We start from the raw sequence: 55,482 nt of genomic DNA, 5'->3' as shown, positions 1-55,482 counted from the left end.
TCGTCGCTGGAACCCTAAGATGGCTAAGTACATCTTCACTGAGCGTAACGGAATCCACGTTATCGACTTGCAACAAACTGTAAAATACGCTGACCAAGCATACGACTTCATGCGTGATGCTGCAGCTAACGATGCAGTTGTATTGTTTGTTGGTACTAAGAAACAAGCAGCTGACGCAGTTGCTGAAGAAGCAGTACGTTCAGGTCAATACTTCATCAACCACCGTTGGTTGGGTGGAACTCTTACAAACTGGGGAACAATCCAAAAACGTATCGCTCGTTTGAAAGAAATCAAACGTATGGAAGAAGATGGAACTTTTGAAGTTCTTCCTAAGAAAGAAGTTGCACTTCTTAACAAACAACGTGCACGTCTTGAAAAATTCTTGGGTGGTATAGAAGATATGCCTCGTATTCCAGATGTAATGTACGTAGTTGACCCACATAAAGAGCAAATCGCTGTTAAAGAAGCTAAAAAATTGGGAATCCCAGTTGTAGCGATGGTTGACACAAACACAGATCCAGACGATATCGATGTAATCATCCCAGCTAACGATGACGCTATCCGCGCAGTTAAGTTGATTACAGCTAAATTGGCAGACGCTATCATCGAAGGTCGCCAAGGTGAAGATGCTGTTGCAGCAGTTGAAGCAGAATTTGCAGCTTCAGAAGCTCAAGCAGACTCAATCGAAGAAATCGTTGAAGTTGTAGAAGGCGACAACGCTTAATTCATATAAATAGTAATTACCTAGGAGGGCGGGGCTTAGCCCGGCTCTCCTATTTTTAAAAAATATAGGAGAATCAAAATGGCAGAAATTACAGCTAAACTTGTTAAAGAGTTGCGTGAAAAATCTGGTGCTGGTGTTATGGACGCTAAAAAAGCATTGGTTGAAGTTGAAGGCGATATCGAAAAAGCGATCGAATTGCTTCGCGAAAAAGGTATGGCAAAAGCAGCTAAGAAAGCTGACCGTGTTGCTGCAGAAGGTTTGACTGGTGTTTATGTTGACGGTAACGTTGCAGCAGTTGTTGAAGTAAATGCTGAAACTGACTTCGTTGCAAAAAACGCTCAATTTGTTGAGTTGGTAAACGCAACAGCTAAAGCGATCGCAGAAGGAAAACCAGCTAACAACGAAGAAGCTCTTGCTTTGACAATGCCTTCAGGTGAAACTCTTGAAGCAGCTTATGTGTCTGCAACAGCGACTATCGGAGAAAAAATCTCATTCCGTCGCTTTGCTTTGATTGAAAAAACAGATGCACAACACTTCGGAGCATACCAACACAACGGTGGACGTATCGGTGTTATCTCTGTAATCGAAGGTGGAGACGAAGCACTTGCTAAACAAATTTCAATGCACATCCATCGCTGCTATGAAACCAACAGTTCTTTCATACAAAGAATTGGATGAGCAATTTGTTAAAGATGAGTTGGCACAATTGAACCACGTTATCGACCAAGATAATGAAAGCCGTGCTATGGTTGGTAAACCAGCTCTTCCACACTTGAAATATGGATCAAAAGCTCAATTGACTGATGAAGTGATTGCTCAAGCTGAAGCTGATATTAAAGCTGAGTTGGCTGCAGAAGGCAAACCAGAAAAAATCTGGGATAAAATCATCCCAGGTAAAATGGATCGTTTCTTGCTTGACAACACTAAAGTTGACCAAGCATACACACTTCTTGCACAAGTTTACATCATGGATGACAGCAAGACAGTTGAAGCTTACCTTGAATCAGTTAACGCTTCAGTAGTTGAGTTCGCTCGCTTTGAAGTTGGTGAAGGTATCGAAAAAGCTGCAAATGACTTTGAAGCAGAAGTTGCAGCTACAATGGCAGCAGCCTTGAATAACTAATAAAAAAGTAAGGAAGCAAATCTGCTTCCTTTTCTTTTGTTAGAGGGGACTCATAGGAATCCTTTTTTTATACTCAATGAAAATCAAAGAGCAAACTAGGAAGCTAGCCGCAAGCTGTACTTGAGTACGGTAAGGCGACGCTGACGTGGTTTGAATTTGATTTTTGAAGAGTATTATTTTAAAAGATAAACAAAAAGCCCTATACAAGGGCTTAGTGTATTTAGGAGACTACACTTCGAATTCATAGAGTGCTGTAGATAGGTAACGTTCTCCGTTATCTGGTGCAAGCGCAAGGACTTTTTTACCTGCTCCAAGTTTTTTAGCGACTTCAATTGCTGCATAGATAGCTGCTGCAGAAGAAATACCGACTAAGAATCCTTCTTTTCCACCGATTTCACGGCCAAGTGCAAGAGCATTATCTGATGTTACACGAACGACACCATCGTAAGCTTTTGTATCAAGTGTATCTGGAATGAATCCAGCAGAGATACCTTGAATTTTGTGAGGACCTGGCTTTTCACCAGACAAGATAGCTGACTCGTCTGCCTCAACAGCAAAAACTTGAATGTTTGAGTTAGCAGTTTTAAGAGCATGAGAAACACCAGAAATAGTTCCTCCAGTACCAACACCAGCAACAAAGGCGTCTAAACCATCAGCTCCGAAATCAGCTAGAATTTCAGCTCCTGTTGTTCTTTCGTGAACCTCTGGGTTAGCTTGGTTATTAAACTGTAATGGTAGGAAACCATCACGCTCAGCAGCAATTTCCTGCGCTTTTGCAATTGCACCTTTCATTCCTTCGCTACCAGGAGTGAGGACTAGTTCAGCTCCATAAGCTTGGATAATTTTACGACGTTCCACGCTCATTGTTTCAGGCATAACGATAACAACTTTATAGCCTTTAGCAGCACCAACCCATGAAAGTCCGATACCAGTATTTCCACTTGTTGCTTCCACAATGGTAGAACCTGGTTTCAATTTACCTTCTTGTTCTGCTTTTTCAATCATGCTTAGGGCGATACGGTCCTTAACTGACGATCCTGGGTTAAAAGCTTCAAGTTTTACATAAACATCTGCTGCACCTTCTGGTACAATGTTATTCAATTTAACAATCGGTGTTCTACCGATGAGTTCTGTGATATTGTTATAAATTGCCATATTAGCACCTCTTTATATAAGATGCTACTAGTATAACGCTAACTTTAACTTTTGTAAAATATAGAAATCCTATCGGAGTGATAGGATTTTTTTATATCAGTGATTCAAACCATTCATATTCAAACGATTATGATAAGCTAAGTCAAATAGATAGGTGTAAAGAGGTACAATATCAGTTTTCTTTGGAAATTCAAATTTGTGAGAATTAAAATGCTCATTGTGAGATTTTAAAAAGGCATTTTCTAAATAAGTAATCGTAATCTCACTATCATCAATCCCAAGTCCAGCAGTTTCCATTTCAACATTGACAATGTTCATGAGGAAAATTGATTTGATAGACATCTTCCGTCCGGTTGCCCCTTGTTTATCTGTAAAGATGATTCGGATATTTGTAAAGATAATTGAGTCACGAATGAGTTTATATCCGCTTTGAATTTCTTCATTTTCTAATAAATATTGTCCAAACTCCTTGGTAAGAGCTTCTTTACTTTGCTCACTGAAGTTTCCAGCGAGTCCATGAATTAATCTTCCAAAAGCCATATGATATTTCCTTTCTTTACGATAGGTTTACAGGTACTTCAACTTCACGTAAACCTTTGTCAGTTAGAGTAACTTTTCCATTGAAAAATTCAATTAGATCAGCCTTGATATCGTCTTTCCTTTCTTTGTCAACGAAAATCATTGTGTCAACTTGGTCTGTAAAGTTTGTCTCTAATTCTATAAGATTATGCTCTTTAAGAAAATTACCGTATTCTTGATATTGGGCATAAGACATTTGAATGGAGATGCCAGCTTGCTCTTTGATTTCGACAATCCCAATTTCCTTAACTGCTAGGGCAACACTACCAGCATAAGCGCGAATCAAACCACCAGCCCCTAGTTTGATACCGCCAAAATAACGAGTAACTACAACACAGACATTAGTAAGGTTGTGATTCTCCAGAACTCCTAGCATAGGAACGCCAGCAGTCCCACTAGGTTCTCCATCATCACTAGTTCGCTTGATTTCACTACGCTCACCGACAATAAAAGCAGAGCAGTTGTGGGTAGCTTTATAGTGTTCTTTTTTAATAGTTGTGATAAAATCACGAGCCTCTTCCTCACTATAGACACGTTTGGCATGACAGATAAAGCGTGATTTTTTGATTTCTTCTTGGACTTGTCCGTCCTCTTTTATAGTTCTGTATTCCATATTTTTATTGTACTAAAAAATAGCGTAAAGTTCTACATTTTACGAATAAAGAAATATGAAAGTAAATCCAAATTACCTCGGTCGCCTTTTTACCGAGCAAGAATTAAGTCATGAGGAGAGACAACAAGCAAAACAAATTCCATCCATGAAAAAAGAAAAGGGGCAACTATCTTGTCAGCGTTGTGGTAGTCAGATAGAAGAAGAATGGCATTTGCCTATTGGTGCTTTTTATTGTCGAGAATGCTTGATTATGAAGCGAATAAGAAGTGATCAAAATCTCTATTACTTTCCGCAAGAATGTTTTCCCAAACAAGATGTACTCAAATGGTCAGGTCAACTGACTCCATTTCAAGAGCGGGTATCACAAGGACTCCTTCAGGCGGTAGATAAGAAGGAGGCTACCTTGGTACATGCAGTGACAGGAGCTGGTAAGACTGAGATGATCTACCAAGTTGTTGCCAAGGTGATTGATCAAGGTGGAACTGTTTGTCTGGCCAGTCCACGAATTGATGTTTGCTTAGAGCTCCATAAACGACTACAAAATGATTTTGCATGTGATATTGCGCTACTACATGGGGAGTCGGATCCCTATTTTCGTACACCTTTAGTTGTAGCAACCACTCACCAACTATTAAAATTTTATCAAGCTTTTGATTTATTGATTGTGGATGAAGTGGACGCCTTTCCTTATGTTGATAACCCAGTACTTTACCATGCTGTCAACAATTGTGTAAAGGAAAATGGATTGAGAATATTTTTAACAGCAACGTCAACTGACGAGTTAGATAGAAAAGTTAAACAAGGGGAGTTAAAGCGTCTCAGTTTACCTCGTCGCTTTCATGGAAATCCTCTCATTGTTCCCAAGCCAATCTGGTTATCGCATTTTAATAGATATTTAGAAAAAAATGGCTTACCTCCAAAATTAAAACTTTACATTGAGAAACAGAGAAAGACGGCCTATCCCTTACTAATCTTTGCCACTGAGATTAAAAAGGGAGAAAAGCTAAAAGAAATTTTGCAGGAGAAGTTTCCGAATGAGAAAATAGGCTTTGTATCTTCAATCACAGAAGACCGATTAGAGCAGGTACAGGCCTTTCGAGATGGAAAGTTAACGATATTAATAAGCACAACTATATTAGAGCGTGGAGTTACCTTCCCTCGTGTAGATGTTTTTGTGGTGGAAGCCAATCATCAACTCTTTACCAAGTCAAGTTTAGTACAAATTGGTGGACGAGTTGGAAGAAGCATGGATCGTCCTACTGGAGAACTGATATTTTTCCATGACGGACCCAATCTGTCCATTAAGAAAGCCATAAAGGAGATCAAACAAATGAATCAGGAGGCAGGAGTATGAAGTGTTTATTGTGTGGTAAAAACTTGCAAAAAGAGATAACCTTTACTAACCTGCTCTGTTTTAAAAAGGAGGAGGAACTAGTCTGTGAATCCTGTATTTCGTCTTTCGAGAGCATTGGTGGTAATCATTGTCCGAGTTGTTTTAAAAAAGGTTTGTCAACTATTTGTCAAGATTGTCAATTTTGGTGTAAAAAAGGTGTAAAGGTTGATCATAGAGCTCTTTATTCCTATAATCAGGCTATGAAAGAGTATTTTAGTCGCTATAAATTTGATGGTGATTATCTTCTTAGAAAGATATTTTCTGAGATATTGCAAAAAGAGTTAAAGAAGTATAAGAACTATCAGATTGTGATTGTTCCTCTGAGTGACCAGCGTTTAAAAAGCAGAGGCTTTAATCAAGTTGAAGGCCTGATGAAGGAGACAGGGTTAACATATCTTGATATTTTGGTTAAAAAAGAAGTGGAGGCTAGTTCTTCAAAAAATCGATCTGATCGTTTACTTACAGAGTTTCCCTTTTTATTGAAAGATGGAGTGAAGCCCCCAAAAAATATCTTACTCTTTGATGATATTTATACAACTGGAACTACCTTGAATCGTCTTAAAAGTATGCTATTAGAGGCTGGTTGTCAGAATATTAAAACTTTTTCCCTCGCAAGATGAGGAAAAAGTTTGCAAAAATTTTATGAAAGCGTTATAATATAATTAGAAAAACAAATATGTTTAGAAAGAAGGTACTTATATGATTAAATATAGTATCCGTGGTGAAAACCTAGAAGTAACAGAAGCAATTCGTGATTATGTAGTTTCTAAACTCGAAAAGATCGAAAAATACTTCCAAGCAGACCAAGAATTGGATGCGCGTGTTAACTTGAAAGTTTATCGTGAAAAGACTGCTAAAGTAGAAGTAACCATTCCGCTTGGATCTATTACTCTTCGTGCAGAAGATATTTCTCAAGATATGTACGGTTCTATTGATTTGGTGACAGATAAGATTGAGCGTCAGATTCGTAAAAACAAAACTAAAATTGAACGTAAGAACAGAAATAAAGTATCTACAAGTCAACTCTTTACAGATGCTTTAGTTGAGGACTTAGATGTAGCACAACCAAAAGTTGTTCGTTCAAAACAAATTGATTTGAAACCAATGGATTTGGAAGAAGCTATCTTACAGATGGATTTATTGGGACATGACTTCTTCATCTATGTAGATGTTGAAGATGAAACAACAAATGTTATTTATCGTCGTGAAGATGGAGACATTGGTCTTCTAGAAGTTAAATAATCAAAAAAATTAGTCTGTAAAAGTGGTTTACACTAGTGTAAACCACTTTTTAGTTTGGATGTTTTACTATTATTTGAAAATAGTGTTTCCTCTTTAAAAGTCGCATTTTGGCTACATTTATGGTATAATAATGCGCAAGAGGTTTGTAATGAAAAAAAATGAAATAAATCCCTTTTTTATGTATCTGATTGCTATGGTAACCTTTACGATTATGACCATTTTGATTGTGTTAGTAAAGGATAATCTAATCACTATAGCAAGTCTATTTTTATTTATCGTATTCTATGTTCTGCTATTTAATTTCCAGAAAAAATATTACAAAAAAACAGATATCGAGCAAATCCAGTATGTCAATCATCAGGCTACGGATAGTTTGAGTGCCCTCCTAGAGCAAATGCCTGTCGGGGTTGTTAAATTAAACATGGACAGCAGTGAGATTGAATGGTTCAATCCCTATGCGGAATTAATTTTGACAACCGAGGATGGAGAAATTGATTTTCCTCAATTTCAAAAGATTTTAAAGAGTTCGATTTCTTCCCCAGGGGCTTATGCCATTGTTGGGGAGAAACGTTATGCAGTGCATTTAGATAGAAATTCAGGTGTCTTATACTTTTTTGATGTTTCTGGTGAGTATGAGGCGACTGCTGAATTGGTAACAAGTCGTCCTGTAATTGGAGTTATCTCAGTTGATAACTATGATGACTTGGAAAATGAAACGTCTGAATCAGACATTAGTCATATTAATAGCTTTATTGCAAATTTTGTTTCAGAATTTGCTGGGAAACATGCCATGTTTTCTCGTAGAGTGAGTATGGATCGGTTTTATCTATTTACTGACTACACTGTACTTGATCACTTGATGCAGGATAAGTTTTCTGTAATTGATACCTTTCGTGAGGAAGCTAAGCAACGGAATTTACCACTAACGATGAGTATAGGAGTTTCCTATGGTGATGGTAATCATGACCAGATTGGGAAGGTTGCTCTCCTCAATCTCAACTTAGCCGAAGTTCGTGGTGGTGACCAAGTAGTTGTAAAAGAGAATGATGAAACCAAAAATCCAATCTACTTTGGAGGCGGTTCAGCAGCATCTGTTAAACGAACTCGGACACGAACTCGTGCTATGATGACAGCTATCTCAGATAAACTTAAAAGTGTCGATCGAGTTTTTGTTGTTGGTCACAAGAATCTTGACATGGATGCTCTTGGTTCAGCAGTTGGAATGCAGTTGTTTTCGAGTAATGTACTAGAAGATAGTTATGTGGTTTATGATCCTACACAGCTGTCTCTAGATATCGCTCGAGCGGTCAATTATTTGGAAGATGAGGGTGTTTCAAAACTTCTTCCTTTAAATCAAGCGATGACAATGGTTACCAAACGCTCCTTACTGGTGATGGTTGACCATTCTAAGACAGCTTTAACCTTATCCAAAGAGTTTTATGACTTGTTTACCCAGACGATTGTCATTGACCATCATCGTCGTGACCAAGATTTTCCAGATAATTCGGTCATTACCTATATCGAGAGTGGAGCTAGTAGTGCTAGTGAACTAGTAACAGAATTGATTCAATTTCAAAACTCTAAGAAGAAACGTTTGAGTCGTATTCAGGCTAGTGTTCTTATGGGAGGGATGATGCTGGATACTAAAAATTTCACCTCTCGGGTAACTAGTCGAACTTTTGATGTTGCAAGTTATCTCAGAACGAGAGGGAGTGATAGCATTGTCATTCAGGAAATTTCAGCCACTGATTTTGAAGAATATCGATTGGTAAATGAACTCATTTTGCAGGGACAAATGGTGCAGCCATCAATCCTGGTTGCTCAAGCTTTGGAAGATAAAGAGTACGATACGGTTGTTATTAGTAAGGCTGCTGATGCTATGCTTGCCATGTCTGGTATAGAGGCCAGCTTTGTAGTTGCTAAGAATAGTCAAGGAGCAATCTCCATTTCTGCGCGAAGCAGAAGTAAGATCAATGTCCAGCGAATTATGGAAGAGTTAGGTGGCGGTGGTCACTTTAACTTAGCTGCGGCACGTTTGACAGATATGAGCCTGCAAGAAGCAGGAGATAAACTGAAAACAGTTATTTTTAATGAAACAAAAGAAAAGGAGTCAGAAGAATGAAAGTAATCTTTTTAGCAGATGTTAAAGGTAAAGGGAAAAAAGGTGAAATTAAAGAAGTACCAACTGGATATGCACAAAACTTTTTAATTAAGAAAAACCTTGCTAAGGAAGCTACAGCTCAAGCCATTGGTGAGTTGCGTGGTAAGCAAAAATCAGAAGAAAAAGCACATGCAGAGATGCTTGCAGAAGCGAAGGAAATTAAAGCAAAACTGGAAGCAGAAGAAACAATCGTTGAGTTTGTCGAAAAAGTTGGTCCAGACGGACGAACATTTGGGTCAATTACTAACAAGAAGATTGCAGAAGAATTGCAAAAACAATTTGGTATTAAAATTGATAAACGCCACATTCAAGTTCAATCACCAATCCGAGCAGTTGGTTTGATTGATGTTCCGGTTAAGATTTATCAAGATGTAACAAGTGTAATCAATCTTCGTGTCAAGGAAGCTTAATTTACGATTGGTTGACAATATTGTAAAAGGAAGGAAAGTCTGATGGCAGAAGTTGAAGAACTGCGTGTTCAGCCTCAAGATATCCTGGCAGAACAATCTGTTTTAGGAGCCATTTTTATTGATGAGACTAAACTCGTTTTTGTCCGAGAATATATCGATTCACAGGACTTCTTTAAGTATGCTCACCGTTTGATTTTTCAGGCTATGGTTGATTTATCTGATCGTGGAGATGCTATTGACGCAACCACAGTTCGGACGATACTAGATAGCCAGGGTGATTTACAAACTATCGGAGGCTTGTCTTATCTGGTTGAGATTGTCAATTCGGTGCCAACCTCTGCCAATGCGGAATACTATGCTAAAATTGTAGCAGAAAAGGCTATGCTTCGACGCCTAATTGCTAAGTTGACAGAGTCTGTAAACCTAGCCTATGAAGCTTCTCAGCCTGCTGACGAAATTATTGCTCGTGCAGAAAAAGGTTTAATTGACGTTAGTGAGAATGCCAATCGAAATGGTTTTAAAAATATTCGGGATATTCTGAATATCAACTTCGGAAATCTAGAAGCTCGTTCGCAACAGACTTCGGATATCACGGGTATTGCGACAGGTTATCGAGATTTAGACCATATGACGACTGGTCTGCATGAGGAAGAATTGATTATTTTGGCAGCTCGTCCTGCGGTTGGTAAGACAGCCTTTGCTTTGAATATTGCGCAAAATATCGGAACCAAACTAGACAAGACAGTTGCTATTTTCTCTCTGGAAATGGGTGCTGAAAGTTTGGTCGATCGTATGTTGGCTGCGGAAGGATTGGTAGAGTCGCATTCTATCCGTACAGGTCAATTGACTGAGGAAGAATGGCGCAAGTATACGATTGCTCAGGGTAATCTGGCTAATGCAAGTATCTACATTGATGATACACCAGGGATTCGGATCACAGAAATTCGCTCCCGTTCCCGTAAACTGGCTCAGGAAACAGGTAATCTAGGCTTGATTTTGATTGACTATCTTCAGCTGATCACAGGGACTGGTCGAGAAAATCGTCAACAAGAAGTATCTGAGATTTCCCGTCAGTTGAAAATCTTAGCAAAAGAACTCAAAGTTCCAGTTATAGCTCTTAGTCAGCTTTCTCGTGGTGTAGAGCAACGTCAAGATAAGAGACCAGTTTTGTCTGATATTCGTGAATCTGGATCTATTGAGCAGGATGCTGATATCGTAGCTTTTCTCTATCGTGATGACTATTATGAGCGCGGTGGTGAAGAGGAGGAAGGCATTCCAAATAATAAAGTAGAAGTGATTATCGAGAAAAACCGTAGCGGTGCTCGCGGAACGGTAGAATTGATTTTTCAAAAAGAATATAATAAATTTTCAAGTATTTCGAAGATGGAGGAACCAAGATGACAGACGCATTTACAGATGTGGCTAAAATGAAAAAAATCAAAGAAGAAATTAAGGCGCATGAGGGACAAGTGGTGGAAATGACCTTAGAAAATGGTCGTAAACGCCAAAAGAATCGTTTGGGAAAACTAATTGAGGTTTATCCATCGCTCTTCATCGTTGAGTTTGGAAATGTTGAAGGAGACAAACAGGCTAATGTCTATGTTGAATCTTTCACCTATTCAGATATTTTAACAGAAAAGAACCTGATTCATTATTTGGATTAAGGCTAATCATGAAAGTGGGAAGTACTCTCACTTTTTTTTTATTTTCTTTCGAATGATATAGATGAGGTCAACCTCAAAAATCTAATTATTTGAAGGAGAATCAATGACATTTACTAAAGCAGGACATAAAAAGGGAACTTTTCTCAGAAAGACAGCTGTAGGATCAGCTTCACTATTACTAGCAGGAGCTTTTTTGTTTGGTGGAGGAACTGTTCATGCCAACCAGGCAAATAATGGATCACTGGCACGAGGAGATGATTATCCCTATTATTATAAAAATGGAAGTCAAAAAATTGATAAGTGGCGCATGTACTCAGGACAGTGTACCTCTTTTGCTGCTTTTCGTTTAAGTAGTGTCAATGGTTTTGAGCTACCAGCTGCTTATGGGAATGCCAATCAATGGGGTTATCGAGCCCAAAAAGAAGGCTATCGTGTGGACCAGCAACCAGCAATTGGTGCGATTGCTTGGAGTACAAGAGGGCAATATGGTCACGTAGCTTGGGTATCTAACGTGATTGGAGACATGATTGAAATTGAGGAGTACAATTACGATTATACAGAAACGTATCATCGTAGAATTGTAAAGGCAAGTTCTATGACTGGTTTTATTCACTTTAAAGATGTTGGGAATGCTAGTGTAGGGCATCATCAGTCTCTACTAGCTTCTAGTGGAACACATTACTTTACGGAAAAAGCAGCTATTATGGATCAGCCGACACTGACAGCTACTATTATTGAATACTATGAACCTGGAATGAGTGTTCATTATGATCAAACTCTTGAAAAGGATGGCTATAGATGGATTAGTTATATGTCACGAAGTGGAAACAGACGTTATATCCCCTTAACTAAAACAAGTAGTTCTAAAAATGGTTGGGAAAAAGAGGGAACAGCTTGGTACTACTATGAAAATGGTCAGAAAGCAGTTGGTTGGAAGAAGATTAATGGGAACTGGTATCATTTGCAAGTTGATGGTAGAATGACGACAGGCTGGTTAAAAGAAGGTTCGAATTGGTATTACTTGAAGTCATCTGGTGAAATGCAGACAGGTTGGCTGAAAGATAAGGGCGTTTGGTATTATCTGGAAAGTTCTGGAGCTATGAAAACCAGTCAGTGGTTCCAGGTTTCAGGAAAACATTATTATGTAAATGCATCTGGAGAATTGGCAGTAAATACGACTATCGATGGATTTCAAGTTGATGCTGATGGAGTTCGAGTAGAAAAACCAGCCTCATAAGTGTTATTCAGCATTTGGGCTCTTCCTAATGGTATTTTTCCATGCTTTCCTTTATAATGGGTGTATGGACAAGAAAAAATTATTACTAATTGACGGCTCTTCAGTTGCTTTCCGAGCATTTTTTGCACTTTACCAGCAACTGGATCGTTTTAAAAATGACAATGGACTACATACCAATGCAATCTATGGTTTTCATTTGATGCTAAATCACCTGTTGGAGCGTGTTCAACCGAGTCATATCTTGGTTGCTTTTGATGCGGGTAAAACGACTTTCCGTACAGAGATGTATGCTGATTATAAGGGTGGTCGTGCTAAGACTCCGGATGAGTTTCGCGAGCAATTCCCTTTTATTCGTGAGTTGCTAGATCATCTTGGGATTCGTCATTATGAGTTAGCCCAGTATGAGGCGGATGATATCATTGGTACCTTGGGTCGTTTGGCTGAAAAGGATTCATTTGATGTAACTATCGTCAGTGGAGACAAGGACTTGATCCAGTTGACAGATGAACATACAGTGGTTGAGATTTCTAAGAAAGGTGTAGCTGAGTTTGAGGCATTTACACCAGAATATCTCATGGAAAAGATGGGCATCACACCTGCTCAGTTCATTGATCTTAAAGCTCTCATGGGAGATAAGTCAGATAATATCCCTGGTGTAACTAAGATTGGTGAAAAGACGGGTATCAAGCTCTTGTTAGAACATGGCTCGCTCGAAGGTATTTATGAAAACATCGATGGGATGAAGGCTTCTAAGATGAAGGAAAATCTCATTAACGACAAGGAACAAGCTTTCCTATCTAAAACACTGGCTACCATTGACACGAAAGCACCGATTGAGATTGGACTGGATGATTTGGTTTATAGCGGTCCAGATGTGGAAAATCTTGGGAATTTCTACGATGAGATGGGCTTCAAACAACTCAAGCAGGCTTTAAATGTATCATCAGCTGATGTGGCTGAGAGTTTGGACTTTACTATGGTTGACCAAGTCAGTCAAGATATGCTGAGCGCCGATTCCATTTTCCACTTTGAACTCTTTGGAGAAAACTACCATACAGATGACTTAATTGGTTTTGCCTGGTCGTGCGGAGACAAACTCTATGCTACAGATAAGCTGGAACTTCTGCAGGATCCGATTCTTAAGGATTTTCTAGAAAAAACACCTCTGAAAGTATACGACTTTAAGAAAGCAAAAGTCCTCTTAAATCGCTTTGGTTTGGACTTGCAGGCTCCTGCTTTTGACAGTCGTTTGGCCAAATACCTTCTCTCTACTGTCGAGAATAATGAAATTTCAACTATTGCTAGTCTCTATGGTCAAACTTACTTAGTTGATGATGAATCCTTCTATGGTAAGGGTGTCAAGAAAGCTATCCCTGAGCGAGAGAAATTCTTGGAACACTTGGCTCGTAAGGTTGCTGTATTGGTTGAGACAGAGCCTGTTTTACTTGAAAAATTAAGCGAAAATGGGCAATTAGATCTCCTTTATGACATGGAGCAACCTCTAGCCTTTGTCCTTGCTAAGATGGAAATCGCTGGGATCAAGGTTAAAAAAGAAACACTTCTTGAGATGCAAGCTGAAAATGAGCTTGTCATTGAAAAGCTGACGCAAGAAATTTATGAGTTGGCTGGTGAGGAGTTTAACATCAACTCACCTAAGCAATTGGGCGTCCTTCTTTTTGAAAAACTAGGTCTCCCTCTCGAATATACCAAGAAAACCAAGACAGGTTATTCGACAGCGGTAGATGTCTTGGAGCGTCTAGCTCCGATTGCGCCGATTGTCAAAAAAATCCTCGACTACCGTCAGATTGCTAAGATTCAATCGACTTATGTAATCGGTCTACAGGATTGGATTTTAGCGGATGGCAAGATTCACACGCGCTATGTGCAGGATTTGACTCAGACTGGGCGTTTGTCTAGTGTCGATCCAAACTTGCAAAATATTCCTGTTCGTTTGGAACAAGGTCGCCTTATCCGTAAGGCTTTTGTACCAGAGTGGGAAGATAGCGTCCTTCTCAGCTCGGACTACTCACAGATTGAGCTACGAGTTTTGGCGCATATCTCTAAGGATGAGCACTTGATTAAAGCCTTCCAAGAAGGAGCTGACATCCATACCTCGACAGCCATGCGTGTCTTTGGAATTGAACGTCCTGAGGATGTGACTCCGAATGACCGTCGTAATGCCAAGGCGGTTAACTTTGGAGTGGTTTACGGGATTTCAGACTTTGGCTTGTCTAATAATCTGGGCATCAGCCGTAAGGAAGCAAAAGCCTATATTGATACTTACTTTGAACGCTTCCCAGGTATTAAAAACTACATGGATGAAGTGGTGCGTGAAGCGCGTGATAAGGGTTATGTAGAGACCCTCTTCAAACGTCGCCGAGAGTTGCCAGATATCAATTCGCGCAACTTTAACATTCGTGGCTTTGCGGAGCGGACTGCCATCAACTCTCCTATCCAGGGATCTGCGGCAGATATTCTCAAGATTGCTATGATTCAGCTGGATAAAGCCTTGGTTGCAGGTGGTTATCAGACTAAGATGCTTCTACAAGTGCACGATGAAATTGTTCTTGAAGTGCCTAAGTCAGAATTAGCTGCTATCAAAAAACTCGTCAAACAAACCATGGAAGAAGCAATTCAACTGAGTGTTCCATTGATTGCTGATGAGAATGAAGGCGTGACTTGGTATGAAGCTAAGTAAAAAATAGACTATTAAACAAAAAGAAATCCCCTTGAACAATATAGTTCAAAGGGGATTTTTGCTGAGAATATTCTTTCAAGCAAAGATAAAATCGATTTTATCTAGCTAGTAGTAGCATTATTTGATTTGTTTCTTTTGTTCTTTTTTGGCAAGTACTGGTAGAATCACACCTAATCCAATCAGAATAATTGGAGTCAAGATGTTTGTAAGAAGAGAGAATTGCCAAGCCGTTGGATTTTCAGCGTAGTTAATTTTTGGAACCATACCAAGGATACAAGCAAAAGCAGTAAAGAGGAAGCACCAAGTACCGATAACAAAGCCAAGTTTAGGATTGTTCACAAACTTGTATTCGGCATTTTTGTATGTTTTCCAAGCGCGATTAAGCATCATATAGGCAAGGAATACCCAGAGGTAACGCATTGGCATTACGATAGAATTGAGGTTTGTCATCCATTTTACAAGTCCGTCAATTTCCTGAATACCAAAAATTGGAAGAATGATGATAAGGCTAACGAGTACGCCTGTAAGGAGGTAGCCGTTAATGAGGACACCTTTTTCAGTACGTTTTCGAAGCCAGCTTGGGATGTAGTTTTCATCAGCGTTATTGAGAAGGATTTGCAATGGTGCGTCAATAGAGAAGGCAAGCGCAGCGATTTGTCCGACCATGTTTGTAAGAGCGTAGATCACGACAAAGAGGTTTCCAACTCCCCAAGAATTTCCTAACATTTGGAAGGCTTGATAAGCACCATTACGCATGAGGTCTTCAGGGATGTTATTGCCATCAAATAGCATTCCCATGGCAACTGATCCGAGGATAGCAGAGAGCCCCACCATGATGGCCATGACAATCATACCTTTTGGAAATTCTTTTGCAGGGTTGCGAGTTTGATTAACATAAGGGGAAATTTTTTCACAACCACCAACTGCAAAGACCAGTAGTGAAATCGTTGTAAAATAAGAAAAATCAAAATTTGGAATGTAGGTGCTCAGTTGATCCATGTGCGGTGTCGCAAATTGGATGTCTGGTTTAATGAAAGGCAGACCGACAGCCAAAAGCACAAAGAGTAAAGACATGATCAACATAGCACTTCCTGCCAAGCTACCAATGACTTTTAGAGTTGCCAATCCCTTTGTAGAAAGGTAGAGGAAAAGTCCAAAGATTAGCAAGCAGAGAATAACGATCCAGTGGATGTCGATTTGTTTAAGAAATTGTCCGTTACCTTGCAAGGCCCAACCAAGCGGAATTAGAATTCCTTGAGGTTTTTGTGCGAGATAAGGGATATGCACAACCCAGTAGGTCCAAGCAGCAAAGTAGGCTAAACGTTTGGTTGATGTTTTTTCAACCCAATCACTAACACCGCTTCCGCTTTCCTTAAAGGTAGAACCTAGTTGTCCAACGATGAGGGAATAAGGGATGAAGTAGAGTGCGAGGATCAAAATCCAAGATACGACGACTGAAATTCCCTGTTGAGAATAGTTGTTGACGACGTTTCCTAGCCCCCAAACCATGTTGAAGGCAATCAGAGAAACCATCAGCCAATTAAGTTGGTGTTGATCTTTTTTCATAATGTCTCCTTTTCTATTAATTTCAGTATATCATGTTTTTTTGAAAGCGCCTAACAAAATCCGAAATTTCCTATAAAAAATGTAGGGGGAATTTATCAGCTGGAGTTTGTACTTGAGTAAAAGTTATACACAATCTGTGGATAACTTTGTGAAATAAACAATTGTTTTCCATATGTTAGTTTAGAAAAAAGAGATAGAATGTATGAGTTGGGTACTAAGCTAGTCGGTTATAAAGACTGATAGAACAGTCTATTGAGGGCGTTTTACTTTAGAATGTCAAAAAAATGGTTGAGAGAAATCGTTTGGAAGTACATGAAATTGATTTGAAAGTTGATTGAAAGTTATACACAGTCTGTGGATAACTTTGTGGAGGATTTGGTATAAATCAGAAAATCCCCTTGTACATGACAAAGGGATTTGAACTATTAGTGATTTGGTAACCAGCTGAGGGTAAAGTCGAGAGATTGGGCGTTTAGCAAATCCTGGTGACCAATACTCTGAACTTCTTTTCCGTCAAGATGACAGTCTTGTACAAAGTGGAAGTGTTCATGATTTTGTTGCGTGCGAATATCCAACCACTGTTTTTTTTCTGCTAGATAGACACGAAGGTGGTCAAAGAGTGGAATCCCAAGGTCATAAATAGCTTTTCCTGGGCAGGTCGGGTAAAGTCCAAGGGCAGACCAGACATACCAAGCCGATAAACTACCGTTATCCTCATCTCCTGGATAAGCATCCCAGCCAGCTCGAAAGGCTTTTTGACGGAGAGTCTTGATTAAGAGACTGGTGTACTGAGGATAATTACTGTAACGGAACAGATAAGGGATGTGGAAACTTGGTTGGTTTGAAATGGCTAGTTGACCAAATGGTGCTGTTGCCATTTCGCTCATCTCGTGAATTTCATATCCATAACCCGTCGTTTCAAAGAGTGGGAGACTTTGACAAGCTTTTAAGAGATAGTTGCTAAAGGCTTCTTTTCCACCCATTAGTTGACCAAGTCCAGAAATATCATGTAAGATGCCTAGGCTTGCTTGAATAGCTGAACACTCAGCATAATCACGGCCCCAACTATAAGGAGAAAAGTCAGGACGGAAGTTGCCATCTACATCACGCGCCCTCATATATCCTGTCTCAGGATCAAATAGATTCTGATAGTTTTTAGAATAGTGGGCATAGGTTTGTGCCAGCTCTTCTTGACCTAATTTTGCTGCGCAGGTAGAGATGCAAAAATCACTGTAAGCATAGTCTAGTGTGTGACTGACACTTTCGTGGTGGTCTGTGGATAAATAGCCCAGTTCTTGGTATTGAGCAAGGCCGTGTCGTCCGTTGATAGCTTTTGGATCTGCCTTGGTTGCAGTTTCAATCATGGCTTTAAGAAATTCTTCTTCAAGATCAGGTGCCATGCCTTTACAAGCACTATCGGCAATAAGACCATCAATCAAGGTGCCAGGCATCATGCCTCTTTCATCAGGGGCAAGCCACTTAGGGAGGTATCCGGTGTCACGGTAGCTATTGAGGAAGCCTTCGAGAAACTGACGATAGTGCTCTGGAATAATCAAGGCAAAGAGTGGGAATGACGTGCGGAAGGTATCCCAAAAACCATTGTTAGTAAAGAGAAGACCTGGTTTAACTGTTCCTGAAGCGAGGTCCATATGGATGATTTCGCCTTGCTCATTTACCTCATAGAAGGTTTGTGGGAAAAGAAAGAGTCTATAAAGACAGTGATCAAAAAATGTTCGGTTTACTGGACCAGTTTCCACGACATCAAAACGGCCTAGAAGGTCTTCCCAACTTTCTTTGGCGACTGCTTTTGTTTCTTCAAAATCCTGTTTAGGAAGATTAAAGAGGGCCTGTTCTTTGGAAATAAAAGAAGTTGCTAGTTGAACTTGAGCATCCGATTCGTCTAAGTCAATTCGCCAGTCCTGTCCCTCTTGCGTAATAGAAAGGATTTCTACAGAAAATGCGAGAGCAGTATACATGACGAGAGGACTTTTATTGGTTTCGGTTTCTCCTGCTTGTCTCAGGGCCAGAGTTCGCTTATCCACTTGTTCGACTGTCAGTTCATCTGTTGCATGAAGATAGAGGGAGAGTTCTTTTCCCTGTGTTTGTCTTAGTTGAATAGAAGCCCCGTAGCAAGTAGGACTTAGCTGCGTTTCAATCTGGTAGCGTTCAGAAAAAATCTTTAGAAAATGAGGATTGAACGTAGCGCGCTCAAGATTATAGGAGGACTGACGGTGGAAGAGAGTATCACCCTTGATTTCTCCTGTAATTGGTGTCAGCAAGAGCCAGGAGTAATCGCCAATCCAAGGGCTAGGTTGGTGGGTTAGTCGAATACCCTGAAAGATAGGAAGATGGGGATCAAAGAACCAAGATCCTTCCTGGTCACTAGTCTGGGGTACAAAGTAATTCATGCCAAAAGGAACCCCTGTGTAAGGTAGGGTGTTTCCTCGTGAAAATGCATGTTTACTGGCTGTTCCAAAACGCGTATCAATGGTTTCAAGTATAGGTTTCATAGTAATTCCTTCAGTAGTTTTCTACATTATATCAGAAAAAGGAGACATTTAGAAAGCGACTTCAAAATATAACAATTTTGTAGAATAATGACTAACATTTGTGTATATATTTTCTGGACTAAAAGCTATATACTGAAAATGAAAATCTGTTTGAAAGAGGCAAAATAGTTTATGGTATATTCAAAAGAAATTGTCAGAGAGTGGCTAGATGAGGTGGCAGAGCGTGCTAAAGATCATCCTGAATGGGTAGATGTCTTTGAACGTTGCTATACAGACACTTTAGACAATACAGTTGAGATATTGGAAGACGGCTCGACCTTTGTACTGACTGGAGATATCCCAGCTATGTGGCTCCGTGATTCAACTGCTCAGCTGAGACCTTACCTCCATGTGGCAAAAAGAGATCCTCGTTTGCGTCAGACCATTGCTGGTTTGGTTAAACGTCAGATGACTTTGATTCTCAAAGATCCCTATGCCAATTCTTTCAATATTGAGGAGAACTGGAAAGGCCACCACGAGACAGACCATACAGACTTGAATGGCTGGATTTGGGAGCGCAAGTATGAAGTTGATTCGCTTTGCTATCCCTTGCAGTTGGCTTACCTCCTTTGGAAGGAAACTGGTGAGACTAGCCAATTTGATGAAACCTTTGTCACTGCGACCAAGGAAATCCTTCATCTTTGGACGGTGGAACAAGATCATAAGAACTCGCCTTATCGCTTCGTTCGTGATACCGATCGTAAGGAAGATACCTTGGTCAATGACGGCTTTGGACCAGATTTCGCTGTGACAGGGATGACCTGGTCAGCCTTTCGTCCAAGCGATGACTGCTGTCAGTATAGCTATTTGATTCCATCCAATATGTTTGCAGTAGTTGTTTTGGGTTATGTCCAGGAAATCTTTGCAGAATTGAATCTAGCTGATAGTGAAAGTATTATTGCTGATGCCAAACGCCTCCAAACTGAGATTCAAGAAGGAATCGAAAACTACGCCTACACCACTAACAGCAAGGGTGAAAAGATTTACTCCTTTGAGGTAGATGGTTTGGGAAATGCTAGTATCATGGACGATCCTAACGTGCCAAGTTTGTTGGCTGCTCCATATCTTGGTTACTGTGATGTCAATGACGAAGTGTATCAAGCTACTCGTCGCACCATTCTTAGTCCTGAAAATCCTTACTTCTACCAAGGAGAGTACGCAAGTGGACTCGGAAGTTCACATACCTTCTACCGCTATATCTGGCCGATTGCCTTATCTATCCAAGGATTGACAACGACGGATAAGGCGGAGAAAAAACATTTGCTAGATCAACTCGTTGCCTGCGATGGTGGAACAGGTGTCATGCACGAAAGCTTCCACGTAGACGATCCGACTCTCTACTCTCGTGAATGGTTCTCATGGGCCAACATGATGTTTTGCGAATTGGTCTTGGATTACCTAGATATTCGCTAATGAGCCTTAGCTCAATAGGTTCTTGCAAAGAATCACAAATATATTTTTAAATTTAAGTTAGAATGAGGTTTTACTCATGGAAAATGTTGTTGTACATATTATCTCTCACAGCCACTGGGATCGTGAGTGGTATTTACCGTTTGAAAGTCACCGTATGCAATTGGTGGAACTTTTTGACAATCTTTTTGATCTTTTTGAAAATGACCCTGAATTCAAGAGCTTCCACTTGGATGGACAAACCATTGTCCTTGATGACTATTTAGAAATTCGTCCTGAAAACCGTGACAAGGTGCAGCGTTATATCGACGAAGGCAAGCTCAAGATTGGTCCTTTTTACATCTTGCAGGATGATTACTTGATCTCCAGTGAAGCCAATGTCCGTAATACCTTGATTGGTCAAGCTGAATGTGCTAAATGGGGCAAATCTACGCAGATTGGTTACTTCCCTGATACATTTGGAAATATGGGGCAAGCTCCTCAAATCCTTCAAAAATCAGGCATCCACGTAGCGGCCTTTGGGCGTGGGGTCAAACCAATCGGATTTGACAACCAGGTCCTCGAAGACGAGCAATTCACCTCTCAATTTTCTGAAATGTACTGGCAGGGAGCTGATGGTAGCCGTGTGCTTGGGATTCTCTTTGCTAACTGGTACAGTAACGGGAATGAAATTCCAGTTGATAAAGATGAAGCCTTGACCTTCTGGAAACAAAAATTGGCAGACGTTCGCGACTATGCTTCGACCAACCAATGGTTGATGATGAATGGCTGTGACCACCAACCAGTTCAACGAAACTTGAGTGAAGCCATTCGTGTAGCCAATGAACTTTTCCCTGACGTGACCTTTGTTCACAGCTCTTTTGATGAATACGTTCAAGCAGTGGAAAGTGCACTTCCTGAACACCTGTCAACTGTTACAGGTGAGTTGACTAGCCAGGAAACGGATGGTTGGTACACCCTTGCCAATACCTCATCTTCACGTATTTATCTCAAACAAGCCTTCCAAGAAAACAGCAACCTGTTAGAGCAGGTCGTGGAACCGTTGACTATTCTCACAGGTGGACATAACCACAAGGATCAATTAACTTATGCTTGGAAAGTACTTTTGCAAAATGCACCACACGATAGCATCTGTGGATGTAGTATTGATGAAGTACACCGTGAAATGGAAACTCGCTTTGCCAAGGTCAATCAAGTCGGAAACTTTGTCAAAACAAACCTTCTCAATGAATGGAAACACAAAATAGCAACTCAGGAAGCGCAAAGTGACCACCTCTTTACGGTTATTAACACTGGATTACATGATAAGGTTGATACAGTTAGTGTTGTAGTGGATGTTGTTACTTGTGATTTCAAAGAATTGCATCCAACAGAAGGCTACAAGAAGATGGCAGCTGTGACCTTGCCAGATTACCATGTTGAAGATTTGGATGGTCATGTCCTTGAAGCCAAGATTGAAGACTTGGGAGCAAGTTTTGGTTATACCTTGCCTAAGGATAAATTCCGCCAACCATATATTGCACGCCAAGTGCGCGTGACAATCCCAGTCCACCTTGCTCCGCTTTCTTGGGCAAGCTTCCAATTGGTCGAAGGTCAAGTAGATCACCGTGATGGTATTTACCAAAATGGAGTCATTGATACACCATTCGTAACTGTGAGTGTAGACCAAGGAATTACAGTCTACGACAAGACTACAAACGAAGCTTATGAAGATTTCATCCAATTCGAGGACTGTGGAGATATTGGTAACGAGTACATTTATTTCCAACCAAAAGGAACAGAGCCAATCTTTGCGCAACTGAAAGGTTATGAAGTTCTAGAAAACAATGCTCGCTATGCTAAGGTCTTGCTCAAACACGACTTGACTATCCCAGTCAGTGCAGATGAAAAATTGGATGCTGAACAAAGAGGAATCATCGAATTCATGAAACGAGACGCAGGTCGTTCAGAAGAGTTGACAACCATTCCTCTTGAAACAGAGATGACTGTCTTTGTGGACAATCCACAGATTCGTTTCAAGACTCGCTTTACCAATACAGCCAAAGACCACCGCATTCGTCTCTTGGTCAAAACTCATAACACACGCCCAAGTAATGATTCTGAAAGCATCTATGAAGTTGTGACAAGACCAAATAAACCGGCAGCTTCTTGGGAAAATCCTGAAAATCCACAACACCAACAAGCCTTTGTCAGTTTGTATGATGATGTAAAAGGAGTGACCGTATCCAATAAAGGATTGCACGAATACGAAATCCTTGGAGACGACACCATGGCTGTAACTCTTCTCCGTGCTTCAGGTGAGCTAGGTGACTGGGGCTACTTCCCAACGCCAGAAGCCCAGTGCTTGCGCGATATCGAAGTTGAGTTTGCAGTAGAATGCCATCAAGCAGGCGAACGTTTCTCAGCCTTCCGTCGCGCCAAAGCCTTCCAGGTGCCATTTACAGCTCTTCAAGTTGCAAAACAAGAAGGTAGCGTCGCAGCAACAGGTAGTCTCTTCAATCATGCGGCACTGAACTTGCCACAAGTCTGCCCAACAGCCTTTAAAGTTGCCGAAAATGAAGAAGGCTACGTCCTTCGTTATTACAATATGAGTCAAGAAAATGTTCGCGTGTCTGACAAACAACAAACCATTCTTGACTTATTGGAACGACCATATCCAGTTCATTCAGGACTATTGGCGCCACAAGAAATTCGTACAGAATTGATTAAAAAAGAAGAAATTTAATTTCAAAAAGAAAACATAAACAGAAAGGAGGAGCGAAAAAGTAAGAACCAACTGCTGATTCGCTCCTTTTTACAGGTGAAAGCCATGACCCTTGCAACCATTGATATTGGAGGAACTGGCATTAAGTTTGCTAGTCTAACTCCTGATGGAAAGATTTTAGATAAGAACAGCACACCAACCCCAGAGACTCTAGAAGAGTTGCTTGCTTGGTTGGACCAACGTTTGTCAGAACAAGACTATCGTGGGATTGCTATGAGTGTGCCAGGTGCAGTTAACCAAAAAACAGGAGTGATTGAGGGAATTAGCGCCATTCCTTACATCCATGGTTTTTCTTGGTATGAGGCCCTTGCTCATCATAAGCTTCCTGTCCACCTAGAAAATGATGCCAACTGTGTTGGGCTCAGTGAATTGCTAGCTCATCCTGAGATTGAAAATGCAGCCTGTGTCGTGATTGGCACAGGAATCGGTGGAGCCATGATTATCAATGGAAAACTTCACCGAGGTCGTCATGGCTTGGGCGGTGAGTTTGGCTACATGACAACCATCGAGCCTGCAGAAAAGCTCAACAACTGGTCGCTACTAGCTTCTACGGGAAACATGGTTCGTTATGTGATTGAGAAATCAGGTCAGTCTGACTGGGATGGCCGTAAGATTTACCAAGAGGCTGCAGCAGGAAATGCCCTCTGCCAAGAAGCCATTGAACGCATGAACCGTAACCTAGCTCAAGGCCTGCTCAATATCCAGTACTTAATCGACCCAGATGTCATTAGCCTAGGTGGTTCTATCAGTCAGAACCCAGATTTTATCAAAGGCGTTCAAAAAGCAGTAGACGCCTTTGTGGAAAGATATGAAGAATATACTATCGCTCCAGTCATTCAAGCTTGCACCTATCATGCAGATGCCAATCTATACGGTGCCCTTGTCAACTGGTTACAGGAGGAAAACCAATGGTAAGTTTTACAGGACTTAGTCCCAAACAAGCCCAAGCTATCGAAGTCTTAAAAAATCACATTTCTCTACCGGATGTAGAAGTGGCAGTTGCTCAGTCTGACCAAGCTTCTATCTCTATCAAGGGTGAGAATGGGCAGTATCAACTGACCTACCGTAAACCTCATCAACTCTACCGTGCCTTGTCTGTGCTAGCAACAGCTTTAACAGAAGGAGACAAAGTAGAGATTGAAGAACAGGCTGCTTACGAAGATTTAGCCTATATGGCTGACTGTTCGCGCAATGCCGTGCTCAATGTCGCATCTGCCAAGCAGATGATTGAAGTCTTAGCTCTGATGGGTTATTCAACCTTTGAGCTCTACATGGAAGACACTTATCAAATCGAGGGGCAACCATACTTTGGCTATTTCCGTGGAGCATACTCAGCTGAAGAGTTACAGGAAATTGAAGCCCACGCTCATCAGTTTGATATGACCTTTGTCCCATGTATCCAGACCTTGGCCCACTTATCAGCCTTTGTAAAATGGGGTGTCAAGGAAGTCCAGCAACTTCGTGATGTAGAGGACATTCTCCTCATCGGCGAAGAAAAAGTTTACGACTTAATTGACGGCATGTTTGCGACTTTGTCTAAACTGCAAACTCGCAAGGTCAATATCGGAATGGACGAAGCCCACTTGGTTGGTTTGGGACGTTATCTTATCCTGAACGGTGTAGTTGATCGTAGCCTCCTCATGTGCCAACACTTGGAGCGCGTACTGGATATTGCAGACAAGTATGGTTTCCACTGCCAGATGTGGAGCGATATGTTCTTTAAACTCATGTCAGCAGATGGCCAGTATGACCGTGATGTGGAAATTCCAGAGGAAACGCGCGTTTATCTTGACCGTCTCAAAGACCGTGTGACCTTGGTTTACTGGGATTATTATCAGGATAGCGAAGAAAAATACAATCGTAACTTCAGTAACCATCACAAGATTAGCCAGGATATCGCCTTTGCAGGTGGTGCTTGGAAGTGGATTGGCTTTACACCTCATAACCATTTCAGCCGTCTCATTGCTCTTGAAGCAAACAAAGCCTGCCGTGCCAATCAGATCAAAGAAGTCATTGTGACTGGTTGGGGAGATAATGGTGGTGAAACAGCCCAGTTCTCGATCCTACCAAGCTTACAAATCTGGGCAGAACTCAGCTACCGCAATGATTTAGAGCGTCTATCTGCCCACTTCAAGACCAATACAGGTCTATCCGTTGAGGACTTCATGCAGCTGGATCTAGCCAACCTCTTGCCAGACCTACCAGGTAATATACATGGTATCAACCCCAACCGCTATGTCTTTTATCAGGATGTCCTCTGTCCAATCCTTGACAAGCACATGACTCCTGAACAGGACAAACCTCACTTTGCCCAGGCAGCTGAAACCCTTTCTGACATTAAAGAGAAAGCTGGGAACTATGCCTACCTCTTTGAGACTCAGGCCCAATTGAATACCATTTTAAGTAGCAAGGTTGATGTGGGACGACGCATCCGTCAAGCCTATCAAGCAGGCGATAAAGAGAGCTTACAACAAATTGCTAGAGAAGAATTACCAAAACTCCGAAGCGAGATTGAAAACTTCCACAAGCTCTTTAGCCACCAATGGTTGAAAGAGAACAAGGTCTTTGGTTTGGATACAGTAGATATCCGCATGGGTGGACTCTTGCAGCGGATCAAGCGCGCAGAAAGCCGCATTGAAAACTACCTAGCAGGCGAAATTTCTCGTATCGACGAACTAGAAGTAGACATCTTGCCATTTAATGATTTCTACGGAGACAAGGACTTCGCAGCAACAACAGCCAACCAATGGCATACCATTGCGACAGCTTCGACCATTTATACAACCTAGAAAAACTCTATTCAGGAAGAAAGTTTCTCGTGAAACACACTTCTTATTATAAAAAAAGTTCTCCACATAAAATAATTTGTGGAGTTTTTTCTATAATTAGTAGTTTAAACTATCCTTAAAATAAGAGTATACTATTTTTGTAAACGTTATCAAGTCTAAAAATTGTGAGATTATCAAGTTTTAGAAAAATAAAAAGGGAGGAAATTATGAACAAGTTTTCAAAAACTTTGAGAGATAATTGGATATTTCTCTTAATGGTTTTACCAGGGACACTTTGGTTGATCTTATTCTTCTATATCCCAGTATTTGGAAATGTGGTTGCCTTCAAAGACTACCATATGACTGGTGAAGGATTCGTCCACAGTATTATAAATAGTAAATGGGTTGGACTAGATAACTTCAGATTCTTATTTAGTTCAAAAGATGCCTTTGTCATCACTCGAAACACTGTCCTTTACAACCTTGGATTTATCTTTATCGGTTTGATCGTATCGGTTGGGATTGCCATTATCCTTAGTGAACTTCGCTCTAAGCAAATGGTTAAAATCTACCAAACTTCTATGTTATTCCCGTACTTCCTATCTTGGGTTATCATCAGTTTCTTTACAGATGCTTTCCTAAATATCGATAAAGGGCTTATCAATCACACCTTAGAAGCTCTCGGGATGAAGGGTATTAACTTCTACGCAGACATCAGTATCTGGCCTTACCTCCTCCTTTTCCTAGGTATCTGGAAAGGCTTCGGATACAGTAGTGTTATGTACTACGCTACAATCATGGGTATTGACCCAACTTACTACGAAGCAGCGACAGTGGACGGTGCTAGCAAATGGCAACGTATCCGCAACGTAACCATCCCTCAGTTGACACCACTTGTGACAGTATTGACCATCCTTGCAGTCGGAAACATCTTCCGTGCAGACTTCGGTCTCTTCTATCAAATCCCTCACAACGCTGGTCAGCTCTATAGCGTAACAAACGTATTGGATGTCTATGTCTTTAATGGTTTGACACAGACAGCAGACATCGGTATGGCTTCAGCAGCCGGTCTCTATCAGTCAGTCGTCGGTTTGATTCTGGTTATCCTATCAAACTTACTTGCAAGACGTGTTGATCCTAACTCAGCACTATTCTAGAAAGGAGGAGCATATGGCAAAAAAAATTCAAAAAGAAAAAATTGATAATGTTGGCATACACTCCTTCAGCAAGAAAGCAGATATCTTCTTTAGTATCATTTCTGGTTTGCTGGCCTTCTCTTGTATCTTGCCTTTCATCTTTGTCATCATTATCTCAATTACAGATGAGAAGAGTATCGTTCAATATGGATATAGCTTCTTCCCATCACAATTTGGATTAGATGGTTTTGAGTTTTTGGCTCAGTTCAAAGATAAGATTTTACAAGCGCTCTTTATCTCAGTATTTGTGACAGTTGTCGGTACATTGACAAACGTCTTTATCACGACAACTTACGCCTATGCCATCTCACGTTCAACATTTAAGTATCGTAAATTCTTTACAATCTTCGCTCTTCTTAGTATGTTGTTCAATGCTGGTTTGGTACCAGGCTATATCGTGGTAACTCAATTGCTTCACCTTGGTGATACTATTTGGGCCTTGATTGTTCCAATGCTTCTATCACCATTCAACATCATGTTGATGCGATCCTTCTTCAAGAAAACCATCCCAGAAGCAATCCTCGAATCAGCTCGTATCGATGGAGCTAGTGAAGCTCGTATCTTCTTCCAAATCTGTTTGCCACTGTCATTACCAGGTATCGCAACGATCACACTATTGACAGCGCTTGGATTCTGGAATGACTGGTTTAACGCCCTTCTTTACATCAAGAGTGATAACTTGTATCCATTGCAATATTTGCTCATGCAAATTCAAAACAACATGGATTACATTGCTAAGTCAGTTGGTATGTCAGGACAACTTGCGGTTGCCCTACCAAAAGAAACAGGTCGTATGGCCATGGTCGTAGTTGCGACTGTTCCGATTGCGATCCTCTACCCATTCTTCCAACGCTACTTTGTAAAAGGTTTGACTATCGGTGGTGTTAAAGAGTAAGGAAGTTTAAGAAACATTGTTTCTTCTCTAACTCTGATTTTTCTGACAAAGGAAAATCAACAATCTAATTTTGTTAATAACTTTAAAAATAAAAAAAGGAGTTTTTATAATGAAAAACTGGAAAAAATATGCTTTTGCATCTGCTAGCCTTGTCGCTTTAGCTGCTAGCCTTGCAGCTTGTGGAAACCTTAAAGGAAATAACCAAAAAGCTGCTGAATCATCATCATCAGGTGATACAACTGTTATCAAAATGTACCAAATCGGTGACAAACCAGATAACTTGGATGAATTGCTAGAAAATGCAAACAAAATCATCGGAGAAAAAGTTGGCGCTAAGTTGGATATCCAATACCTTGGTTGGGGTGACTACAGCAAGAAAATGTCAGTTATCACTTCATCAGGTGAAAACTATGATATCGCCTTTGCAGATAACTATGTCGTAAACGCTCAAAAAGGTGCTTATGCTGACTTGACAGAATTGTACAAGAAAGAAGGAGCTGACCTTTACAAAGCGCTTGACCCAGCTTACATCAAAGGTAACACTGTAAACGGTAAAATCTATGCAGTTCCAGTTGCAGCCAACGTTGCATCTTCACAAAACTTTGCTTTCAACGGCCCACTTCTTGAAAAATATGGAATCGATATCTCAGGTGTAACTTCATACGAAACACTTGAACCAGTATTGAAACAAATCAAAGAAAAAGCTCCAGATGTAATGCCATTTGCTGTTGGTAAAAACTTTATCCCATCAGAAAACTTTGACTACCCAGTTGCAAACGGACTTCCATTCGTCATTGACCTTGAAGGCGACACTACTAAGATCGTAAACCGTTACGAAGTTCCTCGTTTCGTAGAACACTTGAAGACTCTTCACAAATTCTATGAAGCAGGATACATTCCAAAAGACGTAGCAACAAGCGAAACTTCATATGATCTTACTCAAGATACTTGGCTTGTTCGCGAAGAAACAGTAGGACCAGCTGACTACGGTAGCAGCTTGCTTTCTCGTGTTGCTAACAGAGACATCCAAATCAAACCATTTACTAACTTCATCAAGAAAAACCAAACAACTCAAGTTGCAAACTTTGTAATCTCAAACAACTCTAAGAACAAAGAAAAAGCAATGGAAGTGTTGAACCTCTTGAACACTAACCCAGAACTCTTGAACGGACTTGTTTATGGACCAGAAGGCAAGAACTGGGAAAAAGTTGCAGGTAAAGAAAACCGTGTTAAAGTCCTTGATGGATACAAAGGAAACACTCACATGTCAGGATGGAACACTGGTAACAACTGGATCCTTTACATCAACGAAAACGTTACAGATGAACAAATTGCACAATCTAAGAAAGATTTGGAAACTGCAAAAGAATCTCCAGCGCTTGGATTCATCTTCAACACTGACAATGTGAAATCTGAAATTTCAGCTATTACTAACACTATGCAACAATTCGATACAGCTATCAACACTGGTACTGTAGACCCTGAAAAAGCTATTCCAGAATTGATGGAAAAACTTAAATCTGAAGGTGCTTACCAAAAAGTATTGGATGAAATGCAAAAACAATACGACGAATTCTTGAAAAGCAAAAAATAAGATAGATTGATTTCGTGTATTCATTCCTAAAAAGAGCGATCACTGCCTTATCTGGTTTTTCCAGATGGGGTGGTGATTCTTTTTATAATAAATACATATAATTATTTGTATTTTGTTCAGAGTTTTGCTCTTACATTTAACATAGGTTATAGTCATATGAAAAAATATCATCCATTCTTTAAAATAAGCGCAATCTTATCCTACCTATTTTTCGTATATGGACTTTCTCAGTTGACGCTTATGATCCAAAATTACTGGCAATTTTCTTCTCAAATTGGCAATTTTTTCTGGATCCGAAACCTTGTCAGTCTTGTCTTTATTGGCATCATGATAGGAATTTTAATCAATACAGGACATGGATATCTTTTTGTTATTTCAAAGAAAAAATGGCTGTGGTATACAGTGCTGACAATTCTCGTAGCTGTGCTTCATATAACGTTTAATTTCCAAACGGCTAGACATGTTCAGTCTACCTATGAAGGTTGGGCCGTGTTGATCGGTTATAGTGAGACAAATTTTGCCGAGTTGGGACTCTATCTAACCTTATTTTTCCTAGGTCCTCTGATGGAAGAGTTGATATATAGGGGCTTGTTCCAACATGCCTTCTTTAAAGATTCGAAATTTGGGCTTGACCTGATTCTTCCTTCGGTTTTGTTTGCTCTTCCTCACTTTTCAAGCTTTCCCAATTTCCTAGATATTCTTGTTTTTTCGTCATTTGGAGTGTTTTGTGCGGGTTTAACTCGCTATACAAAGAGTATCTATCCTGGTTATATCGTTCATGTTATCAATAATATTGTCGCAACCTTACCATTTTTGGTAACCTTTCTTCATCGAATATTTAGCTGAAACAAGATCTGAAACTGGGTCTTGTTTTCATTTTTCGGTCAAATAAATTGCATTCGCTTTCTTGGGAGAGTATACTGGTATAGTTGAATGAAAAATTCTGATAATTTAATCTTAGAAAAGAGAAGCAAATGTCAAAAGATATTCGAGTTTTACTTTACTATAAATATGTTCCCATCGAAAACGCGGAACAATTTGCTACAGACCACTTGGCTTTCTGTAAGTCTATCGGCCTAAAAGGTCGTATCCTAGTCGCTGACGAAGGGATCAACGGAACCGTTTCTGGAGACTACGAAACAACGCAAAAATACATGGACTACGTTCACAGCCTTCCAGGTATGGAAGACCTCTGGTTCAAGATTGACGAAGAAAGTGAGCAAGCCTTCAAGAAGATGTTTGTTCGCTACAAGAAAGAGATTGTCCACCTTGGTTTAGAGGATGATAACTTTGACAACGACATCGACCCACTTGAAACAACAGGTGCTTACTTGTCTCCAAAAGAATTCAAAGAAGCCCTCCTAGACGAAGATACAGTTGTCCTTGATACTCGGAATGACTACGAGTACGATCTTGGTCACTTCCGTGGGGCTATTCGTCCAGATATCCGCAACTTCCGTGAATTGCCACAATGGGTCCGTGATAACAAGGAAAAGTTTATGGACAAGCGCGTCGTAGTTTACTGTACTGGTGGAGTCCGCTGTGAGAAATTCTCTGGTTGGATGGTTCGTGAAGGCTACAAAGATGTCGGTCAATTGCATGGAGGAATCGCGACTTACGGGAAAGACCCAGAAGTTCAAGGGGAACTTTGGGATGGTAAAATGTACGTTTTTGACGAGCGTATCGCAGTCGATGTCAACCATGTTAACCCAACTATCGTAGGGAAAGATTGGTTTGATGGAACACCATGTGAACGCTATGTCAACTGTGGAAATCCATTCTGTAACCGTCGTATCTTGGCATCAGAAGACAATGAAGATAAATACCTTCGTGGCTGCTCGCACGAGTGTCGTGTTCACCCACGTAATCGCTATGTTTTAGAACATGAATTGACACAAGACCAAGTCATCGAGCGTCTAGCAGCGATTGGTGAGAACCTAGATCATTCTGAAGTCGTATAATAGTATCAACAGTCCTGACGGGCTGTTTTTCTATGCTTTTGACTAAAAAATCTTAAATTTGTTTCTGCATCTTTCAGGAAAATGGTGTATACTATATGTAAACGATTTCAAAGGAGACCATTATGGTGAAGACATTTTTTATTCCAAATAAACAAAGTATTTTAGGACAACAGGAGATTTTAACAGCTAAGTCAGTCTTGGCCCTAGTAGATGGCTTAGAGTCACATAGTTATGATGCCGTCTATCTTCGTCAACCCCTCAATCGTCTTGAGTATATCGAGTGTGGAATCGTAGGCAAGTCTCAATTTCTCTTTAAAGTTCGTTATGTAGATGCTCAAAAAGGCTATCAAGTGATCATTCCTGACCTGATTACAAGAGCTGACTGGGAGATTGTAGAAGGGCTCTTGCGGGCTTTGTCTAGCAAGGTTGGTGAAGCGGTTGAAGGCTTGGCAGACTTTGATTTGGAAAACTATTTCCAAGAAACGGTTAAGAACTATCTAGCTGATAAGGCTGCTCATTTGGCCTTTTGCCAAGGAATTCTATTAACTATTTTCTTTGATAAGAAGGATTTAGAAAGTTTCCTAGAAGAAGATGGACTGGCACGTTTTGAAGAATTAGTTAAGAGGGTTCAAGGGTCAGATGCTTATCCTGCAAGTGCTAAATTCTACCCAGATGGTGAGGGTAAGGTTCATGGAATCTACCACCTGGCTCAAGGAGTAAAGACTATTTTGCCAAAAGGTCCTGTTGTTCCTGTACCTTATGTTGAGCAGTTGGCTGGTAAGGATCTTGTCTGGGAGATTGACCTGGTGAAAATATCTGGAGATGGTTCTAAGCCTGAAGACTATGAAGCGGTAGCTAGACTGGATTACCAAGCCTTTTTAGAAGTTCTACCAAAGGAACTTTGTCAGGATTTGGATGCCAACCAAGTAGAGGTAGGACCAGTTTCAGGAGAGGATTTTGAAGCCTTAGCAAATAGATAAATAAGGAATCTGTGACAAAAGTTTCTATAAAGTAAAAAAGCGGACAAGATTAGTTTTCTGATTATCAGAATTCGGTCTTGTTCGCTTTTTTGTTTTTAAAATTTTATAGTAATGATCCTCTAAAGCTAATATCTTTCTATCTCGCTATCTTTATCTTACATAAAAGCTAGGATTCGTAGATATTCAAAAACCAGAGTCATTTCTGCTAGGAAGAAGAGAAATAGGATACCACCGTTAACTAGAAATGCTAAGAGAAGGCGATAGAAGGAGTCAGTTTGGCTATCTTTACTTGGTCTTGAGATGGTATAAAGGTTGGCAAGAAGTACCAGACCAATGCTAATGAGGCAAAGAAGAGCCGCAAAACGTAGACTATTAAAGAAGGCAAAGAAACTCGCAATACCCGTGAGCAGGAGAGGAAGGGCGAAGAGTTTGCTATACTCTTGCAAGGCTTTTTCCAGTGTCCAGTCATTGTCCTGATTGACAAAACGTTTAACCACGAATCCACCCATAAGGATAGAAAAGAAGAATAAGCTTGTAGCTACCAAGATGGAGAAGATAGAAAAGAGATTCAGTGAAGGGAACTGCTCGCTGACATGAGAGTTGATAGCCGCCATATGGCCGTAGTAGTTATGCTTGATATGATAAATCGCACAGAAGAAACTAAGAGCAGAAAAGATAGTCAGCAGGGCAAAGGCATTATAACTATGTTTTTTATCTGTATCAATGCTTGCTGTCGGTTCTTTAAGGGCACCTTGTAGCCAAAACCAAAGATCAGCCAGTTCTTCTTTGAATACTGCGAATAGCGCTGTTTTGGTAGATACAGAATCTGGTAAAAACGGGCTTTCCAAAGATTGACTTTTCTGAGAAGCTTCTTTAATAGGTTCTTCTGACTCGTCTATCTTTTCTGATTTTTCAGCGAGTTCTTCAGTCTCTACAGTTTCCTCACTAGTTTCCTTATCTTCTGGATTGGCTTGAGGATTTTCCTCAACTACTGGCGCCTCTTCTCTTGTCTCTGAATCTTCTTCAAGGAGAACTGAGTCGGATGGGCTATCTTTTTTATCATTGTTGGCTGTTTTTTCGAAATCAGCACTTTCAAACCATTCTTGAGTCATAATAGACCTCCCTTTTTTTGATTAATTTTTGAGTAGTAACTACCAGTTATTTTTATTTATACTTTCTATAAGTAGGTATGCGATCTCATTTTGGGAAATAGATACGTTGATTCGCTTTTGCGACGAGGAGATCTTGCGTATCTTTTTTTTCTGTTTTGTATGGGTTAGCTAAAGTTTCACCTTTACTACCTCCCTTAGGGCTGTCATGTCCGTCTCGGTGCCAACGATAGATTTCACCATGTTCAGCAGAAAAATCTACATTGATTCGGTCAAGTTCCTTTTGGGATAACTCGAGCGAGATAGTTGTTTTGGCCTCGAATTCCACCCTACCATGTACTTGGATATCGTCTGCCATGATATGTTCATGCTCTGCTTGGATGCGGCTATCTGTTAGACTGGTTTCAAATACATTGACAATTCCAACTGTGGTTAGTTGGCTATTTTTAATCTCGCTATCAGTGATACGAAGGAGATATCCATTTGACAGAATCTTGGCATTGCTGAGTTTTGCATTAGCAATTGAAAGGATACGATGGTCTACCTGGGCAGTTAGATTTTTTAAGTCTTTTCCTCTTGGTAATGAGAGAACAACTTCATCATTGCGGCTAGAAATTCCGCTTGCGATAAAGAGAATACCTTCGATACTAGAACCTATAGAGCGACGTGTAGTTGACTTGGTGTCAGTTATTTCAAGACTTTTCTCTTTGATAGAGTGTTGAAGATTTTCTTTTTCAGAGATGGTTGGATGATACTGGATGTGAATCTTATCATCGCTTGACTCCGTAATGACGAGCGAATGTTCTGTTAGTGAAATGTTTAGATTTTCAATATCTTGATCAAAAACGAGTTCTTCCATTCGACTTTCAAATACTGGATTTTGAGACATTGCAAGGAGGCTTCTGACACCATCTGTTTGGATGCCGATGATCATCATGGAAAAACCAATGATACTAGTAACAACACCAAAGATAAGAAATCCTTTTGTCCATTTACGCATGTCTTTCACCTCTCTTTCCTCTATTAAGAATCCATTGGATAAGTCGAAGGACTAGTAATCCAAAGAATCTGGTCACGTAAGAAGTTGCTAGCAAGACTAGAGACGAAGCTCCGATCGCTAATAAACCTCCACCAAAAATCAGAATAAAAGCAGATGTCGATTCAGCCAGAACGTAGAAGCTTTCAAATAGGAGAACGCCTCCTAGGATTAGTCCAGCTACTGATACAGCAAAGAAGGCAATAAGTACGCTGACAGCGGCGATAAAAATGCCGATGATAGCCATGAGAAGAGCAATTCCGACTGGAATTCCGATAGGAGCTGCAAGAAGGGCTAGAAGAGCGATGCGTAAAATATAGCGGTCGTTCTTGCTGGAATTTTCTTCGTTGATTTTCTTATCAAGAAGTGTAGTCAGGACATCATGGGCAGCTTCTTTTGGACTTCCTAGGCTAGCGATAAGCTCCTCCTCACCTTCTGGCCCAGCATCATCAAAGAGTTCTTTGAAGTAGTCCATGGCTTCGATACGATCAGATTGAGGCAGCTTCATCAGATAGGCTTCAAGCTGATTCAAATATTCAGTTCTTGTCATGGCGAATGCTCCCTTCTATGATGCCGTTGATCGTGTCAGTGTAGAGTGTCCATTCTTCTCGAAGGACAAAGAGTTGCTCCTCTCCGATTTCTGTCAAAGAGTAGTATTTGCGCATCCGACCTTGGTATTCGCGAGAGTATGTAGTCAGATAGCGGTTGGTATCCAGTTTTTTCAAGATGGGGTAGAGGGTGGATTCCTTGATTTTGGCAATGAGTTTAATGGTTTGGCTAATCTCATAACCATAGGAATCCCCTTGTTCTAGGATGGCCAGGATGAGAAATTCAATCAAGGCCGATGATGTTGGAAAATACATGGGGCACCTCCTTTTTTAGTATGTAAAAATTTTATATATAATTATTCTACACATACATCATACATCTAAATGTAAGCCTTGTCAAGCAATATGTGTAAAATTTTTATATATAAAAATCTCCTAGTAAAAACTAGAAGATTGGAGGCTGTTTTGCATTACTTTGAGGCAATGCTTATCTGCAATCCTCATCATAAATGGGCGGAAGATAAAAATACTTGTCTTCAATCTTGATTTTGGCACAGAGGATGCCGTTTTGATAGACATATCCGTTAAATGGAGGATAGCTATCCAAGTTTTCTAGGATATTCTCAGGCAAAGATCTGAAATTGTAATCCCTCAGAGCCCCAGAACCAATCAATCTTTCAGTCCGATAAGCCTTGATTTCTTTTTCATATTTTTTGAGAAATGTTTCTCGTTTGCTTTCAAAGAGAGCCAAATCTCCGTCATCTAACTCGTAATAGCGTTCGTAACCAGCAACCCAAGAAATATAAACACACAGTAAAGATTTTTCTATCTCAGGAGAGTAGCCAATTGTAAAGTAATTTTCTTTGTCGACCTGCCGATTTTCTACTGTGATAGTCTGTATAAAGTTAGTCATGATAATCTCCGTTTCAGGAATGAACTAGAAAGGCTTCTCATTTAAAAATCCTTTAGCTCATCAAATATTTCTATAAATTTTTCTTTGTCCATCCCTAAATCTTCAGGTAGTAAATCTAAGATCTCAACTAGGGCACTATAGATATCCTCTCTCTCGATTGTTTCAATAAAACAGTTACGCTTGTCCATTTTATTGAAACCTTGAGTATATTCTCTTATGAGAACTTCTACGTTTGTCGTAGTGTTCTCATTGGGGTTTTCTAGAAGCTTTATAAGGCTTGCTCTAGTCTTTCTATATAGAGAGGCTGCTTTTTTTGCGTTTGCGCTTGAAATATTCTCTTGTCCATCCCATGAGCGAAATGGATTGTCTAGGTTTTGGGCTAGCCATTCAGCTTTCCTCGGTTTTGTTATCCAAAGATTCAGTCCCTTGTCTTGCTGTTTTTTATAATATTTTTTGGCTACTTTAGCGGCATCTTCTGGTAAGCTGCTCATCCAAAACATGCTTAATTGAGGTAAATCTTCTGGTTTTGGGATATCCTCTGCAGTAAAGCCAAACAAATCAACGGTTGAAAAATTGATTAACTCTTTTAACTCTGATAATTTATGGAAATTAAGAATATTACCAGGTTTCCCCCACAATCTCAATTCTCTAATCTTTGGATAGTTATTCAAGACTTGTGCAAAGTCTATTTCGAGGATGTTTGAACAATGGATAGCTCCTAAATCTTTTAATCCCAGCACCTTGGGTAGAGAGTTATCAAGGTGTAATCGTAAGCTGGCTCCATGGTCTTTTACAAGTATCTGACAATTGTCTCTCATGTCTCCTAATAAGAATAGTTCCTCTAAATCATCGTTCAATCTAAGTTCCTCTACACCTGTCAAATCAATGGAAAGTCGATGTATGGATGTCTTAGAAAAATCCAGTTTTGTTTGTCCATAATTTTCAAGAACTAGTTCTGTAATAAAAGGAGTCGATTGCAAATACTCATATATATTTTTGTGCCATTTAGTTAATGCCAACTTAGATAAACAAGGAAAGACTTTTAATTCTAATGCGTCTTCAAAAGGCGTCCACTCGTCATTGATATTGTGTTTAGAAATACGATACTCATTTCCTGCAAATGAAACCTTTTCCTTGCTTTTATCTGCTTTCTTAAACAAATCTCTTTTTTCTTTTGGTATTTCTTGCCATTTCAGTTGCCTATAAATATCGTAACCATTCCCCCAAAACATAGCATATGTGTTTGTGCTTTCGGTTGTTAATGGTGTTGTATTCCCAATAAAAATATAATTTGACGGCACATGAATATCAACATTACTCAGATGCAAGCCTCTATCCCAGTACATAAAATCAATGTACAGTGGCTTTAAGAAAGATATTTCTTCTTCTGTAAGAGGTTCCTCTCCTGACCAGTCTAATGACAGTAGGACAGCCTGAGTTTTTTTCTCCCCCTCTTCGATCTTGGTTATCTGGCAAGCTATGTATTTTTTTAGATGGGTATTGTAAACACAATAGACGTCCCCTGCTTTTGCTAGCATATAAATTTCTCCTTAAATGTTACTACATTTTCAATAGTCTTTTTAGACTTTTAAACAAATACTTGTTTGTAATTGAGTTAAAACAAGTAAAGTTCTTTAAGGTTTTATTTTAGATAGATTTCTGGTTTCTCAATGACTGAGCCGTCCTTCAATTTTGGGAATTGAAGGATTTTATGATGCAAAAGGTTAACCTCCTTGGAAGGTTTGATTGTTAGATATTCTAGCTTTATCAGATTAATGATTGAAGTTGCATCCTTACTTTTTAGGATACCAGTAAAAAAGTTGAAATAGCGTAACTATGGTATATCATTTAAAAAGTTAGAGGAATCTACATGGATGTTTTTAGGGGAAAAACAATCCCCTTCAATTGAGAGAGTTTCGACTTCTTTGAGAGATAAATTGTATAGTTGTTTCCATCATGGTCTTCTTTATCAAATTTAAACGATAAATCTTCCTAGGTATATTATAGCATGTTTTAGCTTAACGAAAGTCTTGTGAGGAGGCCTTTCAAACCTTTTTAAAAGAAAAAAGCCAGACAGATGTCTAGCTTGAAAAGTGAGTTTATTGTAGTAAATTCTAAAATTTTTTAGAGGATTTTATCAGCTCGATCCACCATAAAGAGGGCGATTGTCATGATGATATCAATTACTAGAAGAATCAGTACTGCTGGAACCCAAGACTGGAACATGTTAAAACTGTAACCAAAGAGAGTTGGTCCAAAGGCCGCTAGAATGTAACCACCGGTCTGGGCAAGTCCAGATAATTGGGCCGTCTTTTCAGGCGAGCTTGTTTTAATAGAGAAACAAACCATGAGGTAAGGGAAGAGAGCACTACAAGCAGTGCCAATCAAGAGGTGAGCCATCAGCCAATAAAAGAAATTACTACTTGGGTATAAAAGCATGGCAATTCCTAACATACCAGCCAGAGAGATGACTGTTAACATGATTTGACGGTGACGATTAGACAGACGCGTCGTTAAACTTGGAATGGTCATGGAGAAGGGAATGCTAATTAGAGAAAAGATAGAAGCCAGAAGTCCGGCATCTGTATGAGATAGTCCGGCACTGATGGCCATGGTTGGTAGCCAGGTCATGCAAGTATAGAAGAGCAGGGACTGAAGTCCACCGAAAATAATGATAGCCCAAACCTGCTTGTTTTTTAGAATGTTCTCTTTCTTTTGTTTTTTCTCTTGTCCTTCTAGGAAATGATTGTGGCCATGGTTGGGGAACCAGACCAATAAGGTTAGCAGGCAGACCATGGACAGGCAGAGAATCAGCCCCTTCCAAGATGTTGCCTGAGTAATGGGTACAGAGAGGTAGGAAGCTAGTGCTGTCGCGATTCCCATAGTCGTAACATAAACCGTTGTCAGGAAGCTAATCTTTTGTGGGTAGTTTGCCTGAATCATACTAGGAAGAAGTACGTTAAAAATAGCGACACTTGCTCCGATGAGTAAGGTTCCCAGATAGAGAAGGGGAAGATTGAAGATACGAATCGCTGAACCCACAGTCAAGACGAGGAGGCTGTAGGTGAAAAGATGCTCAAGTCCAATTTTTTGAGCCAAACGTGTCGCAAAAGAGGAGAAAAGGGCAAACATCAAGAGAGGAAGGCTGGTCAAAACCCCAAGCGAGCTGACCTCAACTCCTAAACCTTGAGCAATATCTCCCAAAACAGTTGGTAAGGCCGTAAAAGGAGCTCTTAAGACCGCTCCGATTAAGATAATTCCTAGAATAAAAAAGAGTGATCGTTTTTTCATGTGAACCTCAACAAACTGATTTTGATAACAGCTTATTTTAAGGCTTTTTCCAATAGATGTCAAGATGGTGTGAGAAAATCCGCTCCTTAGTTGAGCGAAATCATGGGGAAAAAAGAAGGATAGATTTACTAGTTTTTTTCTGGGATTCAAATAAAAATAGGAAAGTCTGGGAATTTGTGATAAAATAGTGAAAGAAAATATATACATTGGAGAAAAACTGTGTCTGAAAATAGGAAATTTAGCGTCTTGATGTCAGTCTATATCAAAGAAAATCCTGTCTTTTTAGAAGAGGCTGTAAAAAGTATCTTACATCAAACGCTCAAACCTAGTGAAGTGGTTATCGTTGAAGATGGTCCACTGACACCTGAACTATATCAAGTTTTGGAAAAATTGGAAGCACAGTCAAGCATTCCAATCAAACGCTGTCCACTGGAGCAAAACCGTGGGTTGGGCTTGGCGCTACAGTATGGTGTTTTACAGTGTCAGTATGATGTCATTGCCCGTATGGATACGGATGATATTGCTGTTGAAGATCGTTTCGAGCAACAGTTTGACTTGATGGAAACAGAAAATTTGGATCTACTTGGCGGTCATATTGCAGAATTCATCGATCAACCTGATGAAATTGTTTCTTACCGTCGTGTGCCGATTAGGCACGAAGAGATTATCGCCTACCAACGTATGAGAAGTGCCTTTAATCATATGACGGTTATGTTTAAAAAAGAGATGGTTCTTAAGGCAGGTAACTATGAAGATGGGCTCTATATGGAAGATGATTTGCTCTGGCTCAATATGATTAGTGCTGGTGCTCGGACTGGAAATGTGGATCAGATTCTTTGTAAGGTACGCGTGGGATCGGGGATGTTTGAACGTCGTGGTGGCCTTCGCTATCTCAAACTCTATCGCCAAGCACGTCAAAGAATGCATGCGCGTGGGCAGATTTCTTATGGCGAATATCTGAAAAGTGTTTTAATCCAAGTTGTCGTTGCCCTATGTCCAGGCTTTGTCCGACAGTTTATCTTTTTAAAACTATTGAGAAAAAGCAAATAACTAATCGGTTTTAGAAAAATATCTTGTAATTACTAGAAAATGTGATTTTGTGTAGGAGGATACCATTCACATGAATAAAAAAATGACAGATTATGTAATTGATCTAGTTGAAGTATTAAATAAACAACAGAAACAAGTCTTTTGGGGGATTTTTGATGCTGCCAGCATGATTTCCTCTATTATTGTTTCTTATATTTTATTTTATGGATTGATCAATCCAGCACCTGTGGACTATGTCATCTATACGAGCTTGACCTTCTTGTTCTATCAGATTATGATTGGATTTTGGGGACTCAATGCCAGCATTAGTCGCTATAGCAAAATCACAGACTTTATGAAGATATTCATCGGAGTAAGTGTCAGCAGTGTCTTGTCCTATCTCCTATGCTATGCCTTCTTGCCACTTTTCTCTGTGCGTTTCATCGTTCTCTTTATCTTGTTGACAACCTTCTTGATTCTCTTCCCTCGTATCACTTGGCAGTTGATCTATTCTAGACGTAAAAAGAGTGATGGAGAAGGGGAACATCGTCGTACCTTCTTGATTGGTGCGGGAGACGGTGGAGCTCTCTTTATGAACAGCTACCAGCATCCTACGAGTGATCTTGAGTTAGTGGGTATTTTGGACAATGATGAAAAGAAAAAAGGCCAAAAACTAGGAGGAATCCCAGTCTTAGGATCTTATGAACAGTTACCAGAACTCTCAAAACGTCATCAGATAGAGAAAGTTATCGTTGCGATTCCTTCTCTTGATCCATCCGAGTATGAGCGTATCTTGAAAATGTGTAACCAACTTGGCTTGAAGTGTTATAAGATGCCCAAGATTGAGTCGGTTGTACAAGGATTGCATCCTCAGGTAGGTGGTTTCCAAAAAATCGATATTACGGACCTTTTGGGACGTAAAGAAATTCAACTAGATGAGTCACGCCTAGGCTCAGAAATTACTGGAAAAACCATCTTAGTAACAGGTGCAGGAGGTTCTATCGGGTCTGAGATTTGCCGTCAGGTTAGTCGCTTTAATCCAGAGCGCGTGGTTCTCTTGGGTCATGGGGAAAACTCCATTTATCTGATCTATCATGAATTGATTCGTAGCTTCCAAGGAATTGACTATGTTCCTGTGATTGCAGACATCCAAGACTACGATCGCTTGCTTCAAGTATTTGAGCAGTACCAACCAGCCATTGTTTACCACGCTGCTGCCCATAAGCACGTGCCAATGATGGAACGTAATCCAAAAGAAGCCTTTAAGAATAATATTCTCGGAACTTACAATGTTGCCAAGGCAGTTGATGCTGCTAAGGTACCGAAGATGGTCATGATTTCGACAGATAAGGCTGTTAATCCACCAAACGTAATGGGAGCTACCAAACGTGTGGCAGAGTTGATTGTTACAGGATTTAACCAACGTAGCCAGTCTACCTATTGTGCGGTTCGTTTTGGGAATGTTCTTGGTAGCCGTGGTAGTGTGATTCCAGTCTTTGAACGTCAGATTGCAGAGGGTGGTCCAGTGACTGTGACAGACTTCCGTATGACTCGTTACTTTATGACCATTCCAGAAGCTAGCCGTTTGGTGATCCATGCAGGAGCTTATGCTAAAGATGGAGAAGTCTTTATTCTTGATATGGGCAAACCAGTTAAGATTTATGATTTGGCCAAGAAAATGGTTCTTCTCAGCGGACGTACTGAAAATGAAATTCCGATTGTAGAAGTGGGGATTCGTCCAGGTGAGAAACTCTATGAGGAGTTGTTGGTATCTACTGAATTAGTTGATAATCAAGTCATGGATAAGATTTTTGTTGGTAAGGTTAATGTCATGCCACTTGAAGTTATCAATCAAAAGATTGAAGAATTCCGTGCCTTGCAAGGTTCAGAGTTGAAGCAAGCTATTATCGGTTTTGCTAACGAAACAACTCACATTCATTAAAAAAGTAAAAAGGTATGATTCCTAGCTTCATGTTAGAGGTGAGTGGAATTATACCTTTTCTTGATAACTGCTACTCCTTTACCAATTTTTTGGACAAACTTGTCATTGTTGAACATTTATGGTAAACTAAATTTATACTATTTGAAAATCAAAGTAAATAAGGTCTGTGTCGTTTTACTATACTTAGATATGGTTTATAACTGACTTTCTGATTTGCTTTTCAATTTTCATGGAGTATGAATTAAAAAATTTGGGAGTAACTTATGATTAACGCATATAAGAATTTCTTTAAAGGTTATGTAGATTTTACAGGTCGTTCAAAACGCTCAGAGTATTGGTGGATTTGGTTAACAAACATGATCCTCCTTGTCCCTTTTTACTCAGCATATTTTAAGGCACTAGCAAATCCAAGAAATGAGACTGCTCTTATGGCTTTGGGTGGAATTGCTATTATCTATATGATTTTCGGGCTAGCCTTAATGTTACCTATGTTAGCTTTGACAGTTCGTCGTCTACGTGATGCTGGTTTCCACTGGGCTCTAATCTTTGTCATTTTTATTCCTATGGTTGGACCTCTTGCCCTTTTAGCTTTGTTAGCTATGCCAACGAAACAAGTAGAAGTAGTAACAATCAATGAAACTGAAGAAATTGTAGAAGTTTCACCATTCGAAGAATCAGACAAAAACTAAGAAGTTCAGGTTTTACAATTGAATCTGTTTTAGAGTTTTCTCTATATTGTTAAGCGAATATCTAACACTCCCATATCTAAAAATAGATTTGGGAGTGTTTTAAAACTATGTACGCTTTATAGCATATTGTTTTTAAAAAGGAGAAATATCTTGTTTAGGGCTTATATAAATTTTTTAAAAGGTTATGTAGATTTTGTAGGACGCTCAACACGTCCTGACTTCTGGTGGGTTTGGTTGATGAATCATATCTTGTTTCTACCTCTGTATATCCTTATCTTCAATAAAGAGATAAACCAGGGTCCTTCTCTGAACTTTACTTTAGTTATCCTGATATGCATGGTTTATGCCATTTTAGCTCTACTCCTTTTGTTGCCCACTTTAGCGTTAAAGATTCGCCGTTTGCGTGATGGAGGTTTCCACTGGGCCTTTATCTTCCTTCACTTTGTTCCAATGGTCGGGCGTCTTGCGCTATTAGTTCTGCTAGCTATGCCAAGTAAGGAAGTAGAGATAGTAACAATCAATAGATCTAAAGAAGTTGAAAGCGAAGAAGCTTCGCCTTTTGAATAATTGGATGAGTACGGGGAATGTCATTCTCCTCATTAAGATCAGACAAAAAGCTCCCAAACCTAACTTTTAGGCTGGGAGTCTTTTGTTTAACGTTTTAATTGTAGATGGTGTAAAATGTCTGTTGGGTGGTGAGCAATCCAGTCAGGATTATAGCCCATGAGGTCTTTCTCCTCCCCGAATCCCCAGGTTACCGCTAGTTTTTTAATGCCAGTTTCTTGGGCACCAATCATATCAAACTTGGTATCTCCGATAATAACAACCGTTTCGGGCGCTAGATGATGAGTTTCCAGAGCTTGACGAATGACGTCAGCCTTGTGTAGGGCCTGAGGGCTTGAACCATAAATGCCATCAAAAAAGTGGTCAATCTCAAAATTGCTAGTCATGTCAACTGCGGTTGGTGTATTCTTCGTAGTAGTGATATAAAGAGGATAATGCTCAGCTAGTTCTACGAGTAAATCTTTGATATGTGGAAAGAGTTGGGCTTCGTACACACCTTTTTCCTTATAATAAGAACGATAGAGCTGGATGGCTTCCTCTATCTGCTCAGCTGGTAAACAACTAGCAAAGCTGGTTTCTAGTGGGGGCCCCATAAAACCTCGAATGGTTTTGGCACCAGGACTAGAAACTCCAAGTTGGTCAAAGGTATAGGTGAAACCATTGTGAATTCCGATAGAACTATCCACAAGTGTTCCATCTAAATCGAAAAAAATAGCGGAAATTGATGACATATACTCTCCTAGTTATTTTGAAATTATTCGCCGAAGATTTCTTTTTGAAGGCGACGACCTGTAGGTGTGGCAGCGAGCCCCCCTTCAGCAGTTTCACGAAAGGCAGTTGGTAGGCTAGATCCTACTTGATACATGGCGTCAATGACCTCATCAACTGGAATTTTGGATTCAATACCAGCTAGAGCCATATCGGCTGCGATGAAGGCGAAGCTTGCTCCCATGGCATTCCGCTTGACACAAGGAACTTCAACCAAACCGGCAACAGGGTCACAGATGAGGCCCAGCATATTTTTAATGACAAAGGCAATGGCCTGACTGGCCTGATAAGGTGTCCCACCAGCAGCTAGAGTCAAGGCGGCGGCACTCATAGCAGAGGCAGAACCGACTTCGGCCTGGCAGCCACCTTCGGCTCCCGAGATAGAAGCGTTGTTAGCAATCACGAGTCCAAAAGCACCTGCAGCGAATAAGAAGTCTAGTTGTTGTTCATGAGTTAGATTGAGTTTTTGAATAGCAGATGTGAGAACTGCGGGAAGACAACCTGCGCTACCTGCGGTCGGTGTCGCACAAACAAGACCCATCTTAGCATTGTGCTCATTAACGGCAATGGCGTTACGGGCGGCAGACAAGACAGTGAAGTCTGATAGGGTCTTTCCTTTTTTGATGTAGTGATCTAGCTTGGCAGCGTCACCACCTGTCAAGCCGCTACGAGATTTTTTTTCACTAAGACCAAGCTCAACTGAAGCTTTCATGACTTCAAGGTTGCGTTCCATGAGAAGGAGAACCTCTTCGCGTTCACGACCGGTTAGCTCAAACTCGGTTGTAATCATGAGTTCCGCAACATTGCCTTTAAAATCAAGTTCGGCTTGTTGGACTAATTCTTTGATAGAGTAAAACATATTTTCTCCTATTGAAAGAAATTGACATTATGCAAATGAGGAATTTTACGAATCTCTTCGATAGATTCATCACAGTTGCGACTATCAACTTCGATAATCATAATGGCTTTCTCCCCAGCTTTTTCTCGGGTTACATTCATCTGGGCGATATTGATGTCAAAGCGAGAGAGGGCCTCTGTTACGTGAGCGATCATACCAGGAACATCCTGATGAACGATGATAATGGTAGGAGTGTTCATGTTGAGGGATACGGCAAAGCCATTGAGCTCTGTCACCTGGATGTTACCACCGCCGATTGAAATTCCTGTCACACTGATGGTCTTGTGCTCATTCTTAACAGTGATTTTCGTAGTATTTGGGTGAGGGGCGTTACTGTCTTTCTGGATAGTCCAGACAATTTTGATGCCACGCTTGTGGGCAATTTCTAAACTATTTGGAATTTCTGGATCATCTGTGTCCATTCCCAAGATTCCAGCGACAAGGGCTAGGTCAGTTCCGTGCCCGCGATAGGTTTTTGCAAAAGAATTAAAAAGCTGGAACTCGACCTCGGTTGGAGTATCGTCAAAGATAGAAGAGACGATTTTACCGATACGAACAGCTCCTGCCGTGTGACTACTAGATGGGCCAATCATGACTGGCCCAATGATATCAAAGACAGATTGAAAACGAAGTGATTGCATCTGTTTCCCCTTAAAAAGATTCTTAACTCTATTATATCAAAGATTAGATGCAAGCGCTCAATTCCATGATAAAATATCTAAAATCCCCATAAAGCCTATAAAATCAGGCCTTTTGTAACAAAAAGAGGCTGTTTAAGCGAAATAAAACATAGTCTTGTAACATTTCTACATAAAACCGTCAAGAAACAGTAATAATAGTAGGGTATGATGGAAATATAAGAAAGAAGGAGAATCTTTTAATATGAAATCAACAACTAACAAAATTAAAACAGGACTTGTAGGAGTAGCAGCAGCGCTTGCTTTCCTTGCACCATCACTTACTTTTGCACAAGAAACAACAACTTACACAGTAAAATCAGGTGACACTCTATCAGGAATCGCTGAAAAATACAATACAACTGTTGAAAAATTGGCAGAAAAAAATAAGATTAAAGATATTCATTTGATCTATGTAGACCAAGTATTGGTTATTGATGGTGAAGCACCAACTACTTCAGCTGCGACAGCAGAAGCTCCAGTAGCAGCACCTGCGGCTACTGAAACAACAACTTATGAAGCACCAGCAGCAAGTGTAACTGTAGCAGAAGAAACTGTTGCTACAACAGAAACTTCAGCATCAGCTTCAACTGTAAGCGGATCTGAAGCAGAAGCTAAAGAATGGATCGCTCAAAAAGAATCAGGCGGTAGCTACACAGCTACAAACGGACGTTACATCGGACGTTACCAATTGACAGATTCATACTTGAACGGTGACTATTCAGCAGAAAACCAAGAACGTGTAGCAGACGCTTACGTTGCAGGACGTTACGGTTCATGGACTGCAGCTAAGAACTTCTGGCTTAACAACGGTTGGTACTAAGAACTAACTAGCAGAATAAGATGCAAAAGTCGAGGGATTTCCTCGACTTTTTTATATTTCCTTTGCTTGATAACAGGTCTCTACTTCCTTTTTGAGGTGAGATAGCATTGAGGTTTCATCAGTTAACTCCAGAAGGGAGAAGCCCTTTTGAATAAGATGATTATTACTAGTGCAAATACCTATTCGAACATAAGTGATTGCCAAAATATCGTATCTTTTCTTTTTCTTGGCATCCTCTAGTAAGGTGTAGCAGATTTGTTGACAGGTATTTTTATCTTGATTGTACAAGTAGATGGTGGACAGATTGAGTAGGATTGTCATTCGTAATTCATATAAATGTCGATAGTTTTTATATTCTTCCAAGCGCTGCAAGATTTGTTCAGTGATGAGGTGGAGGTGTTCGATGGGAAAGCTAAAAAGTATGGTGTTGAGGATTTTTAGGTCGCTTTCATACCATGTATCTTGTTTTTCAATTTTTTCCCAAAGCTTTTTGACCGTTTGTTCCACTTGGATTGAAAGTTGTCCTGTTCCATGTTGACGGATATAAATGACAACTTCCAGCATATCTCTGATTTCCTCTATAGGGAGATCGTGATGGATCTTGAGATAGTCTTGGCATGTTTCAAATAAATTGACTAGACTACTGGTACCAAAGATGGAACTCGTATTGAGATAGGTTTGCATGATTTCTGCGCGTTGGCTCGGCTGATAGAGATGGCAGATGTATTCAAACTCTTCAAAACTCATATTGATTTGACGGAGAAGAAACTCCATATTTTCATATTTGGGAGTTGCCTTGCCACTTTCAAACTTGGAAAGGCTGGTTCTTGAAAGGACATTTCCACAGACCTCTTCTTGGGTCAATCCTTTTGACTCACGGATGTCTTTATATACTTTCCCGAAATCATAGCGCATGATTTTCTCCTCTTCGTGAAAAAAGTTAACAATAAATTGAATTCTATTAAACATATTGTATCATAAGAATATAGAAAATAAAGTGGATATCATGAGAAGAAAATAAGAAAGGTGATTTTATCTATAGTAGGTAGAATCTAAAAAATAAATTATGACTCATTTAAAATTTTATATCAAATCCGTTCTTTGTTCATTGGTATTGTTTATCCTTTTAATTCTTTTTATTAAAAATATATACTACCCTACTTTAAAGATAACTATTGAAGTTATTCTGTCGTTTTCGATAGGTAGTCTTTGTTATGCCATTTTTTGTAAAACAAATCGTGCTGCTTTTCTGCCAATTTCGGTTGTTTTATTTTTGCTGACTCTCTATTTGCTGGGAGGATAGTGTTTTAGCAGGAACTTTGTCAGTTTGCATTTTTCGCTTGGAGAAATTCTGCCCATTGAAATTTTAATGGCTTTAAGCGGAGTAAATTTGCTATCAAGATTTTTCAAAAAAAAGAGAAGTCAATTGATTTGCTTGTGGATTATAAAGATAGAAGGTAAAATTGGGATAGTTGAAATGAAACATTTTTTTGCAGGAATTGGTGAAATACATTGTTTGTTATTTTTATTATATCTAAGCATGTCCACTAGTCCAATTATTGGACTAGTGATTGGACATACTGAAATAAATCCAATAAATTCTATTATTATAGCTCTTAGTACGATATGGGCATTAATTTTGATATTATCAAGGGTGTATAGAAAATATTTTTATAGAGACGATGATGACTAAAGTTTTTATCAATAAAACCAGAGGTTGGAAGATTATCAGCCTCTTTCTTGTCTTCTCTAAGCAAGCATGTTATAATGAAAACTGCTCAAACGACCTTCAATCGTGAAGCACACACGACCTTCAATCGTGAATAAACGAATAGATGGGAGACTTACCATGAGTGATAACTCTAAAACACGTGTTGTCGTGGGGATGAGTGGTGGTGTCGATTCGTCGGTGACGGCTCTTCTTCTCAAGGAGCAGGGCTACGATGTAATCGGTATCTTCATGAAGAACTGGGATGACACAGATGAAAACGGCGTCTGTACGGCGACCGAAGATTACAAGGATGTGGCTGCAGTAGCAGATCAGATCGGCATTCCCTACTACTCTGTAAATTTTGAAAAAGAGTACTGGGACCGCGTTTTTGAGTATTTCCTAGCGGAATACCGTGCAGGACGCACGCCAAATCCAGACGTTATGTGTAACAAGGAAATCAAGTTCAAGGCCTTTTTGGACTATGCCATGACCTTGGGAGCAGACTATGTAGCGACTGGGCACTATGCCCGTGTGACGCGTGATGAGGATGGCATCGTTCACATGCTTCGTGGCGTGGACAATGGCAAGGATCAGACCTATTTCCTCAGCCAACTTTCACAAGAACAACTCCAAAAGACCATGTTCCCTTTGGGACATTTGGAAAAACCTGAAGTTCGCAGACTAGCAGAAGAAGCAGGCCTTGCGACTGCTAAGAAGAAAGACTCAACAGGGATTTGCTTTATCGGAGAAAAGAACTTTAAAGAATTTCTCAGTAACTACTTACCAGCTCAGCCTGGTCGCATGATGACTGTGGATGGTCGCGATATGGGTGAGCATGCTGGTCTGATGTACTATACGATCGGTCAGCGTGGGGGACTCGGTATCGGTGGGCAACACGGTGGTGATAATGCTCCTTGGTTTGTTGTCGGCAAAGATTTGAGCCAGAACATTCTCTATGTAGGCCAAGGCTTCTACCATGATTCGCTCATGTCGACTAGCTTAGAAGCCAGTCAGGTCCACTTTACTCGTGATATGCCAGAGGAATTTACGCTAGAATGCACGGCTAAATTCCGCTATCGTCAGCCTGATTCTAAGGTGACCGTCCATGTCAAAGGAGATAAGGCTGAAGTCATCTTTGCAGAACCTCAGCGTGCCATTACACCAGGACAGGCAGTTGTCTTTTACGACGGTGAAGAGTGTCTCGGTGGCGGTTTGATTGACAATGCCTACCGCGATGGCAAGGTTTGTCAGTATGTCTAACTGGAGTTAAGTAAAAACGATGAGTTCTCAATTTTTTTATGCATTTATGGCATTTTTCGCTATAATGAACCCAATTTCAAATCTTCCTGCTTACATGGCTTTAGTAGCAGATGATAGTCAAAAAATTTCACGAAAAATTGCTTTTAGGAGTCTTTTGATTGCCTTTGTTATTGTAACTGTTTTTATCTTTTCAGGAGATTTCATTTTTAAAGTATTTGGAATTACAATTGTTTCTTTCAGAATTGCTGGTGGAATATTAGTGGCCGTTATCGGTTATCATATGATTAATGGTAATCATTCACCCAGCTATAAAGGAATGGAGCAGCAAGCAGTAAATTCAGATCCAATGTCTATTGCTATTTCTCCTCTTGCAATGCCACTTTTTGCAGGACCAGGTACAATTACAACTGCTTTAAGTCTGGCTAATGGAGGTTTGCAGAATCAACTGATGACCGTAGTTGCTTTTGCTCTACTATGTGTCATCACTTATCTCCTGTTAAGAAGTGCAAAACAAATTGCAGGCTTCTTGGGAGAAAATTTGATGAAAATTATAACAAAAATGATGGGACTTTTACTATTCTCGATAGGAATACAGATGATTATCGTCAGTGTGCAGACCTTGCTCAAATAGTGATTTGCATTGACAAAACGATTTGATTTGATAAAATAACTTTAACAATAGTCATGATGGTCAAAGCTCATGGATGTTGCAGGCTTTTTTGTCCTGCACTTCTTACGAGTTTTGACTGTTTTTGTGTCGTTTAGAGGAAAGGAAAAAAGATGATTCAACAAGACTTTCGGACAAAAGTAGAAAATACGGTTTTTGGAGTTCGGGCGACAGCTTTGATTCTTCAAAATGGTAAGCTCCTAGTTACCAAAGATAAGGGCAAGTATTACACTATCGGCGGTGCGATTCAAGTCAATGAAAGAACGGAAGATTCGGTAGTCCGCGAAGTGAAGGAAGAACTGGGTGTCAAAGCTCAAGCTGGGCAACTAGCTTTTGTAGTTGAAAATCGTTTTGAACAAGACGGTGTCTATTATCACAATATCGAGTTTCATTATCTAGTGGATTTGCTTGAGGATGCTCCGTTGACCATGCAGGAAGATGAGAAGACGCAACCTTGCGAATGGATTGATTTGGATAAGCTTAAGGGGATCAATCTAGTTCCAGCCTTTTTAAAAACAGCTTTGCCAGCTTGGGACGGCCAACTAAGACACATTCATCTTGAAGAATAGGAGAGAAAATGATGGTTAAGCTTATTGCCCATGTGCTTGTTCATAGTGTTGGTGATTATTTGCTCATTCAGCGTTCGGAAATTAAAAGAGGACAACCCAACGTTTATCCAACTTACTGGGATATTCCTGGTGGTGGGGTTGAAAAGGGTGAACTTCCACGAGATGGAGCTCTTAGAGAATGTATTGAAGAAGCGGGAGTTAGGCTAGACAGCAGTTCGCTCAAACTTCTTCACGAAGATAGTCAACTGGATACCTCTAAGGATACGGTCTTTACTCGCTTAGTTTATAAAGCAGAGTGGGTTGGGGAGAAGCCAATTATCAGATTAGATCCTCAAGAGCATACGCACTTTAAATGGGTTACTATGGATCAAGCTCTAGAGGAGGAGAAGTTAGTTCCTTATTTGCGAGAAATTTTTGAAAGGTTAAGAAATGACTTATAATTTTACGGAAGAATACGATATTATTGTAATCGGTGCTGGGCATGCCGGGGTGGAAGCTTCCCTAGCTGCTAGCCGTATGGGTTGCAAGGTTCTGCTTGCGACCATCAACATTGAAATGCTGGCTTTCATGCCATGTAATCCCTCTATCGGTGGTTCTGCCAAGGGAATTGTCGTGCGTGAAGTCGACGCTCTCGGTGGCGAAATGGCCAAGACCATTGACAAGACTTACATCCAGATGAAGATGCTTAACACTGGGAAAGGTCCAGCTGTTCGTGCCCTTCGTGCGCAAGCTGATAAGGAGCTTTACTCTAAGGAAATGCGCAAGACAGTTGAAAACCAAGAAAATCTAACTCTACGTCAAACTATGATTGATGAGATTTTGGTGGAAGATGGCAAGGTTGTAGGTGTTCGTACAGCGACCCATCAAGAGTATGCTGCCAAGGCTGTTATCGTGACCACAGGGACTGCCCTCCGTGGGGAAATCATCATCGGAGATCTCAAGTACTCATCAGGACCAAACCATAGCCTAGCTTCTATTAATCTAGCTGACAATCTCAAGGAGCTTGGCCTCGAAATCGGTCGTTTCAAGACAGGAACCCCTCCACGTGTTAAGGCTTCCTCTATCAACTACGATGTGACAGAGATTCAGCCAGGAGACGAAGCGCCTAATCACTTCTCATACACTTCACGTGATGAGGACTATGTTAAAGACCAAGTACCGTGCTGGTTGACCTATACTAATGGTACCAGCCATGAGATTATCCAAAATAACCTCCACCGTGCGCCTATGTTTACAGGTGTGGTCAAGGGAGTAGGGCCTCGTTACTGTCCATCAATTGAGGACAAAATTGTGCGCTTTGCAGACAAGGAACGCCACCAACTCTTCCTTGAACCAGAAGGGCGTAATACAGAGGAAGTTTATGTCCAAGGACTTTCAACTAGCCTTCCTGAGGATGTGCAACGTGAGTTGGTACATTCTATCAAAGGTTTGGAAAATGCAGAAATGATGCGTACAGGTTATGCCATTGAGTATGATATGGTCTTACCACACCAGTTGCGTGCGACTCTGGAAACCAAGAAAATCTCAGGACTTTTCACAGCTGGTCAGACAAATGGTACATCTGGTTACGAAGAGGCAGCAGGCCAAGGGATTATCGCTGGTATCAATGCGGCTCTGAAAATCCAAGGCAAGCCTGAGTTGATTTTGAAGCGCAGTGACGGTTATATCGGGGTCATGATTGATGACTTGGTAACCAAGGGAACTATTGAACCTTACCGTCTCTTGACCAGTCGTGCTGAATATCGCCTTATTCTTCGTCATGATAATGCCGATATGCGCTTGACTGAGATGGGACGCGAGATTGGTCTTGTAGATGATGAACGTTGGGCTCGTTTTGAAATCAAGAAAAATCAATTTGACAATGAGATGGCTCGTTTAGACAGCATCAAACTCAAGCCAGTCAAGGAAACCAATGCTAAGGTTGAAGCAATGGGCTTCAAACCATTGACAGATGCAGTCACTGCCAAGGAGTTCCTCCGTCGTCCAGAAGTCTCTTACCAAGATGTGGTAGCCTTTATTGGACCTGCTGCTGAAGAGTTAGATGACAAGATTATCGAATTGATTGAAACAGAAATCAAGTACGAAGGCTACATCTCAAAAGCCATGGATCAGGTTGCCAAGATGAAACGCATGGAAGAAAAACGTATTCCAGCCAACATCGACTGGGATGACATTGACTCTATCGCGACTGAAGCTCGCCAGAAGTTCAAACTCATTAATCCAGAAACCATCGGTCAGGCTAGCCGTATCTCTGGTGTAAACCCAGCAGATATTTCTATTCTGATGGTGTACCTGGAAGGTAAAAATCGAAGCATTTCAAAAAATTTAGAAAAGAAAGCTGACTAAAGATAAAAGACTGAATTCTCTTTTAGGGAATTCAGCTTTTTTGATAGAAACATCCTCTATTTTCGAATAAAGAGAAAAGGAGGAATGATTATGCTGACGGTAGAAGAAAAAAATTTTTTAGACCACTATAAAAAAGCTTCTTATCATCGTTTTTATGAGATTGAGCGCTTCACTAGTCTCTGTCAAAAGTTAGACAAATGGCCACCACAGGCTGACAAGCTCTAGACTTTTTGATATACTAGAACAAATTAAAACATAGGAGAGAATGAATGAACGTATATGGCAGATTAGAAGAGGAACCAACTCCATCTTGGACGGGAATTCAGGATGATTTAGTTGGGAGAGAGGAGCGCTTCGAGGATGAACCAAGTTCATTTGCTCCCTTACCATTATTTAAGATCCTAATCTGGAGCACTTTAGTTGTACTTGTATCTGTAGTTCTTCCTTTCTTGCTAGGACTAACTAGCCCAGAACAGGCACAAGATTTTTATATGGGATGGGCGATGCACCAGGGGGGAGATATCTACACAGACTATTTTGGAACGAGTGGTCTTCTCTATTACTTTTTACAGTATCTAAGCAAGGGTAGTATTTTGTTTGCAGCCTTTACTTGGTTTGCTCTAGTGGGTGCTGGGATTTTTCTTTTCCGTTCAACTTATACCTTGACGGAGGAGAACAAGCAGTCGCAACAAGTGTTGACCATCTTTTATCTTCTTGCTGGAGGACTTAGCTTTGGCGGTGGTTATGCCACCATTTTGGCCCTTCCATTCCTGTTTTACGCTCTTAGTTTAGTAACAAGGTATTTGGTAGAGTATAATCATGACAAAGGTTTCGTGCGTATTGGGATTAGCCTGGCTCTAGCATTTTTCTTTGCCCCTCTAGTTACAGCTCTATATGCTCTAGTCTTATTATTTGCATTGTTAGCCTTTAATATTGGGCGTGGTCGCTTAGTTCATGGGCTCTATCAATTTTTTGCAGCTGGTCTTGGGTTCTCACTTTTCTTTTATCCAATTGGTTACTATACGGCTTATAACGGGAGTTTCGGGAATGCTATTAGTCAAATTCTCTATCCAGTAGATAGTTTGAAGTTTATGTCCAATCCGTTCTTGCTAGACAACCTCCTTTTTTATGGATTGTTAACAATTGGTCTTGGAGGATTAAGATTCGTATTTACAGGGCTTTTCCAGTCTAAGCCAAGCAAGCAATATGTCTTATCTATTTTTGCTTCAGTAGCTATCTTATCGTTACTAGGATTGGAAATTTTCTCTACAGAGCCGATTCACGGTAGTCGTCTAGCTACTTTTCTTCCTTTCTTGTCCATTCTTCTATTGACTCACATTCGAACTGGGGAATTAGAAGGAGCCAATCGCCGTAGAAGACATCGAGAAGTACCCTCAATATGGGCAATATTTCTTCAGGGTAATGTCTATTTGCCAGTGTTAGCTTTGGCCTACCTATTTTTTGCTCCTCTGGTAGCCCGTTATGTTCTTCACTCAGAACAATATCAAGAACGAACTCGTATCGAAACTACGGTTAAAGGACAAACACAGGCAACAGATCGTATTTATATATGGGATGATCTTACTAATGGTTATAAGACTAGTGAACGTTTAGCAGCTAGTCAGTTGCTATCACCAAAATTATATACTGGCCTGGATGCAAATCGTAGCAAACTTGTCAATGATTTACGTGATAATCAGCCTAAAGTGATTGTGGTCAATACTAAAACAGCTCTCTGGACGGAAGTAGAACAGCTTCTGGCAGAAAGTTATCAACCAGTTCAAAGTGAATTCAAAGACTTTAAACTTTACAAATTAAAATAAAACAATCAATATCTTGTGTAATTTTAAAAAAATTTTATTTTTTAACACAAGATATTGATTTTTCTTTTTAGAGTGGTATAATACTTTTTAGAAAGAACATTTTAGAAAAGAGCATGCATATGATTGCACTAGAAGAA

General features: G+C 40.2%; 49 protein-coding genes and 1 pseudogene. 34 read left to right on the top strand and 16 right to left on the bottom strand.

Annotated elements, in window-relative coordinates:
* A partial coding sequence (rpsB, locus tag E7C97_RS01550; RefSeq protein ID WP_316107853.1) for a 30S ribosomal protein S2 occupies positions 1-724 on the top strand: 724 nt, incomplete at its 5' end.
* A gap of 78 nt (positions 725-802) precedes the next feature.
* A pseudogene (gene tsf / locus E7C97_RS01545) lies at positions 803-1,847 on the top strand (translation elongation factor Ts).
* Positions 1,848-2,075: 228 nt separating this feature from the next.
* On the opposite strand, the gene cysK reads toward tsf, so the two are convergent.
* The 3 genes from cysK to E7C97_RS01530 form a co-directional block, all read right to left on the bottom strand.
* On the bottom strand, positions 2,076-3,002 hold the full coding sequence (cysK, locus tag E7C97_RS01540) for a cysteine synthase A (protein ID WP_001029455.1): 927 nt from the start codon (positions 3,000-3,002) through the stop codon (positions 2,076-2,078).
* Between the two features lie 96 nt (positions 3,003-3,098).
* Positions 3,099-3,542: a PH domain-containing protein gene (locus tag E7C97_RS01535; RefSeq protein WP_316107851.1), complete on the bottom strand. Its 444-nt coding sequence runs from the start codon at positions 3,540-3,542 to the stop codon at positions 3,099-3,101.
* A 16-nt stretch (positions 3,543-3,558) separates the two neighbouring features.
* On the bottom strand, positions 3,559-4,194 hold the full coding sequence (locus E7C97_RS01530) for a YigZ family protein (RefSeq protein ID WP_316107849.1): 636 nt from the start codon (positions 4,192-4,194) through the stop codon (positions 3,559-3,561).
* A gap of 55 nt (positions 4,195-4,249) precedes the next feature.
* Here E7C97_RS01530 and E7C97_RS01525 point away from each other — a divergent pair, with 55 nt between their 5' ends.
* The 9 genes from E7C97_RS01525 (at position 4,250) to polA (ending at position 14,999) form a co-directional block, all read left to right on the top strand.
* Positions 4,250-5,548 (top strand): DEAD/DEAH box helicase, encoded by a 1,299-nt coding sequence (locus tag E7C97_RS01525; RefSeq protein ID WP_316107847.1) that lies wholly within the window; start codon positions 4,250-4,252, stop codon positions 5,546-5,548.
* Positions 5,545-6,207 carry a ComF family protein gene (locus tag E7C97_RS01520; protein WP_316107845.1) on the top strand — a complete coding sequence of 221 codons (663 nt, stop codon included), beginning with the start codon at positions 5,545-5,547 and terminating at the stop codon, positions 6,205-6,207. The genes E7C97_RS01525 and E7C97_RS01520 overlap by 4 nt, the downstream gene beginning before the upstream one ends.
* A 79-nt stretch (positions 6,208-6,286) precedes the next feature.
* Positions 6,287-6,829 (top strand): ribosome hibernation-promoting factor, HPF/YfiA family, encoded by a 543-nt coding sequence (gene hpf, locus E7C97_RS01515; RefSeq protein WP_045762429.1) that lies wholly within the window; start codon positions 6,287-6,289, stop codon positions 6,827-6,829.
* 148 nt (positions 6,830-6,977) lie between these two features.
* Positions 6,978-8,951: a DHH family phosphoesterase gene (locus E7C97_RS01510; RefSeq protein ID WP_316107841.1), complete on the top strand. Its 1,974-nt coding sequence runs from the start codon at positions 6,978-6,980 to the stop codon at positions 8,949-8,951.
* Positions 8,948-9,400: a 50S ribosomal protein L9 gene (gene rplI / locus E7C97_RS01505; RefSeq protein ID WP_000864204.1), complete on the top strand. Its 453-nt coding sequence runs from the start codon at positions 8,948-8,950 to the stop codon at positions 9,398-9,400. The genes E7C97_RS01510 and rplI overlap by 4 nt, the downstream gene beginning before the upstream one ends.
* Positions 9,401-9,442: 42 nt before the next feature.
* Positions 9,443-10,801: a replicative DNA helicase gene (gene dnaB, locus E7C97_RS01500; protein WP_316107839.1), complete on the top strand. Its 1,359-nt coding sequence runs from the start codon at positions 9,443-9,445 to the stop codon at positions 10,799-10,801.
* Positions 10,798-11,064: a Veg family protein gene (locus E7C97_RS01495; RefSeq protein ID WP_000128621.1), complete on the top strand. Its 267-nt coding sequence runs from the start codon at positions 10,798-10,800 to the stop codon at positions 11,062-11,064. Before dnaB ends, E7C97_RS01495 begins: the two co-directional genes overlap by 4 nt.
* A 103-nt stretch (positions 11,065-11,167) precedes the next feature.
* A complete protein-coding gene (locus E7C97_RS01490) occupies positions 11,168-12,301 on the top strand; it encodes an SH3 domain-containing protein (RefSeq protein ID WP_316107836.1) in 1,134 nt (377 codons plus the stop codon).
* A 64-nt stretch (positions 12,302-12,365) separates the two neighbouring features.
* A complete protein-coding gene (gene polA / locus E7C97_RS01485; protein ID WP_316107834.1) occupies positions 12,366-14,999 on the top strand; it encodes a DNA polymerase I in 2,634 nt (877 codons plus the stop codon).
* A gap of 117 nt (positions 15,000-15,116) precedes the next feature.
* Here the strand turns inward: polA and E7C97_RS01480 are convergent, their stop codons facing one another.
* Positions 15,117-16,565 carry an APC family permease gene (locus tag E7C97_RS01480; protein ID WP_301393408.1) on the bottom strand — a complete coding sequence of 483 codons (1,449 nt, stop codon included), beginning with the start codon at positions 16,563-16,565 and terminating at the stop codon, positions 15,117-15,119.
* Between the two features lie 425 nt (positions 16,566-16,990).
* On the bottom strand, positions 16,991-19,075 hold the full coding sequence (locus E7C97_RS01475) for a GH92 family glycosyl hydrolase (protein WP_301393406.1): 2,085 nt from the start codon (positions 19,073-19,075) through the stop codon (positions 16,991-16,993).
* A 171-nt stretch (positions 19,076-19,246) separates the two neighbouring features.
* Between E7C97_RS01475 and E7C97_RS01470 the strand changes: the two genes are divergently transcribed.
* The 10 genes from E7C97_RS01470 to E7C97_RS01425 all read left to right on the top strand — a co-directional run bounded on the left by E7C97_RS01470 (position 19,247) and on the right by E7C97_RS01425 (position 32,682).
* A complete protein-coding gene (locus tag E7C97_RS01470) occupies positions 19,247-20,527 on the top strand; it encodes a glycoside hydrolase family 125 protein (RefSeq protein ID WP_316107831.1) in 1,281 nt (426 codons plus the stop codon).
* 76 nt (positions 20,528-20,603) lie between these two features.
* Positions 20,604-23,249, top strand: a complete 2,646-nt coding sequence (locus E7C97_RS01465; protein WP_316107830.1) for an alpha-mannosidase — start codon at positions 20,604-20,606, stop codon at positions 23,247-23,249.
* An 84-nt stretch (positions 23,250-23,333) separates the two neighbouring features.
* On the top strand, positions 23,334-24,203 hold the full coding sequence (locus E7C97_RS01460) for an ROK family protein (RefSeq protein ID WP_075228424.1): 870 nt from the start codon (positions 23,334-23,336) through the stop codon (positions 24,201-24,203).
* Positions 24,197-26,077: a beta-N-acetylhexosaminidase gene (locus tag E7C97_RS01455; RefSeq protein WP_316107829.1), complete on the top strand. Its 1,881-nt coding sequence runs from the start codon at positions 24,197-24,199 to the stop codon at positions 26,075-26,077. The genes E7C97_RS01460 and E7C97_RS01455 overlap by 7 nt, the downstream gene beginning before the upstream one ends.
* 206 nt (positions 26,078-26,283) lie before the next feature.
* Positions 26,284-27,213, top strand: coding sequence for a sugar ABC transporter permease (locus tag E7C97_RS01450; RefSeq protein WP_001032156.1), 930 nt, complete (start codon positions 26,284-26,286; stop codon positions 27,211-27,213).
* Between the two features lie 13 nt (positions 27,214-27,226).
* On the top strand, positions 27,227-28,147 hold the full coding sequence (locus tag E7C97_RS01445) for a carbohydrate ABC transporter permease (RefSeq protein ID WP_001074703.1): 921 nt from the start codon (positions 27,227-27,229) through the stop codon (positions 28,145-28,147).
* 109 nt (positions 28,148-28,256) lie between these two features.
* Positions 28,257-29,741: an ABC transporter substrate-binding protein gene (locus E7C97_RS01440; protein ID WP_301393395.1), complete on the top strand. Its 1,485-nt coding sequence runs from the start codon at positions 28,257-28,259 to the stop codon at positions 29,739-29,741.
* Positions 29,742-29,897: 156 nt separating this feature from the next.
* Complete coding sequence (locus E7C97_RS01435) at positions 29,898-30,587, top strand: CPBP family intramembrane glutamic endopeptidase (protein ID WP_301393393.1); 690 nt, start codon at positions 29,898-29,900, stop codon at positions 30,585-30,587.
* A gap of 128 nt (positions 30,588-30,715) precedes the next feature.
* On the top strand, positions 30,716-31,702 hold the full coding sequence (locus E7C97_RS01430) for a rhodanese-related sulfurtransferase (protein ID WP_316107827.1): 987 nt from the start codon (positions 30,716-30,718) through the stop codon (positions 31,700-31,702).
* A gap of 122 nt (positions 31,703-31,824) precedes the next feature.
* Positions 31,825-32,682, top strand: coding sequence for a DUF4299 family protein (locus E7C97_RS01425; RefSeq protein WP_316107826.1), 858 nt, complete (start codon positions 31,825-31,827; stop codon positions 32,680-32,682).
* Between the two features lie 155 nt (positions 32,683-32,837).
* Here E7C97_RS01425 and E7C97_RS01420 read toward each other — a convergent pair whose 3' ends face one another.
* From E7C97_RS01420 to E7C97_RS01390, 7 genes are all read right to left on the bottom strand, one after another.
* Positions 32,838-33,794, bottom strand: coding sequence for a DUF6574 domain-containing protein (locus E7C97_RS01420; RefSeq protein ID WP_316107824.1), 957 nt, complete (start codon positions 33,792-33,794; stop codon positions 32,838-32,840).
* An 85-nt stretch (positions 33,795-33,879) separates the two neighbouring features.
* Positions 33,880-34,791: a DUF4097 family beta strand repeat-containing protein gene (locus tag E7C97_RS01415; RefSeq protein WP_316107823.1), complete on the bottom strand. Its 912-nt coding sequence runs from the start codon at positions 34,789-34,791 to the stop codon at positions 33,880-33,882.
* Positions 34,784-35,377: an HAAS signaling domain-containing protein gene (locus E7C97_RS01410; RefSeq protein WP_316107822.1), complete on the bottom strand. Its 594-nt coding sequence runs from the start codon at positions 35,375-35,377 to the stop codon at positions 34,784-34,786. The genes E7C97_RS01415 and E7C97_RS01410 overlap by 8 nt, the downstream gene beginning before the upstream one ends.
* A complete protein-coding gene (locus E7C97_RS01405; RefSeq protein ID WP_000273853.1) occupies positions 35,364-35,690 on the bottom strand; it encodes a PadR family transcriptional regulator in 327 nt (108 codons plus the stop codon). The genes E7C97_RS01410 and E7C97_RS01405 overlap by 14 nt, the downstream gene beginning before the upstream one ends.
* Positions 35,691-35,862: 172 nt before the next feature.
* Positions 35,863-36,288, bottom strand: coding sequence for a hypothetical protein (locus E7C97_RS01400; protein ID WP_316107820.1), 426 nt, complete (start codon positions 36,286-36,288; stop codon positions 35,863-35,865).
* Positions 36,289-36,329: 41 nt separating this feature from the next.
* Positions 36,330-37,826 (bottom strand): gliding motility protein, encoded by a 1,497-nt coding sequence (locus E7C97_RS01395; RefSeq protein ID WP_316107818.1) that lies wholly within the window; start codon positions 37,824-37,826, stop codon positions 36,330-36,332.
* 586 nt (positions 37,827-38,412) lie between these two features.
* On the bottom strand, positions 38,413-39,579 hold the full coding sequence (locus tag E7C97_RS01390) for an MFS transporter (RefSeq protein WP_316107817.1): 1,167 nt from the start codon (positions 39,577-39,579) through the stop codon (positions 38,413-38,415).
* A 249-nt stretch (positions 39,580-39,828) separates the two neighbouring features.
* Between E7C97_RS01390 and E7C97_RS01385 the strand changes: the two genes are divergently transcribed.
* From E7C97_RS01385 to E7C97_RS01370, 4 genes are all read left to right on the top strand, one after another.
* A complete protein-coding gene (locus E7C97_RS01385) occupies positions 39,829-40,629 on the top strand; it encodes a glycosyltransferase (protein ID WP_398581084.1) in 801 nt (266 codons plus the stop codon).
* A gap of 70 nt (positions 40,630-40,699) precedes the next feature.
* Positions 40,700-42,550: a nucleoside-diphosphate sugar epimerase/dehydratase gene (locus E7C97_RS01380; RefSeq protein ID WP_316107814.1), complete on the top strand. Its 1,851-nt coding sequence runs from the start codon at positions 40,700-40,702 to the stop codon at positions 42,548-42,550.
* Between the two features lie 263 nt (positions 42,551-42,813).
* A complete protein-coding gene (locus tag E7C97_RS01375; protein WP_316107812.1) occupies positions 42,814-43,239 on the top strand; it encodes a DUF805 domain-containing protein in 426 nt (141 codons plus the stop codon).
* A 150-nt stretch (positions 43,240-43,389) separates the two neighbouring features.
* On the top strand, positions 43,390-43,806 hold the full coding sequence (locus E7C97_RS01370; protein ID WP_398581081.1) for a DUF805 domain-containing protein: 417 nt from the start codon (positions 43,390-43,392) through the stop codon (positions 43,804-43,806).
* 86 nt (positions 43,807-43,892) lie between these two features.
* On the opposite strand, the gene E7C97_RS01365 is transcribed toward E7C97_RS01370, so the two are convergent.
* From E7C97_RS01365 to sdaAB, 3 genes are read right to left on the bottom strand one after another with little or no spacing between them, the layout of a single operon-like run.
* Positions 43,893-44,534 (bottom strand): HAD hydrolase-like protein, encoded by a 642-nt coding sequence (locus tag E7C97_RS01365; RefSeq protein WP_316107810.1) that lies wholly within the window; start codon positions 44,532-44,534, stop codon positions 43,893-43,895.
* Positions 44,535-44,557: 23 nt separating this feature from the next.
* Positions 44,558-45,430: an L-serine ammonia-lyase, iron-sulfur-dependent, subunit alpha gene (gene sdaAA, locus E7C97_RS01360; RefSeq protein WP_316107808.1), complete on the bottom strand. Its 873-nt coding sequence runs from the start codon at positions 45,428-45,430 to the stop codon at positions 44,558-44,560.
* An 8-nt stretch (positions 45,431-45,438) separates the two neighbouring features.
* Entirely contained in the window at positions 45,439-46,110 is a 672-nt protein-coding gene (gene sdaAB / locus E7C97_RS01355) for an L-serine ammonia-lyase, iron-sulfur-dependent subunit beta (RefSeq protein WP_001191178.1), read from the bottom strand.
* Between the two features lie 241 nt (positions 46,111-46,351).
* On the opposite strand from sdaAB, the gene E7C97_RS01350 reads away from it, so the two are divergent.
* A complete protein-coding gene (locus E7C97_RS01350) occupies positions 46,352-46,969 on the top strand; it encodes a LysM peptidoglycan-binding domain-containing protein (RefSeq protein WP_316107806.1) in 618 nt (205 codons plus the stop codon).
* Positions 46,970-47,020: 51 nt separating this feature from the next.
* Here the strand turns inward: E7C97_RS01350 and E7C97_RS01345 are convergent, their stop codons facing one another.
* Positions 47,021-47,884 carry a helix-turn-helix transcriptional regulator gene (locus E7C97_RS01345; protein ID WP_316107804.1) on the bottom strand — a complete coding sequence of 288 codons (864 nt, stop codon included), beginning with the start codon at positions 47,882-47,884 and terminating at the stop codon, positions 47,021-47,023.
* A gap of 562 nt (positions 47,885-48,446) precedes the next feature.
* On the opposite strand from E7C97_RS01345, the gene E7C97_RS01340 reads away from it, so the two are divergent.
* The 8 genes from E7C97_RS01340 (at position 48,447) to E7C97_RS01305 (ending at position 55,345) form a co-directional block, all read left to right on the top strand.
* Positions 48,447-48,662 carry a hypothetical protein gene (locus E7C97_RS01340; protein WP_316107857.1) on the top strand — a complete coding sequence of 72 codons (216 nt, stop codon included), beginning with the start codon at positions 48,447-48,449 and terminating at the stop codon, positions 48,660-48,662.
* 156 nt (positions 48,663-48,818) lie between these two features.
* Positions 48,819-49,940: a tRNA 2-thiouridine(34) synthase MnmA gene (gene mnmA, locus E7C97_RS01335; RefSeq protein WP_301393363.1), complete on the top strand. Its 1,122-nt coding sequence runs from the start codon at positions 48,819-48,821 to the stop codon at positions 49,938-49,940.
* Between the two features lie 19 nt (positions 49,941-49,959).
* Positions 49,960-50,571 carry a MarC family protein gene (locus tag E7C97_RS01330; RefSeq protein ID WP_049526536.1) on the top strand — a complete coding sequence of 204 codons (612 nt, stop codon included), beginning with the start codon at positions 49,960-49,962 and terminating at the stop codon, positions 50,569-50,571.
* 149 nt (positions 50,572-50,720) lie between these two features.
* On the top strand, positions 50,721-51,176 hold the full coding sequence (locus E7C97_RS01325) for an NUDIX hydrolase (protein WP_316107799.1): 456 nt from the start codon (positions 50,721-50,723) through the stop codon (positions 51,174-51,176).
* A gap of 8 nt (positions 51,177-51,184) precedes the next feature.
* On the top strand, positions 51,185-51,616 hold the full coding sequence (locus E7C97_RS01320) for an NUDIX hydrolase (RefSeq protein ID WP_316107798.1): 432 nt from the start codon (positions 51,185-51,187) through the stop codon (positions 51,614-51,616).
* Positions 51,606-53,522, top strand: a complete 1,917-nt coding sequence (gene mnmG, locus E7C97_RS01315; RefSeq protein WP_316107797.1) for a tRNA uridine-5-carboxymethylaminomethyl(34) synthesis enzyme MnmG — start codon at positions 51,606-51,608, stop codon at positions 53,520-53,522. Before E7C97_RS01320 ends, mnmG begins: the two co-directional genes overlap by 11 nt.
* A 90-nt stretch (positions 53,523-53,612) precedes the next feature.
* Positions 53,613-53,747: a hypothetical protein gene (locus E7C97_RS01310; protein ID WP_316107796.1), complete on the top strand. Its 135-nt coding sequence runs from the start codon at positions 53,613-53,615 to the stop codon at positions 53,745-53,747.
* Positions 53,748-53,791: 44 nt separating this feature from the next.
* Complete coding sequence (locus E7C97_RS01305) at positions 53,792-55,345, top strand: damage-inducible protein CinA (RefSeq protein ID WP_316107795.1); 1,554 nt, start codon at positions 53,792-53,794, stop codon at positions 55,343-55,345.
* Positions 55,346-55,482: the final 137 nt, after the last annotated feature.

Source organism: Streptococcus sp., assembly GCF_032481935.1.
Lineage (GTDB): Bacteria > Bacillota > Bacilli > Lactobacillales > Streptococcaceae > Streptococcus.
Note: the sequence above shows the minus strand (reverse complement) of the source record. Positions and strands in the feature narration are given on the sequence as shown.

Excerpts from the sequence above, each read along its gene's own strand:
- cysK (WP_001029455.1), bottom strand. The coding sequence starts at position 3,002 with ATGGCAATTTATAACAATATCACAGAACTCATCGGTAGAACACCGATT.
- E7C97_RS01535 (WP_316107851.1), bottom strand. The coding sequence starts at position 3,542 with ATGGCTTTTGGAAGATTAATTCATGGACTCGCTGGAAACTTCAGTGAG.
- E7C97_RS01530 (WP_316107849.1), bottom strand. The coding sequence starts at position 4,194 with ATGGAATACAGAACTATAAAAGAGGACGGACAAGTCCAAGAAGAAATC.
- E7C97_RS01525 (WP_316107847.1), top strand. The coding sequence starts at position 4,250 with ATGAAAGTAAATCCAAATTACCTCGGTCGCCTTTTTACCGAGCAAGAA.
- E7C97_RS01520 (WP_316107845.1), top strand. The coding sequence starts at position 5,545 with ATGAAGTGTTTATTGTGTGGTAAAAACTTGCAAAAAGAGATAACCTTT.
- hpf (WP_045762429.1), top strand. The coding sequence starts at position 6,287 with ATGATTAAATATAGTATCCGTGGTGAAAACCTAGAAGTAACAGAAGCA.
- E7C97_RS01510 (WP_316107841.1), top strand. The coding sequence starts at position 6,978 with ATGAAAAAAAATGAAATAAATCCCTTTTTTATGTATCTGATTGCTATG.
- rplI (WP_000864204.1), top strand. The coding sequence starts at position 8,948 with ATGAAAGTAATCTTTTTAGCAGATGTTAAAGGTAAAGGGAAAAAAGGT.
- dnaB (WP_316107839.1), top strand. The coding sequence starts at position 9,443 with ATGGCAGAAGTTGAAGAACTGCGTGTTCAGCCTCAAGATATCCTGGCA.
- E7C97_RS01495 (WP_000128621.1), top strand. The coding sequence starts at position 10,798 with ATGACAGACGCATTTACAGATGTGGCTAAAATGAAAAAAATCAAAGAA.
- E7C97_RS01490 (WP_316107836.1), top strand. The coding sequence starts at position 11,168 with ATGACATTTACTAAAGCAGGACATAAAAAGGGAACTTTTCTCAGAAAG.
- polA (WP_316107834.1), top strand. The coding sequence starts at position 12,366 with ATGGACAAGAAAAAATTATTACTAATTGACGGCTCTTCAGTTGCTTTC.
- E7C97_RS01480 (WP_301393408.1), bottom strand. The coding sequence starts at position 16,565 with ATGAAAAAAGATCAACACCAACTTAATTGGCTGATGGTTTCTCTGATT.
- E7C97_RS01475 (WP_301393406.1), bottom strand. The coding sequence starts at position 19,075 with ATGAAACCTATACTTGAAACCATTGATACGCGTTTTGGAACAGCCAGT.
- E7C97_RS01470 (WP_316107831.1), top strand. The coding sequence starts at position 19,247 with ATGGTATATTCAAAAGAAATTGTCAGAGAGTGGCTAGATGAGGTGGCA.
- E7C97_RS01465 (WP_316107830.1), top strand. The coding sequence starts at position 20,604 with ATGGAAAATGTTGTTGTACATATTATCTCTCACAGCCACTGGGATCGT.
- E7C97_RS01460 (WP_075228424.1), top strand. The coding sequence starts at position 23,334 with ATGACCCTTGCAACCATTGATATTGGAGGAACTGGCATTAAGTTTGCT.
- E7C97_RS01455 (WP_316107829.1), top strand. The coding sequence starts at position 24,197 with ATGGTAAGTTTTACAGGACTTAGTCCCAAACAAGCCCAAGCTATCGAA.
- E7C97_RS01450 (WP_001032156.1), top strand. The coding sequence starts at position 26,284 with ATGAACAAGTTTTCAAAAACTTTGAGAGATAATTGGATATTTCTCTTA.
- E7C97_RS01445 (WP_001074703.1), top strand. The coding sequence starts at position 27,227 with ATGGCAAAAAAAATTCAAAAAGAAAAAATTGATAATGTTGGCATACAC.
- E7C97_RS01440 (WP_301393395.1), top strand. The coding sequence starts at position 28,257 with ATGAAAAACTGGAAAAAATATGCTTTTGCATCTGCTAGCCTTGTCGCT.
- E7C97_RS01435 (WP_301393393.1), top strand. The coding sequence starts at position 29,898 with ATGAAAAAATATCATCCATTCTTTAAAATAAGCGCAATCTTATCCTAC.
- E7C97_RS01430 (WP_316107827.1), top strand. The coding sequence starts at position 30,716 with ATGTCAAAAGATATTCGAGTTTTACTTTACTATAAATATGTTCCCATC.
- E7C97_RS01425 (WP_316107826.1), top strand. The coding sequence starts at position 31,825 with ATGGTGAAGACATTTTTTATTCCAAATAAACAAAGTATTTTAGGACAA.
- E7C97_RS01420 (WP_316107824.1), bottom strand. The coding sequence starts at position 33,794 with ATGACTCAAGAATGGTTTGAAAGTGCTGATTTCGAAAAAACAGCCAAC.
- E7C97_RS01415 (WP_316107823.1), bottom strand. The coding sequence starts at position 34,791 with ATGCGTAAATGGACAAAAGGATTTCTTATCTTTGGTGTTGTTACTAGT.
- E7C97_RS01410 (WP_316107822.1), bottom strand. The coding sequence starts at position 35,377 with ATGACAAGAACTGAATATTTGAATCAGCTTGAAGCCTATCTGATGAAG.
- E7C97_RS01405 (WP_000273853.1), bottom strand. The coding sequence starts at position 35,690 with ATGTATTTTCCAACATCATCGGCCTTGATTGAATTTCTCATCCTGGCC.
- E7C97_RS01400 (WP_316107820.1), bottom strand. The coding sequence starts at position 36,288 with ATGACTAACTTTATACAGACTATCACAGTAGAAAATCGGCAGGTCGAC.
- E7C97_RS01395 (WP_316107818.1), bottom strand. The coding sequence starts at position 37,826 with ATGCTAGCAAAAGCAGGGGACGTCTATTGTGTTTACAATACCCATCTA.
- E7C97_RS01390 (WP_316107817.1), bottom strand. The coding sequence starts at position 39,579 with ATGAAAAAACGATCACTCTTTTTTATTCTAGGAATTATCTTAATCGGA.
- E7C97_RS01385 (WP_398581084.1), top strand. The coding sequence starts at position 39,829 with ATGTCAGTCTATATCAAAGAAAATCCTGTCTTTTTAGAAGAGGCTGTA.
- E7C97_RS01380 (WP_316107814.1), top strand. The coding sequence starts at position 40,700 with ATGAATAAAAAAATGACAGATTATGTAATTGATCTAGTTGAAGTATTA.
- E7C97_RS01375 (WP_316107812.1), top strand. The coding sequence starts at position 42,814 with ATGATTAACGCATATAAGAATTTCTTTAAAGGTTATGTAGATTTTACA.
- E7C97_RS01365 (WP_316107810.1), bottom strand. The coding sequence starts at position 44,534 with ATGTCATCAATTTCCGCTATTTTTTTCGATTTAGATGGAACACTTGTG.
- sdaAA (WP_316107808.1), bottom strand. The coding sequence starts at position 45,430 with ATGTTTTACTCTATCAAAGAATTAGTCCAACAAGCCGAACTTGATTTT.
- sdaAB (WP_001191178.1), bottom strand. The coding sequence starts at position 46,110 with ATGCAATCACTTCGTTTTCAATCTGTCTTTGATATCATTGGGCCAGTC.
- E7C97_RS01350 (WP_316107806.1), top strand. The coding sequence starts at position 46,352 with ATGAAATCAACAACTAACAAAATTAAAACAGGACTTGTAGGAGTAGCA.
- E7C97_RS01345 (WP_316107804.1), bottom strand. The coding sequence starts at position 47,884 with ATGCGCTATGATTTCGGGAAAGTATATAAAGACATCCGTGAGTCAAAA.
- E7C97_RS01340 (WP_316107857.1), top strand. The coding sequence starts at position 48,447 with ATGAAACATTTTTTTGCAGGAATTGGTGAAATACATTGTTTGTTATTT.
- mnmA (WP_301393363.1), top strand. The coding sequence starts at position 48,819 with ATGAGTGATAACTCTAAAACACGTGTTGTCGTGGGGATGAGTGGTGGT.
- E7C97_RS01330 (WP_049526536.1), top strand. The coding sequence starts at position 49,960 with ATGAGTTCTCAATTTTTTTATGCATTTATGGCATTTTTCGCTATAATG.
- E7C97_RS01325 (WP_316107799.1), top strand. The coding sequence starts at position 50,721 with ATGATTCAACAAGACTTTCGGACAAAAGTAGAAAATACGGTTTTTGGA.
- E7C97_RS01320 (WP_316107798.1), top strand. The coding sequence starts at position 51,185 with ATGATGGTTAAGCTTATTGCCCATGTGCTTGTTCATAGTGTTGGTGAT.
- mnmG (WP_316107797.1), top strand. The coding sequence starts at position 51,606 with ATGACTTATAATTTTACGGAAGAATACGATATTATTGTAATCGGTGCT.
- E7C97_RS01310 (WP_316107796.1), top strand. The coding sequence starts at position 53,613 with ATGCTGACGGTAGAAGAAAAAAATTTTTTAGACCACTATAAAAAAGCT.
- E7C97_RS01305 (WP_316107795.1), top strand. The coding sequence starts at position 53,792 with ATGAACGTATATGGCAGATTAGAAGAGGAACCAACTCCATCTTGGACG.